At 65.3% G+C, this 55,715-nt stretch carries 54 protein-coding genes and 2 tRNA genes (1 of these 56 running past the window's edge); 29 read left to right on the top strand and 27 right to left on the bottom strand.

Annotated elements, in window-relative coordinates; all coding sequences use genetic code 11:
• Positions 1-176: 176 nt before the first annotated feature.
• The 5 genes from ACYVH8_RS09960 to ACYVH8_RS09980 all read right to left on the bottom strand — a co-directional run bounded on the left by ACYVH8_RS09960 (position 177) and on the right by ACYVH8_RS09980 (position 5,833).
• Positions 177-1,451 carry an acyl-CoA dehydrogenase family protein gene (locus ACYVH8_RS09960; protein ID WP_460488704.1) on the bottom strand — a complete coding sequence of 425 codons (1,275 nt, stop codon included), beginning with the start codon at positions 1,449-1,451 and terminating at the stop codon, positions 177-179.
• Between the two features lie 35 nt (positions 1,452-1,486).
• Positions 1,487-2,593: a phosphotransferase gene (locus ACYVH8_RS09965; RefSeq protein WP_460488705.1), complete on the bottom strand. Its 1,107-nt coding sequence runs from the start codon at positions 2,591-2,593 to the stop codon at positions 1,487-1,489.
• Between the two features lie 22 nt (positions 2,594-2,615).
• Positions 2,616-3,335 (bottom strand): Crp/Fnr family transcriptional regulator, encoded by a 720-nt coding sequence (locus ACYVH8_RS09970; protein ID WP_460488706.1) that lies wholly within the window; start codon positions 3,333-3,335, stop codon positions 2,616-2,618.
• Between the two features lie 114 nt (positions 3,336-3,449).
• Complete coding sequence (locus ACYVH8_RS09975; RefSeq protein WP_460488707.1) at positions 3,450-4,229, bottom strand: oxepin-CoA hydrolase, alternative type; 780 nt, start codon at positions 4,227-4,229, stop codon at positions 3,450-3,452.
• A gap of 83 nt (positions 4,230-4,312) precedes the next feature.
• Positions 4,313-5,833: a 3-hydroxyacyl-CoA dehydrogenase gene (locus ACYVH8_RS09980; protein ID WP_460488708.1), complete on the bottom strand. Its 1,521-nt coding sequence runs from the start codon at positions 5,831-5,833 to the stop codon at positions 4,313-4,315.
• A 117-nt stretch (positions 5,834-5,950) separates the two neighbouring features.
• On the opposite strand from ACYVH8_RS09980, the gene ACYVH8_RS09985 reads away from it, so the two are divergent.
• Positions 5,951-6,613 (top strand): glutathione S-transferase, encoded by a 663-nt coding sequence (locus ACYVH8_RS09985; protein WP_460488709.1) that lies wholly within the window; start codon positions 5,951-5,953, stop codon positions 6,611-6,613.
• A 1-nt stretch (position 6,614) separates the two neighbouring features.
• Here the strand turns inward: ACYVH8_RS09985 and ACYVH8_RS09990 are convergent, their stop codons facing one another.
• The 3 genes from ACYVH8_RS09990 to lexA form a co-directional block, all read right to left on the bottom strand.
• The gene (locus ACYVH8_RS09990; protein WP_460488710.1) at positions 6,615-7,622 is read right to left on the bottom strand and encodes a D-2-hydroxyacid dehydrogenase family protein; all 1,008 of its coding nucleotides are present in this window, start codon (positions 7,620-7,622) and stop codon (positions 6,615-6,617) included.
• 71 nt (positions 7,623-7,693) lie between these two features.
• On the bottom strand, positions 7,694-7,972 hold the full coding sequence (locus ACYVH8_RS09995) for a hypothetical protein (protein WP_460488711.1): 279 nt from the start codon (positions 7,970-7,972) through the stop codon (positions 7,694-7,696).
• A 27-nt stretch (positions 7,973-7,999) separates the two neighbouring features.
• Entirely contained in the window at positions 8,000-8,683 is a 684-nt protein-coding gene (lexA, locus tag ACYVH8_RS10000; protein WP_460488712.1) for a transcriptional repressor LexA, read from the bottom strand.
• A gap of 106 nt (positions 8,684-8,789) precedes the next feature.
• On the opposite strand from lexA, the gene ACYVH8_RS10005 reads away from it, so the two are divergent.
• From ACYVH8_RS10005 to ACYVH8_RS10015, 3 genes are all read left to right on the top strand, one after another.
• On the top strand, positions 8,790-9,734 hold the full coding sequence (locus ACYVH8_RS10005; RefSeq protein ID WP_460488713.1) for an asparaginase: 945 nt from the start codon (positions 8,790-8,792) through the stop codon (positions 9,732-9,734).
• A 16-nt stretch (positions 9,735-9,750) separates the two neighbouring features.
• Positions 9,751-10,167: a DUF6152 family protein gene (locus ACYVH8_RS10010; protein ID WP_460488714.1), complete on the top strand. Its 417-nt coding sequence runs from the start codon at positions 9,751-9,753 to the stop codon at positions 10,165-10,167.
• Positions 10,168-10,299: 132 nt separating this feature from the next.
• On the top strand, positions 10,300-11,370 hold the full coding sequence (locus tag ACYVH8_RS10015) for a GGDEF domain-containing protein (RefSeq protein WP_460488715.1): 1,071 nt from the start codon (positions 10,300-10,302) through the stop codon (positions 11,368-11,370).
• Between the two features lie 62 nt (positions 11,371-11,432).
• Here ACYVH8_RS10015 and adk read toward each other — a convergent pair whose 3' ends face one another.
• From adk to ACYVH8_RS10045, 6 genes are all read right to left on the bottom strand, one after another.
• Positions 11,433-12,089, bottom strand: a complete 657-nt coding sequence (adk, locus tag ACYVH8_RS10020) for an adenylate kinase (RefSeq protein WP_460488716.1) — start codon at positions 12,087-12,089, stop codon at positions 11,433-11,435.
• Positions 12,090-12,248: 159 nt separating this feature from the next.
• Positions 12,249-13,040, bottom strand: a complete 792-nt coding sequence (kdsB, locus tag ACYVH8_RS10025) for a 3-deoxy-manno-octulosonate cytidylyltransferase (RefSeq protein ID WP_460488717.1) — start codon at positions 13,038-13,040, stop codon at positions 12,249-12,251.
• 4 nt (positions 13,041-13,044) lie between these two features.
• Positions 13,045-13,227, bottom strand: a complete 183-nt coding sequence (locus ACYVH8_RS10030; RefSeq protein WP_460488718.1) for a Trm112 family protein — start codon at positions 13,225-13,227, stop codon at positions 13,045-13,047.
• Positions 13,208-14,239, bottom strand: coding sequence for a tetraacyldisaccharide 4'-kinase (lpxK, locus tag ACYVH8_RS10035; RefSeq protein ID WP_460488719.1), 1,032 nt, complete (start codon positions 14,237-14,239; stop codon positions 13,208-13,210). The genes ACYVH8_RS10030 and lpxK overlap by 20 nt, the downstream gene beginning before the upstream one ends.
• 5 nt (positions 14,240-14,244) lie before the next feature.
• Entirely contained in the window at positions 14,245-14,679 is a 435-nt protein-coding gene (locus ACYVH8_RS10040) for an ExbD/TolR family protein (RefSeq protein WP_460488720.1), read from the bottom strand.
• Positions 14,676-15,311, bottom strand: a complete 636-nt coding sequence (locus ACYVH8_RS10045; RefSeq protein WP_460488721.1) for a MotA/TolQ/ExbB proton channel family protein — start codon at positions 15,309-15,311, stop codon at positions 14,676-14,678. The genes ACYVH8_RS10040 and ACYVH8_RS10045 overlap by 4 nt, the downstream gene beginning before the upstream one ends.
• Before the next feature lie 330 nt (positions 15,312-15,641).
• Here ACYVH8_RS10045 and xseA point away from each other — a divergent pair, with 330 nt between their 5' ends.
• Positions 15,642-16,943: an exodeoxyribonuclease VII large subunit gene (gene xseA, locus ACYVH8_RS10050; protein ID WP_460488722.1), complete on the top strand. Its 1,302-nt coding sequence runs from the start codon at positions 15,642-15,644 to the stop codon at positions 16,941-16,943.
• A gap of 64 nt (positions 16,944-17,007) precedes the next feature.
• On the opposite strand, the gene ACYVH8_RS10055 is transcribed toward xseA, so the two are convergent.
• Positions 17,008-17,589, bottom strand: coding sequence for a urate hydroxylase PuuD (locus ACYVH8_RS10055; protein WP_460488723.1), 582 nt, complete (start codon positions 17,587-17,589; stop codon positions 17,008-17,010).
• A 188-nt stretch (positions 17,590-17,777) separates the two neighbouring features.
• Here ACYVH8_RS10055 and ACYVH8_RS10060 point away from each other — a divergent pair, with 188 nt between their 5' ends.
• Together ACYVH8_RS10060 and ACYVH8_RS10065 are read left to right on the top strand one after the other, a co-directional pair.
• Positions 17,778-18,359: a superoxide dismutase gene (locus ACYVH8_RS10060; protein ID WP_460488724.1), complete on the top strand. Its 582-nt coding sequence runs from the start codon at positions 17,778-17,780 to the stop codon at positions 18,357-18,359.
• Between the two features lie 314 nt (positions 18,360-18,673).
• Positions 18,674-20,911: an NADP-dependent isocitrate dehydrogenase gene (locus tag ACYVH8_RS10065; protein ID WP_460488725.1), complete on the top strand. Its 2,238-nt coding sequence runs from the start codon at positions 18,674-18,676 to the stop codon at positions 20,909-20,911.
• Positions 20,912-21,029: 118 nt separating this feature from the next.
• Here ACYVH8_RS10065 and ACYVH8_RS10070 read toward each other — a convergent pair whose 3' ends face one another.
• The gene (locus ACYVH8_RS10070; protein ID WP_460488726.1) at positions 21,030-21,485 is read right to left on the bottom strand and encodes a DUF192 domain-containing protein; all 456 of its coding nucleotides are present in this window, start codon (positions 21,483-21,485) and stop codon (positions 21,030-21,032) included.
• 183 nt (positions 21,486-21,668) lie between these two features.
• Between ACYVH8_RS10070 and icd the strand changes: the two genes are divergently transcribed.
• From icd to clpA, 3 genes are all read left to right on the top strand, one after another.
• Positions 21,669-22,922, top strand: a complete 1,254-nt coding sequence (icd, locus tag ACYVH8_RS10075) for an NADP-dependent isocitrate dehydrogenase (RefSeq protein ID WP_460488727.1) — start codon at positions 21,669-21,671, stop codon at positions 22,920-22,922.
• 174 nt (positions 22,923-23,096) lie between these two features.
• Positions 23,097-23,456, top strand: coding sequence for an ATP-dependent Clp protease adapter ClpS (clpS, locus tag ACYVH8_RS10080; RefSeq protein WP_460488728.1), 360 nt, complete (start codon positions 23,097-23,099; stop codon positions 23,454-23,456).
• Positions 23,457-23,572: 116 nt separating this feature from the next.
• Positions 23,573-25,900 carry an ATP-dependent Clp protease ATP-binding subunit ClpA gene (gene clpA, locus ACYVH8_RS10085; protein ID WP_460488729.1) on the top strand — a complete coding sequence of 776 codons (2,328 nt, stop codon included), beginning with the start codon at positions 23,573-23,575 and terminating at the stop codon, positions 25,898-25,900.
• A 64-nt stretch (positions 25,901-25,964) separates the two neighbouring features.
• Here clpA and ACYVH8_RS10090 read toward each other — a convergent pair whose 3' ends face one another.
• A complete protein-coding gene (locus ACYVH8_RS10090; RefSeq protein WP_460488730.1) occupies positions 25,965-27,008 on the bottom strand; it encodes an extracellular solute-binding protein in 1,044 nt (347 codons plus the stop codon).
• Positions 27,009-27,086: 78 nt separating this feature from the next.
• Here ACYVH8_RS10090 and ACYVH8_RS10095 point away from each other — a divergent pair, with 78 nt between their 5' ends.
• A complete protein-coding gene (locus ACYVH8_RS10095; protein ID WP_460488810.1) occupies positions 27,087-28,010 on the top strand; it encodes a patatin-like phospholipase family protein in 924 nt (307 codons plus the stop codon).
• 193 nt (positions 28,011-28,203) lie between these two features.
• On the opposite strand, the gene ACYVH8_RS10100 is transcribed toward ACYVH8_RS10095, so the two are convergent.
• Positions 28,204-28,746: a phasin family protein gene (locus ACYVH8_RS10100; RefSeq protein WP_460488731.1), complete on the bottom strand. Its 543-nt coding sequence runs from the start codon at positions 28,744-28,746 to the stop codon at positions 28,204-28,206.
• A gap of 210 nt (positions 28,747-28,956) precedes the next feature.
• On the opposite strand from ACYVH8_RS10100, the gene ACYVH8_RS10105 reads away from it, so the two are divergent.
• Genes ACYVH8_RS10105 through ACYVH8_RS10120 form a run of 4 tightly spaced genes read left to right on the top strand, consistent with a single transcriptional unit; the run spans position 28,957 to position 32,415 of the window.
• Positions 28,957-29,403, top strand: coding sequence for an acyl-CoA thioesterase (locus ACYVH8_RS10105; RefSeq protein ID WP_460488732.1), 447 nt, complete (start codon positions 28,957-28,959; stop codon positions 29,401-29,403).
• Positions 29,404-29,408: 5 nt separating this feature from the next.
• Complete coding sequence (locus ACYVH8_RS10110) at positions 29,409-30,095, top strand: nitroreductase (RefSeq protein ID WP_460488733.1); 687 nt, start codon at positions 29,409-29,411, stop codon at positions 30,093-30,095.
• 9 nt (positions 30,096-30,104) lie between these two features.
• Positions 30,105-31,391, top strand: a complete 1,287-nt coding sequence (gene nhaD, locus ACYVH8_RS10115) for a sodium:proton antiporter NhaD (protein ID WP_460488734.1) — start codon at positions 30,105-30,107, stop codon at positions 31,389-31,391.
• A 43-nt stretch (positions 31,392-31,434) separates the two neighbouring features.
• Positions 31,435-32,415, top strand: coding sequence for a 2-hydroxyacid dehydrogenase (locus ACYVH8_RS10120; RefSeq protein WP_460488735.1), 981 nt, complete (start codon positions 31,435-31,437; stop codon positions 32,413-32,415).
• A 1-nt stretch (position 32,416) separates the two neighbouring features.
• Here the strand turns inward: ACYVH8_RS10120 and ACYVH8_RS10125 are convergent, their stop codons facing one another.
• The 3 genes from ACYVH8_RS10125 to ACYVH8_RS10135 are packed head-to-tail and all read right to left on the bottom strand — an operon-like array spanning position 32,417 to position 35,378.
• Positions 32,417-33,547, bottom strand: coding sequence for a YbdK family carboxylate-amine ligase (locus ACYVH8_RS10125; protein WP_460488736.1), 1,131 nt, complete (start codon positions 33,545-33,547; stop codon positions 32,417-32,419).
• Positions 33,537-34,796: a cation:proton antiporter domain-containing protein gene (locus tag ACYVH8_RS10130; protein WP_460488737.1), complete on the bottom strand. Its 1,260-nt coding sequence runs from the start codon at positions 34,794-34,796 to the stop codon at positions 33,537-33,539. The genes ACYVH8_RS10125 and ACYVH8_RS10130 overlap by 11 nt, the downstream gene beginning before the upstream one ends.
• A 51-nt stretch (positions 34,797-34,847) precedes the next feature.
• Positions 34,848-35,378, bottom strand: a complete 531-nt coding sequence (locus ACYVH8_RS10135; protein WP_460488738.1) for a MarR family winged helix-turn-helix transcriptional regulator — start codon at positions 35,376-35,378, stop codon at positions 34,848-34,850.
• Positions 35,379-35,486: 108 nt separating this feature from the next.
• Here ACYVH8_RS10135 and ACYVH8_RS10140 point away from each other — a divergent pair, with 108 nt between their 5' ends.
• Together ACYVH8_RS10140 and ACYVH8_RS10145 are read left to right on the top strand one after the other, a co-directional pair.
• On the top strand, positions 35,487-36,809 hold the full coding sequence (locus tag ACYVH8_RS10140; RefSeq protein WP_460488739.1) for a DNA recombination protein RmuC: 1,323 nt from the start codon (positions 35,487-35,489) through the stop codon (positions 36,807-36,809).
• The gene (locus tag ACYVH8_RS10145) at positions 36,806-38,032 is read left to right on the top strand and encodes an MFS transporter (protein WP_460488740.1); all 1,227 of its coding nucleotides are present in this window, start codon (positions 36,806-36,808) and stop codon (positions 38,030-38,032) included. The genes ACYVH8_RS10140 and ACYVH8_RS10145 overlap by 4 nt, the downstream gene beginning before the upstream one ends.
• Here the strand turns inward: ACYVH8_RS10145 and ACYVH8_RS10150 are convergent.
• The 3 genes from ACYVH8_RS10150 to earP form a co-directional block, all read right to left on the bottom strand.
• The gene (locus ACYVH8_RS10150) at positions 37,989-38,870 is read right to left on the bottom strand and encodes an LOG family protein (RefSeq protein WP_460488741.1); all 882 of its coding nucleotides are present in this window, start codon (positions 38,868-38,870) and stop codon (positions 37,989-37,991) included. The genes ACYVH8_RS10145 and ACYVH8_RS10150 overlap by 44 nt on opposite strands.
• A 229-nt stretch (positions 38,871-39,099) precedes the next feature.
• The gene (gene efp, locus ACYVH8_RS10155) at positions 39,100-39,654 is read right to left on the bottom strand and encodes an elongation factor P (RefSeq protein ID WP_460488742.1); all 555 of its coding nucleotides are present in this window, start codon (positions 39,652-39,654) and stop codon (positions 39,100-39,102) included.
• Positions 39,655-39,783: 129 nt separating this feature from the next.
• Complete coding sequence (gene earP / locus ACYVH8_RS10160) at positions 39,784-40,866, bottom strand: elongation factor P maturation arginine rhamnosyltransferase EarP (protein WP_460488743.1); 1,083 nt, start codon at positions 40,864-40,866, stop codon at positions 39,784-39,786.
• Between the two features lie 295 nt (positions 40,867-41,161).
• Here earP and uvrC point away from each other — a divergent pair, with 295 nt between their 5' ends.
• The 7 genes from uvrC (at position 41,162) to ACYVH8_RS10195 (ending at position 47,449) form a co-directional block, all read left to right on the top strand.
• Entirely contained in the window at positions 41,162-43,132 is a 1,971-nt protein-coding gene (gene uvrC / locus ACYVH8_RS10165) for an excinuclease ABC subunit UvrC (RefSeq protein ID WP_460488744.1), read from the top strand.
• A gap of 41 nt (positions 43,133-43,173) precedes the next feature.
• The gene (pgsA, locus tag ACYVH8_RS10170) at positions 43,174-43,740 is read left to right on the top strand and encodes a CDP-diacylglycerol--glycerol-3-phosphate 3-phosphatidyltransferase (RefSeq protein ID WP_460488745.1); all 567 of its coding nucleotides are present in this window, start codon (positions 43,174-43,176) and stop codon (positions 43,738-43,740) included.
• Between the two features lie 12 nt (positions 43,741-43,752).
• On the top strand, positions 43,753-44,655 hold the full coding sequence (locus ACYVH8_RS10175) for a DMT family transporter (RefSeq protein WP_460488746.1): 903 nt from the start codon (positions 43,753-43,755) through the stop codon (positions 44,653-44,655).
• Between the two features lie 334 nt (positions 44,656-44,989).
• Entirely contained in the window at positions 44,990-45,262 is a 273-nt protein-coding gene (locus tag ACYVH8_RS10180; protein WP_057675617.1) for an HU family DNA-binding protein, read from the top strand.
• Positions 45,263-45,278: 16 nt separating this feature from the next.
• Positions 45,279-45,354, top strand: a tRNA-Val gene (locus tag ACYVH8_RS10185).
• Between the two features lie 58 nt (positions 45,355-45,412).
• Entirely contained in the window at positions 45,413-47,344 is a 1,932-nt protein-coding gene (locus ACYVH8_RS10190; protein ID WP_460488747.1) for a SurA N-terminal domain-containing protein, read from the top strand.
• Between the two features lie 29 nt (positions 47,345-47,373).
• Positions 47,374-47,449 (top strand) — tRNA-His (locus ACYVH8_RS10195).
• A gap of 43 nt (positions 47,450-47,492) precedes the next feature.
• Here the strand turns inward: ACYVH8_RS10195 and ACYVH8_RS10200 are convergent.
• Both ACYVH8_RS10200 and ACYVH8_RS10205 read right to left on the bottom strand, forming a co-directional pair.
• Positions 47,493-49,031 (bottom strand): MFS transporter, encoded by a 1,539-nt coding sequence (locus tag ACYVH8_RS10200; RefSeq protein WP_460488748.1) that lies wholly within the window; start codon positions 49,029-49,031, stop codon positions 47,493-47,495.
• Between the two features lie 88 nt (positions 49,032-49,119).
• A complete protein-coding gene (locus ACYVH8_RS10205; RefSeq protein WP_460488749.1) occupies positions 49,120-50,094 on the bottom strand; it encodes an NADPH:quinone oxidoreductase family protein in 975 nt (324 codons plus the stop codon).
• Between the two features lie 132 nt (positions 50,095-50,226).
• Between ACYVH8_RS10205 and surE the strand changes: the two genes are divergently transcribed.
• The 5 genes from surE to ACYVH8_RS10230 are packed head-to-tail and all read left to right on the top strand — an operon-like array spanning position 50,227 to position 54,486.
• A complete protein-coding gene (gene surE / locus ACYVH8_RS10210) occupies positions 50,227-50,997 on the top strand; it encodes a 5'/3'-nucleotidase SurE (RefSeq protein WP_460488750.1) in 771 nt (256 codons plus the stop codon).
• Complete coding sequence (locus ACYVH8_RS10215; RefSeq protein WP_460488751.1) at positions 50,994-51,797, top strand: protein-L-isoaspartate(D-aspartate) O-methyltransferase; 804 nt, start codon at positions 50,994-50,996, stop codon at positions 51,795-51,797. The genes surE and ACYVH8_RS10215 overlap by 4 nt, the downstream gene beginning before the upstream one ends.
• Before the next feature lie 11 nt (positions 51,798-51,808).
• Positions 51,809-52,669 (top strand): peptidoglycan DD-metalloendopeptidase family protein, encoded by an 861-nt coding sequence (locus ACYVH8_RS10220; RefSeq protein WP_460488752.1) that lies wholly within the window; start codon positions 51,809-51,811, stop codon positions 52,667-52,669.
• A gap of 27 nt (positions 52,670-52,696) precedes the next feature.
• A complete protein-coding gene (locus tag ACYVH8_RS10225; protein ID WP_460488753.1) occupies positions 52,697-53,677 on the top strand; it encodes a sigma-70 family RNA polymerase sigma factor in 981 nt (326 codons plus the stop codon).
• A gap of 26 nt (positions 53,678-53,703) precedes the next feature.
• Complete coding sequence (locus ACYVH8_RS10230) at positions 53,704-54,486, top strand: 3'-5' exonuclease (RefSeq protein WP_460488811.1); 783 nt, start codon at positions 53,704-53,706, stop codon at positions 54,484-54,486.
• Between the two features lie 15 nt (positions 54,487-54,501).
• Here the strand turns inward: ACYVH8_RS10230 and ACYVH8_RS10235 are convergent, their stop codons facing one another.
• A protein-coding gene (locus ACYVH8_RS10235; RefSeq protein ID WP_460488754.1) for an HD-GYP domain-containing protein crosses the window boundary here: on the bottom strand, positions 54,502-55,715 show its 3' portion. It continues 88 nt past the right edge of the window; the window shows 1,214 of its 1,302 coding nt (coding positions 89-1,302); the start codon falls outside the window, past its right edge — the gene reads right to left on this strand; it ends in the stop codon at positions 54,502-54,504.

Genomic DNA, 55,715 nt, shown 5'->3' on the forward strand with positions numbered 1-55,715 from the left:
GAATTCTTGACGCAGGGACACGGTGCTCTTCTCCATCCAGACCATGGGCTTCCTCCAAGGGCTTGCAACCCTTGAAAGCGTTACCCATGTCCTGGCACACCCGTTACCCATGTCCCCGGTCTATACACAAATGAAAAAGGGGCAGAACTTTCTGCCCCTTTGATTGTGCTTGCTTTTCAGCAACCACGTGTGATGGGCATCTCCACCGGCTTCGGGTTGAGGGCGTACTTGCCCAGCTCCAGCTTGGCGATCGCGTTGCGGTGCACCTCGTCCGGGCCGTCGGCAAAACGCAGGGTGCGGGCGTGGGCATAGCTGTAGGCCAGGGGGAAGTCCTGGCACATGCCGCCGCCGCCGTGCACCTGCATGGCCCAGTCGATCACCTGGCAGGCCATGCTGGGCGCCACGACCTTGATCATGGCGATCTCGTTCTTGGCGAACTTGTTGCCGGCCACGTCCATCATCCAGGCGGCCTTGAGCGTGAGCAGACGCGCCATGTCGATCTTGCAGCGTGCCTCGGCGATGCGCTCCTGCGTCACCGTCTGGGCCGCCACCGGCTTGCCGAAGGCCACGCGAGAGGAGGCGCGCTTGCACATGTACTCCAGCGCGCGCTCGGCCTGGCCGATCAGACGCATGCAATGGTGAATGCGCCCCGGGCCCAGGCGGCCCTGGGCGATCTCGAAACCGCGGCCTTCACCGAGCAGGATGCTGGAGGCCGGCACGCGCACGTTCTTGAAATCGATCTCCATATGACCGTGCGGTGCGTCGTCATAGCCCAGCACGCTCAGGGGGCGCATCACCGACACGCCGGACGTGTTGGCCGGCACCATCACCATGCTCTGCTGCGAATGGCGCGGCGCCTCCGGATCGGTCTTGCCCATGAGGATGTAGATCGCGCAGCGCGGATCGCCGGCGCCCGAAATCCACCACTTGCGGCCGTTGATCACGTACTCGTCGCCCTGGCGCTCGATGCGGGTGGCGATGTTGGTGGCATCACTCGAGGCCACGTCGGGTTCGGTCATGGCAAAGGCCGAGCGGATCTTCCCGGCCAGCAGGGGCTGCAGCCATTCCTTGCGGTGCTGCTCGGTGCCGTAGCGCGCGATGGTCTCCATATTGCCGGTGTCGGGCGCCGAGCAGTTGAAGACTTCGCTGGCCCAGTGCACACGGCCCATGATCTCGGCCAGGGGTGCGTATTCCTGATTGGTCAGGCCGGCGGCCTGGACCCCCGCGATCTCGGCGCTGTCTTTCGGGAGGAAGAGGTTCCACAGGCCCTGCTTCTGGGCCTCGATCTTGAGTTTTTCGATCAGTTGCAGCGGTGTCCAGCGCTTGCCGGCGGCGGTGTTGGCCTCCAGCTCTTCGTGCATGGCCTGTTCATTGGGGTAGATGTGGTCGTCCATGAACTTCAGCAGGCGGGCCTGGAAGTCCTTGGTTTTGGGCGAGTAGTCGAAGTCCATGCTTAGCTCCTGGGGGTGATGCGTTTCGTCGGGTTTCAGGCCTGCTGGGCGAACTGCCAGGCCATGGCGGCCATGGGGCGTGCGCCGGCTGCGGATTTCTGCGCCTGGGCGCTGGAGGCCGTGCCGTTCTCGACCCGCTTGGCAATGCCTTGCAGGATGGCGGCGATACGGAACATGTTGTAGGCCATGTAGAAATTCCAGTCGGCTTTCAAGGTGGCGGGTGTGGCCAGGCCGGTGCGCTCGCAGTAGAGGCGGATGTACTCTTCCTCAGACGGGATGCCCAGCGCCGCCAGGTCCAGACCGCCGATGCCGCGGAAGGCGCCCGGAGGGATGTGCCAGGCCATGCAGTGGTAGGCAAAGTCGGCCAGCGGATGGCCCAGGGTGGAGAGCTCCCAGTCCAGCACGGCGATCACGCGCGGCTCGCTGGCGTGGAACATCAGGTTGTCGAGCCGGTAGTCCCCGTGCACGATGCTGACCAGACTTTCATCGCGCGCGCTGGCGGGCAGGTGGGCGGGCAGCCAGTCGATCAGCTTTTCCATTTCCGGGATGGGCTGGGACAGGGCGCCGGCACCGTCGGCCGAGGCGCGGTACTGCTTGCTCCAGCGGCCGATCTGGCGTTCGACGTAGTGGCCTGGCTTCCCGTAGGCAGCCAGGCCACGTTCGGCGAATTTCACGGTGTGCAGCGCACTGATCACCCGGCTCATCTCCAGGTAGAGGGCGCGCCGGCCGGACGGGTCGAAGTCGGGCAGCGACTGTTCCCACAGGATGCGCCCGGGCATGAACTCCATGATGTAGAAGGCGCGGCCGATCACGGCCTCGTCCTCGCACAGGACGGACATCTGCGGCACCGGCACCGCGGTGCCGTGCAGGCCGCGCATCACCGCGTACTCGCGTTCGATGGCGTGGGCCGAGGGCAGCAGCTTGGCGACCGGGCCGGGCTTGGCGCGCATCACATAGCTGCGTGCCGGTGTGATGAGCTTGTAGGTCGGGTTGGACTGGCCGCCCTTGAAGGCTTCCACGGTCAGCGGACCGGCAAAATCCGGCAGGTTTTGGCCCAACCAGGTCTGCAGGGCAGCCACATCGAAGGCGTGGGCGGCGGAGACGGGGCGGGTGCCGACGTATTGCTGTTCGAGTTCGCTCATGGGTAGGGGCGGTTGGCCGTGTTCAATGGTCGGATTCGATGATGTGCATCAGCGCATCGCGGTTGCGCACCACCAGGCCGCCTGGTTCGATGCGGATGACTTCCTCGCGCTCCATGGCCTTGAGCTCCTGGTTCACGCGCTGGCGCGAGGCGCCCAGCAGCTGGGCCAGTTCCTCCTGCGCGAGCTGCAGGCCGATGCGCATCTCGCGGCTGTCGCTCAGCGAGGAGACGCCGTAGCTGCGCAGCAGGTGCAGCAGCTGCTTGGCCAGTCGCGCGCGCAGGGGCAGGGTGTTGAGGTCTTCGACCAGGCCGTAGAGCTGGCGGATGCGGCGCGCGTGCAGGCGCAGCAGGGCTTCGTAGAGCTCGACGTGGCTGGCGAGGATCTTCTTGAAATCGGCCTTGGCCACGCACAGGGTGGTCGTGTCGCCATGGGCATAGGCGTCGTGCGTGCGCCGGTCGCCGTCGAAGATGGCCACGTCGCCGAACCAGACGCCGGGTTCCACATAGGTGAGCGTGACCTGCTTGCCCGAGATCGAGATGGAGCTCACGCGCACGGCCCCCTTGGCGCAGGCGATCCATTCTTCGGGCGGTTCGCCCCGTGCCGCGAGAAGATCGCCGTCCTTGTGGCGTCGTACATAGGCATATCGCAGGATGTCGTGTCGCAGTGAGGGTGACAGGGTGGAAAACCAGCGCCCGGCATTGATGGCCGTGCGTTCCTCTATGGTAAGAATGGGATCGTCCATGGGCTGTCGTTTGGGTGACGGTGATCGTGTCTGATTGTCACCCCAGGAATGGACCGAACGCCAGAGGGTTGTCACCTGGGTGTCTGCCCGCAGACGGGCAGGGGCCGGGCAGGCCTATTCGTAGCTGGGCTTCTGCTTGGCCAGGAAGGAGGCGATGCCGCTGCCGGCGTTCGGGTGGTGCAGATTGCGCACAAAGTGCTTGCGCTCCTGCGCCAGCTGCTGGGTCAGACTGGCCTGGGGCGCTTCGTTGAGCAGCTCCTTGATGCTGGCCAGCACATTGGGCGCGCGTGCATTCAGGTTCTCGGCCAGGGCCAGGGCTGCGTTCATGGCCTGGCCCGGATCACAGACCCGGTTCACCAGGCCCAGCGCGTGCAGGCGTGGGGCCGACATACGCTCGCCGCCCATGAGCAGTTCGCTGACCAGCTGGCGTGGCAGGGCCTGCGCCAGGCCCCAGCTGGCGCCGCCGTCGGGCGAGAGGGCCACATTGCTGTAGGCCATCACGAACACGGCGTCGCTGGCGGCCACGATGAAATCGCAGGCCAGGGCCAGCGAGAAACCGGCGCCGGCCGCCGCGCCTTCCACGGCAGCGATCACGGGCTTGGGGAAGGTGCGGATGGCCTCTATCCAGTTGTGCAGACCTTCGATGCTCTCGGCCTGCACGGCCGGATCGAGCTGGCGGTTGGCCTGCAGGCGGTGCAGATCACCACCGGCGCAGAAGAGGGCGCCTTCGCCGGTGATGAGCACGCTGCGCACATCGGAATGGGTCTCGGCGACGCTCAAGGCTTCCACGCCGGCGGCATACATCTCGGGGCCCAGGGCATTGCGGTGGCCCGGGTTGGAAAGGGTCAGCACCATGGTGCGGCCCTGGCTGGTGCTCAGCAGTTGTGCGCTCATATGGATTCGAAAGCCTCCGCGCTACGCGCTACGGTCATCGCCTTGGGAACGGCCCGGCGGTCGATGGAGTGTCGCACGAAGTGTCAGTCTTCCTCGTGCAGCAGGGACAGGCCGATGGCGCCGCGCCGGCGCAACCAGGGGCTGGGGCGGTAACGCGGGTCGCCGTAGACGGTCTGCAGATTGAACAGCACTTCCAGCACATTGGTCGGGCCGTAGCGGTTGCCCATGGCCAGCGGGCCCATGGGGTAGCCCAGGCCCAGGACGACGGCCGTCTCCAGGTCGGCGGGTGAACAGATGCGCTGCTGGCAGATGTCGGCTGCGATATTGACGATGTTAGCCACCACACGCTGCGTGACAAAACCACCGCTGTCGCGGATCACGCTCACGGCTTTGCCGTCGCGCGCGAACAGGGCGTGGGCGGCGTCACGCATGTCGGTGCGTGTGGCGGGGTTGGTGGCCAGCACACGACGTTTCGTTGCGGCGTCCTCGATCAGCAGGTCGATGCCGACGGTGCGCGCGGGGTCCAGGCGCTCCACCACAGCCACCGTGGTCACGTCGAAGCCCAGCGGGGCAACGATGGTGAGCGCCGTACCCGAGGGCGACTGGCCGGTCTCGATCTTCGCGCCCAGGTCCTTGAGCAGTTGCAGCAGCTCGGCGCGACGGGCTGCACGCGGCGAAACCCAGACCGCCGGCATCTCGGTCACCTGCGGCGCCGGCAACTCGGGCGCGACCCGGGCCACGTTCTTCTCATAGCGGTAGAAGCCTGCGCCACTCTTGCGGCCCAGCACACCGCCGGCCTGGCGCTGCGCGGTGATGACGCTGGGACGGTAACGCGGCTCCTCGTAGTACTGGTGGTAGATCGATTCCATCACCGGGTGCGAGACGTCCAGGCCCGTCAGGTCCATCAGTTCGAAGGGGCCGAGCTTGAAGCCGGCCTGGTCGCGCAGGATGCGGTCGATGGTGGCGTAGTCGGCCACGCCTTCGCTGGCGATACGCAGCGCCTCGGTGCCGTATCCGCGGCCGGCATGGTTGACGATGAAGCCCGGTGTGTCCTGCGCTGTCACGGGTGTATGGCCCATCTGGCGCGCGTATTCCGAGAGTGCTGAGCAGACAGCCGGATCGGTCTTGAGGCCGGCAATCACCTCGACCACCTTCATCACCGGCACCGGGTTGAAGAAGTGGTAACCGGCCACGCGCTGCGGTGACTTCAGCTTGGCGGCAATGGCGGTGATGGAGAGCGAGGAGGTGTTGCTGGCCAGCACGGCGTTGGCGCCGACAATGCCTTCGAGCTCGGCAAAGAGCGCAGCCTTCACGTCCAGACGTTCCACGATGGCTTCCACCACCAGGTCGCAGCTGGCCAGGTCGTTCAGGCCGCTGGCGGCTCGCAGGCGTGTTTTGCAGGCGGTGGCGGCCGTTGCTTCCAGACGGCCTTTTTCCACCAGCTTGTCCCACTGCTCGCCCAGGGCCTGTTGCGCTGCGGCGATGGCCGCCGGTTGACTGTCGTAAAGGGTGACGGTGCTGCCAGCCTGGGCGGCGATCTGGGCAATGCCACGGCCCATGGCCCCGGTGCCGACGACGGCGATCTGTGCGTAGACGGGTTTCATGGCTGGAATTATCGCCCGGTCGTTTGCTCCTTCGGAGTCACCTGCCGGACTGTCCCGTCGCTTATCCTCTGCCAGACTGGAGGGGCAAACTCTCCCAACAAAAACTGAGGCGACACCATGACCCTGAAGCTATGCGGATTTTCGGCCAGCAACTATTACAACAAGGTCAAGTTGCAACTGATGGAAAAGGACATCCCCTTTGTGGAGGAGCTGGTCTGGACCGGCCATGGTGACAGCCTGCTGGTCGAGCGTTCGCCCATGGGCAAGGTGCCTTTTCTGGACACGCCGCAGGGCCCGATCTCCGAGTCCAGTGCCTGCGCCGAATACATCGAGGCGGTCTACCCACAAAACCCGCTGCTGCCTGCCGATCCCTATGCCGCAGCCAAGGTGCGTGAAATCATCCTCTACAGCGAACTGCACCTGGAACTGGTGGCGCGCAATCTCTACCCCGAGGCCTTCTTCGGTGGCAAGGTGTCCGACAGTCTGAAGGAGCGCACCCGCAAGCTGCTGGAGCGCGGTGTGCATGGTTTTGCCAAGCTGGCCAAGTTCGCGCCCTTCGTGGCAGGGCCTGAGTTCACGCTGGCCGATTGCGCGGCCGTGGCGCACCTGCCCCTGGTGTCGAGCGCCAGCAAGATCATCTATGGCGAGGACCTGCTGGCGGAGTTGCCGGTCCGCGAGTACCTGAAGATGATGAGCGCGCGGCCCACGCTGCAGAAGGTCAATGCCGATCGCAAGAGCAGCACCGAGCAGATGCTGGCGATGCGCGTGAAAAAACCCTAGTTCAGCGCTGGACCCTCAGCGCTTGCGGGTTGGCGATGTTGCTCGGCTGCCCCTTGATGAAATTCACCACGTTGTCGAAGGCCGTGCCGAAATAAAGTTCGTAGCTTTCCTGCTCGACATAACCGATATGCGGCGTGCAGATGCAGTTTTCCAGGCGCAGCAGGGCGTGGCCCTGCAGGATGGGCTCGGACTCGAACACATCGATCGCTGCCATGCCGGGGCGGCCGTGGTTGAGCGCGAGAATCAGCGCCTCGGGCTCCAGCAGTTCGGCGCGCGAGGTGTTGACCAGCAGGGAGGTGGGTTTCATCTGCGCCAGATCGGCGGCCTGAACGATGCCGCGCGTGGCATCGTTCAGGCGCAGGTGCAGGCTGAGCACATCGCTTTGCTGGAAGAATTCCTCGCGGCTGGCCGCGGCCTCGTAGCCATCCTGCAAGGCTTTCTCGCGCGAGGGCTCACGGCCCCAGATCAGCACGCGCATGCCGAAGACGCGACCGTAGCCGGCCAGCAACTGGCCGATCTTGCCGTAACCCCAGATGCCCAGGGTCTTGCCGCGCAGCACCGTGCCCAGACCGAAGTTGGGCGGCATGGCGGCCGACTTCAGGCCGGATTGCTGCCAGGCACCGTGCTTGAGGTTGCCGATGTACTGCGGCAGGCGACGCATGGCCGCCATGATGAGGGCCCAGGTCAGTTCGGCCGGGGCCACCGGTGAACCCGTGCCTTCGGCCACGGCGATGCCGCGCTCGGTGCAGGCGGTCAGGTCGATGTGGCTGCCGACACGACCCGTCTGGGCGATCAGCTTGAGGCGCGGCAGCTTGTCGACCAGCTGGCGGGTGATGGGCGTGCGTTCCCGGATCAGCACCAGCACGTCGGCATCACGCAAACGAACCGAGAGTTGGCCCAGGCCCTTGACGGTATTGGTGTAAATCTTGGGGGGATAGTCGGCCAGTTTGGCCGCGCAGTCCAGCTTGCGTACGACGTCCTGGTAGTCGTCCAGAATCACGATGTTCATGCCGCTATTGTGCCCTGCGGTCCGGGCCTTTCCGGACCCGGGCGGCGCGGGAAGCGGCCGGGGTATGGCGCTCAGGCAGCTTCGCAGGCAGCCAGGCGGTCCAGTTCGGCGCAGACGTCGGCCATGCGGCCGGAGATCACCATACGGCCGACCTGCGAGCGCGGCTGGCCGGCTTCCATGACACGCACCACACGCAAGGGGCGCTGCACCGGGCGGCTGTTGCGCACGATGGCGGCCGTTGCGTTGTTGCAGGGCAGCGCGGGCTTGCTGACGGCGGGGGAGGTCAGCCGGCGCAGCAGCTTGTGCAGGGGGGACCAGAGGGCGTAGCTGGCGGTCCAGGCGGAATTCATCGTTGACCTTTCAGGCGGGGTGCGCGCTCACATGAGCATGGTGTTGCGGATCAGGCCCACGGCCAGGCCCTCGATCTCGAAGGGGTCACCCGGTTCGACCACGATGGTCTGGTAGTCGGGGTTCTCGGGCAGCAGTTCGATCAGGTGCTTGTTGCGGCGGAAGCGTTTGACCGTGACTTCGTCACCCAGGCGGGCGACGACGATCTGGCCGTTCTTGGCGTCCTTGGTGGACTGCACGGCCAGCAGGTCGCCGTCCATGATGCCGGCGTCGCGCATGGACATGCCGCGCACCTTGAGCAGGTAGTCGGGCTTGCGCTGGAACAGCGAGCTCTCGACGTAGTAGGTCTGGTCCACATGTTCCTGCGCGAGAATGGGCGAACCGGCAGCGACGCGCCCGATCAGGGGCAGGGCCAGCTGGGACAGGTCCGGCATGGGCAGGGAGAATTGCTTGATGCGCGATTCGTTGATGGAGCGCAGCGCCTCGCCCTGCAGGCGGATGCCGCGCGAAGTGCCGCTGACCAGTTCGATCACGCCCTTGCGTGCCAGAGCCTGCAGGTGCTCCTCGGCCGCATTGGCCGACTTGAAGCCCAGTTCGGCGGCGATCTCGGCCCGTGTGGGCGGGGCGCCGGTGCGCGCAATGGCGCTCTGGATCAGGTCCAGAATCTGCTGCTGGCGGGCGGTCAGCTTGATCGGGTACTGCGGCAGGTCCATGGTCATGACTCCTGTGGGTTGGATGGCAAGACGGCACTGTCTTGATATCCAGTAACTGTATTTTTAACCAGTTTTTGAGGAATTGCAAGTGGGGTCCGGAAAAATAGTGGTTTTGGGGATGGGCGGCACCATCGCCGGCCTGGCTGCCAACGCGGCTGACAGCCGCAACTACGTGGCGGCGCAAAAGCCCGTGGGCGACTTGCTGGCCGGCTTGCCCGCACCTGCGGGTCATGAGTTGCTGAGCGAGCAGGTGGCCCAGATCGACAGCAAGGACATGGACCTGGTCGTCTGGCAGCAACTGCTGCGGCGTTGCGTCCACTGGCTGGCCCAGGCCGACGTGCGGGGCCTGGTCATCACCCACGGCACCGATACGCTGGAGGAGACGGCCTTTCTGCTGCAGACCCTGCTGGCGCCGCGCAAGCCGGTGGTGCTGACCTGCGCCATGCGGCCGGCCAACGCAGCGGACGCCGATGGTCCGCAGAATCTGCGCGATGCCTTGACGGTGGCCGCCACGGCGGACGCGCAAGGCGTGCTGGCGGTCTGCGCCGGCCGCGTCCTCGGTGCACAGGACGTGCAGAAGGTGCACAGCTCGCGGCTCGATGCCTTCAGCTCGGGCGAGGCCGGTGACATCGGGCGCGTGCACCAGGGGCGCGTTGACCGCCAGCGTGACTGGCCTGCACCGAATGCGTCCCAGACGGCGCTGCTGGACGCACTGCTGGCGGCCCCTGCGCTGCCCCGCGTCGAGATCCTGCTCAGCCATGCCGCGGCCTGCGGCGCCACGGTGGACGCGCTGGCGGATCCGGCCGTCGCCGTCCGCCATGGGGCTCCGCCGGTGCGCGGTCTGGTGCTGGCCGGCACCGGTGGCGGCTCCGTGCATCACAAACTGGTGGCCGCCCTGCGGCGTGCGCAGGCGGCCGGCGTGCGCGTGCTGCGCAGCACGCGCTGTGCCGATGGCTTTCTGCAGCCCCGGCCTGGCGACGAATTCCCCGTGGCGGCGGGCCTGAGCCCTGTCAAGGCGCGACTGGCGCTGATGCTCGAACTCCTGCGCTGAGAGGCGGCCCCGCGTCATGTTCAGCGCCTTGCTCTCCAGTGCCTGGGCCTACCCGGCCCTCGAAGTCATGTACCTCAGCGGCATTGCGTTGCTGATCGGCAACCTCGTGCGCTGGCAGAACCCGCATGCCGAGTTGGTGCTGGAGCTGCAGTCCCCCTTGACGCTGCCGTCCGATCTGGCGCAGACCGCACCGGTCGATGGCAAGGCCCTGCTGGCCCGGGCCCAGCTGCCGCGTCGCAAGGACAGTCGCTGGGAAATCGAACTGGCGCCGCTCACCCGCATGCAGGCCTGGAACGTGACCCCGCTCAAGGTGGGCGACGCCATGGGCGTGCTGGGCTTCACCTTCCACGAAGAAAAGGGCGAGGCCATCCTGCGCGCCGAGTACCTGTTCGTGGGACGCCGCGTCTACGGCCTGCGCTCCAGTCCGGCCTGAACCGGCACGATCAGCGCGGCCCGCAGCTGCCGGCATGGCGAGTCGGGGTGAATACAGTCGCAGATTATGATCCGTGACCATGCGCAGCGAAGCGCTTTCTTGCCACAATAGAAATGTACTACGGTTGCCGGCATGTTCCACCTGATCGACCAAATCGCTACCCTGACCGATCAACGTGATCGTGTGGCGCTCGATAGGGCGCTGGTGCGTGTGCTGACGGAACTGCTCGAACCGGTCAGCATGACCCTGTACATGGTCATGCACGACGCCAATGATCAGCGGTGGCTGCCCCAGATCGTGCTGCGGCGCGGGAACGCGGTGGAGGTCAACGATCCCATGCATGCCGATTTCCGGCTGTTGGAGCGAATCGAAAACGACACGCCGCGCCAGCGCTGCCTGGAGGTCAACCTGCCGGTCGTTGAACAGGCCGAGGGCCTGGACGGAGACTGCCTCACCTGCCTGCCGCTGTTCGCTGGTCATGACATGGGGGAGACGGGGGCGATCGAGATCCGCTCGATCGCGCGACTCGATCCCCTGGCGCTGGCCAGCATCGAGCGGGTGCTGCGGATCTACCGCAACATGCACAGCATGTTCATGTACAGCGAACGCGATGCGCTGACCGGCTTGCTCAACCGCAAGTCCTTTGAGGAGACCTTCTACCGGTCCCTGCGGGAGGATCAGGCGGCCGATGCCGTAGTAGACGCGGGGGCTCAGTCGGACGCTCATCTCCAGCGCCGGCGGGTCAGGCTTGGTGAGCAGTTCTGGCTGGCCATGATCGATGTGGACCATTTCAAACAGGTCAACGATCAATTCGGCCATCAGATCGGCGACGAGGTGCTCATTCTGGTGGGGCGCATCCTCAAGACCACCTTTCGCGGCTATGACCGCGTCTACCGCTTTGGCGGCGAGGAGTTCGTCGTTCTGCTGCGTTGTCCGGACCATGCGGCCGCCCTGCTCACGGTCGAGCGCTTCAGGCGGAAGATGGAGCAGTACCGGTTTCCACAGGTCGGGAACATCACGGCGAGCGTGGGGCTGAGCAGCATCGGAGCCTCAGACGCGCCGGACGTGGTCTGCAACCGGGCTGACCAGGCGGTGTATTACGCCAAGCGCCATGGCCGTAACCGGGTGTGCAGCTACGACGACCTCGTGCAGCAGGGCCTGTTGCGCGAGGATGTGCGTGACGGCGGCGTCGAGCTGTTCTGAGATACGGCCGCAGACTGAAAAAGGCCGCATCTGCGGCCTTTGTGCCTAGTCTGGGAACGGGTTCAGCTGGACAGGGCCTGCAGCGCACGCGCGGTGATGTCCTCCACGCTGCCCATGCCGCTGATGGCGCGGTACCTGGGGGCGGCGGCCGGTTCCTGCTGGGCCCAGCTGCTGTAGTAGTCCACCAGCGGGCGGGTCTGGGCGCTGTAGACGTCCAGGCGTTTTTTGACGGTCTCTTCCTTGTCGTCGTCACGCTGCACCAGCGCTTCGCCGGTCACGTCGTCCTTGCCGGCCACCTTGGGCGGATTGAACTTGACATGGTAGGTGCGGCCCGAGGCCGGATGCGAACGCCGACCGCTCATGCGCTCGATGATGGCTTCGAAAGGCACGTCGATTTCCAGCACGTAGTCCAGCTTCACGCCGGCCGCCTTCATGGCGTCGGCCTGGGGGATGGTGCGCGGGAATCCGTCGAACAGAAAGCCCTTGGCGCAGTCCGGCTGGGCAATGCGTTCCTTGACCAGGTTGATGATCAGATCGTCACTGACCAGGGCGCCCGACTCCATCACGGCCTTGGCTTTCAGGCCCAGCGGGGTGCCGGCTTTCACGGCGGCGCGCAACATGTCGCCGGTGGAGATTTGCGGGATGCCGTATTTCTGGCAGATAAAGGCGGCTTGCGTGCCCTTGCCGGCGCCAGGTGCGCCCAACAGGATCAGTCTCATGGATACCCTCGGATGTTTTGCTGTTCTTAGCCAGCGACAGCACCATGGCGGTGCATGTCAGCTGCATGACTGAGGCGAGGATAGCATGCCGGAACCTGAATGAAACTTACAGATTCCGTGGGACCGTTTTCATCCCGGACCAGCGATCCTCGGATTGTTTCAGGCGGCAAACAGCCGGCGTACGCGCACCAGGTCCTCGGGGGTGTCCACGCCGGCGCCCGGGGCCTGCGGCGTCACGTGCACGACGATGCGGTGGCCGTGCCACATGGCGCGCAGTTGCTCCAGGGCCTCGCTCACCTCGATCGGGGCCTGCGGCAACTTGGGGAACTGGCGCAGGAAACCCGCACGGTAGCCATAGATGCCGATGTGACGCAGCGGTGCCGGATCGGGCCGGGACGTCACGCCCTGGGTGAAGCCGTCGGCACGCCCCCCGGTGGACTTGGGCTGATCCCGCCAGTGCGGGATGGGTGCACGGCTGAAGTACAGGGCCAGGTCGCGTGCATCGAGCACCACCTTGACCACGTTGGGGTTCACGAAATCAGCCACCTCATGGATGGGGTGGGCGGCCGTGCTCATGCTGGTCTCGGGGCGCTGGCGCAGCAGTTCGGCCACGGCCGAGACCAGTGCGGGGTCGATCAGGGGTTCGTCGCCCTGCACATTCACGACCAGGGCGTCGTCGGGCAAGCCCAGCAGGTCACAGGCCTCGGCCAGGCGGTCGCTGCCGCTGGGATGGTCGACGCGCGTGAGCACGGCTTCGACGCCATGTCGCGCGCAGGCCTGCAGGATGTCGGGGCTGTCGCCCGCGACCACCACGCGCGTGCCTGCCGGCATGCCGCTGCTGACACGCTGGGCCACGCGCACGATCATGGGCAGGCCGGCGATGTCGGCCAGGGGTTTGTTGGGCAGACGGGTCGAGGCCAGCCGTGCCGGGATCAGGACGGTGAAGGACATGGCTTCAGAGTCCGAGTTCTTCGTCGCTTAGCGTGCGCGCCTCGTTTTCCAGCAGCACCGGGATGCCGTCGCGGATCGGGTAGGCCAGGCGCGCGCTGCGCGAGCTCAGTTCCTGCTTCTCGCGGTCGTATTGGAGCGGGCCCTTGGTCACGGGGCAGACCAGCAGTTCAAGGAGTCGGGTGTCCATGGGTCGATGATAGCTGTGTCGCTTCGAGCAGACGGTCCAGCGCCGCGTAAAAAGCCGGCTCGGGCGCGAAGTTCAGTGGCACTGCCAGCGCATCGGGGTGGTGAGCCCAGAGCTTGAGGGCGTCCTTCTCCGTGCACAGCAGGGTGTAATCCCGGTCGAGCGGGCGTTGCCAGCCGGCGTAGTCGTCGTGGTCGGGGCGGGCCACGGTGAGCGACAGCGGCAGACCCAGGGCCTGCAGCATGTCGAAGAATGCCTGGGGCCGGGCTGTGCCGGCGACGGCCAGCAGGGGGCGACCGTCCTGCGCCAGGGCCACCAGGTCCACGCGGCTGCCATCACTGCGCACCGCCTGTGCGGCCAGGGCGCGCCGCGCGTTGTAGCCGGTAAAAGCTGGCCGGCTGCCGGTGTGCAGCACCAGGTCCACATAACGCGGCCAGGGCTCGCGCAGCGGGCCGGCCGGCAGCAGAAAACCATTGCCGACGCCGCGGTCGTCGAAGACGCAGATCTCGATGTCGCGCGCCAGGGCGTAGTGCTGCAGGCCGTCGTCACTGAGCAGCAGGTCGGTCTGTGGGTAGGCTTGCAGGAGGGCGCGCGCGGCTTCGATGCGGCGTGTCGCCACGAAGACCGGCACGCCGGTGTTGCGGTGGATCAGCGCTGGCTCGTCCCCCACATCGTGCACGGGACTGTCGGCGCGCACTTCGCGGCAGTCATGGGTACGGCGACCGTAACCACGCGAAATCACGCCTGGGTGCAGGCCGCGCGACTGCAGGTGTCTGACCAGAGCCATCACCACAGGTGTCTTGCCCGCACCGCCCACCACGACGTTGCCGACAATGATGACGGGCACCGGCAGCAGGTTCCGGCGCAGAAAGCCGCTGAGGTAGAGGCCCTGGCGCAGGCGCACCAGCAGGCCCATGAGCAGGGACAGCGGCCACAGCGCCCAAGACAGCGGGCCGCGCCGCTGCCAGCTGTCGATGAGGGTGCGTTGCCAGGGCGGCTGGGAGGGGCTGGCCATGGCCTTTAGCGACCGCCTGCCTGCGCCGAGGACTGGGTGGCAAAGGTGATCTGCGTCAGGCCGGCGCGCCGCGCCGCCTCCATCACCGTGACGACGGACTGGTGGCGCGCGCTGGCGTCGGCGCTGATGATGACCACGGTGTCCTTGCCGGCCTTGGCAGCCTGCAGCAGGGCGGCGACCACGGCTTCCACGCTGCGGCCTTCGACGGCCGCGCGGTTCACCGCGTAGTTGCCTTCGCTGCTGACCGCCACGATGACTTCCTTGGGGTAGTCGCGTTGGGCGTCGGTGTCAGCCACCGGCAGGCGCAGCTGCATTTCGGTGAACTTGCTGTAGGTCGTGGATAGCATCAGGAAGATCAGGATCACCAGCAGCACGTCGATGAAGGGGATCAGATTGATCTCCGGTTCCTCGCGGCTGGGGCGGCGGAAATGCAGCTTCATGAGGGTGCGCGCAGCGTGGCCAGGTGTTGCAGCAGGCGCTCGCCGGCCTGTTCCAGGATCAGCAGGTACTCATCGACGCGCGCGCGGAAGTAGCGCCAGAAGATCAGGGCCGGGATGGCGATGATCAGGCCAAAAGCCGTGTTGTACAGGGCGATCGAGATGCCGTGGGCCAGCTGGGCCGGGTTGCCCCCGGTGGCACCTCCGGCAGGGGCCTGAGAGCCGAAGATCTCGATCATGCCGATCACGGTGCCGAACAGGCCCATGAGCGGGGCCACCGAGGCGATGGTGGCCAGGGCGCTGAGGTAGCGCTCCAGGCGGTGGGTCACGACACGGCCGCTGCTTTCCAGTGCGTTGCGCAATTCCTCGTCGCTGCTGCTGGGCTTGGCCTGCAGGGCCTGCAGGCCGCTGGCCAGCACCTCACCCAGGGCCGAGTTCTTCTCGAGTTGGGCGATGACTTCGGGTGCGGGCAGCGCAGCGCTGGAGGCCTTGAGCACTTCGTCCAGCAGTTGGGGGGGCGCGACCTTGGCGGTCTTGAGGCTCAGGAAGCGTTCGATGATCAGGGCCAGCCCCAGGATGGAACAGATGATCAGGGGCCAGATCGGCCAACCAGCGGCTTGTATGATGGAAAACAAAGGGATCCTCCACGCGAAAGTGCGTTGCGATTATGACCGAGGCGGATGCGCCTACCCCGCTGCGCGGCCGGCACGGGGCACAGGCAGGCAGGTAGCCCACAGTTCGTGTGGATAACTTTGTGCAGAAGTGTTGGGTAGCTGTTCCGAAGCGCCTGTTCATGCGTGTTTGCGACAGAACGATGACAAAAAAGGCAGATAAAAATCCAATGAAATCAATGACTTGCACGGAAAAATCAGGCTTGGAGGCGAGTGCCGCCCTGTCCTGTCAGCCGTCCACCTCTTGTGGAGTAGTCCGACGCAGCCACCCCGGCGCGAGCCGCATGTTTGCTCATGTCTGAATTCGAAAACCCAGTTGGCACGCCGCGCATCTGGCAGGTTGGCGCGCTGTGCCGCGCCATTGCTGATGCCCTGGAGTCACGCTTCAATCCGGTCGCGGTGCGCGGCGAGATTTCGGGCTTCAACCGGGCTCCCAGCGGGCATTGTTACTTTGGGCTGAAGGACGAAAGTGGCCAGATTCGCTGTGCCATGTTCCGTCGCACAGCCGGTCTGCTGGACTTCGCGCCGCGCGACGGCGAACTGGTGGAAGTGCGCGGTCGTTTGGGTGTCTATGAACCGCGCGGCGATCTGCAGCTCATCGTGGAGTCCATGTCCCGCGCCGGCCAGGGGGCGCTGTTCGAGCAGTTCCTCAAGCTCAAGGCCAGGCTGGAAGCCGAGGGCCTGTTCGACGCGGCGCGCAAGCGGGAACTGCCCGCCAGGCCGCGCGGCATCGGCCTGGTGACCTCGCTGGGTGCGGCTGCCCTGCACGACGTGGTCACGGCCCTGCAACGGCGCGTGCCGCACATCCCGGTTTTCCTGGCGCCCGCATCGGTGCAGGGCGCGGCAGCGCCGGCCGAACTGGTGGCGGCGCTGCAGCAGCTTTATGGTCTGGCGGAGCAGGGTAGCCCTGCGCTGGACGTCATCCTGCTGGTGCGTGGCGGCGGCTCCATGGAAGACCTCTGGGCCTTCAACGACGAGCGGCTGGCCCGTACCCTGGCGCAAAGCCCGGTGCCGGTGGTCAGCGGCGTGGGCCACGAAACCGATTTCACAATTGCCGATTTCGTCGCCGACCTGCGGTCCCCCACACCCACGGCGGCAGCCGAGCTGGTGGCCGAGGCTCGCAGCGTCGGGCTGGGAGCCCTGGACCAGTTGCTGGGACGCCTGCAGGAGACGCTGCAGCGGCTGCTGGACCGCCAGAGCCAGCGCCTGGATCTGGCCGCCAGCCGGCTGGGCCGGCCCTCGGGCCTGGTGGCCCGTCAGCAGCAGTCACTTTCGGCCCAGGCCCAGCGTCTGCGTTACGCGACCACCCATGTTCTGAGTCAGCGTCAGCGCGAGCTGCAACAATGGCGCAAGGCCTGGCCGCAGTCCGTGCAGCGCGGGCTGCAGACCCAGCAACTGCAACTGGAGCGCGCCAGCCTGCGCCTGCAACTGCTGGACCCGTCCCTGGTGCTGCAACGCGGTTATGCCTGGGTCAGCAATGAACGCCATGAGGCGGTGACCCGCGCGCGGGAGCTGGCGCCGGGGCAGGCCCTGCATCTGCACTTCGCCCAGGGCCGGGCGGATGTGAGCGTCACGGCCGTGCAGGAAAAGGAATAGGCCGGGCCATCCCGAGGAAAAAGGGCCGCATCAAGCGGCCCTTTTTGTTCCTGCGGCCCGGGGATCAGAGGCCGCCGTTTTGCTGGGCGACCATGCAGAACAGCATGGGGATGGAGAGCATGGTGTTGAAGCGCGAGGTCAGCATGGCCAGGCGGGCAGCCTTGGCTTTTTCGGCGGCTTCCACCGTCACGATGCCCAGGGCCTTCTTCTGGTTCGGCCAGATGATGAACCAGACATTGAAGGCCATGACCAGGGCCAGCCACATGCCGATGCCGATGGCCGTGAAGGGCTTCTGCAGCATCAGCGCGGAGCCGATGTAGCCGCTCATGGTTGCCAGCAGCAGGCCTGTGACCACGGTGGCCAGGGCGGACCAGCGGAACCAGAAGAGCGCGGTCGGGGCGATCACCTTGCTCACCGCCGGTTTCTGCTCGTCCGGGATCTTGGGCATCGAGGGAATCTGAACGAAATTGAAATACCAGAGCAGGCCGACCCACATCACGCCGCACAGGACGTGCAGCCAGCGCATCACGAAGGTGGCCCAGGCGTGGCTGGGGCTCACATTGCCGCCGGCCACCAGCACCAGCACCACCAGCAGCAGCACGCCGGCCAGTACGGTCCGGCCCAGGGATTGGAAGATTGCACCCATGGTTGTCTCCTTTTGTTGATTCAAATCAAGAGCGATTATGGCTGAAGGATCACTCGCGTGGGTTGCCGTTGTGTCTTTCCGGCCACCTTGCCGCGGGCAAGGTGGATCCGACCGTCTCGCCCGGGCTGAAGCGCCAGTTCTTACAATCGGCGCCTTTGGCTTTTCAACAACAACCCATCGAGGACTTCATGGAACACACCCTGCCCCCCCTGCCTTATGCCACCGACGCCCTGGCACCACATTACTCCAGGGAAACCCTGGAGCTCCATCACGGCAAGCACCACAATGCCTATGTGGTGAACCTGAACAATCTGCAAAAGGGCACCGAATTCGAAAGCATGGACCTGGAGTCCATCGTCAAGAAGTCCAGCGGCGGCATCTACAACAATGCGGCCCAGATCTGGAACCACACCTTCTTCTGGAACGGCATGAAACCCGGCGGCGGTGGCGAGCCCGGCGGCGCCCTGGCCCAGGCCATCACGGTCAAGTGGGGCAGCTACGCGGCCTTCAAGGAAGCCTTCGTGAAGTCCGCCGTGGGCAACTTCGGTTCCGGCTGGACCTGGCTGGTCAAGAGGGCTGACGGCTCGGTCGACATCGTCAACACGGGCGCTGCCGGCACCCCGCTGACCACGGCTGACAAGGCCCTGCTGACCGTGGACGTGTGGGAACACGCCTACTACATCGACTATCGCAATCTGCGCCAGAAGTTCGTCGAGACCTTTTTCGACAAGCTGGTCAACTGGTCTTTCGCCGAGAAGAATTTCGGCTGAGTCCTGCTGTGATCGTCAAGGGCCCGGTGGGTGACCGCCGGGCCCTTTTTGTTTGCGTCGCGGGGCCGGAACTGTCATGCTGTGCGGCAGGCGCAGGGGTGGTCAGGAGTCTTTTATCTTCTATAAGACCTCTTCTATAAGACTGATCGTAAAAATTTTTGCTTTTTCTTGATAAAAATTCCACATCGTGAGATTTTGATTCAAAAACAGGGGTGCAGGTCAGCACACAGAAAGCAAAATCTCCCACCATCCGAAGCTTGTTCATCGGCCCACCCGGCCGACGCCGCACCGGTAACGTTATCTGGAGATACGCAATGAGCAACCAGCAATCCACCATCATCTACACGCTGACCGACGAAGCCCCGCTGTTGGCGACCAGCTCCTTCCTGCCCATCATTCGCACCTTCGCTGCGCCGGCCGGTGTCAACGTGGCCACCAGCGACATCTCGGTGGCCGGCCGTATCCTGGGCCAGTTCCCCGAATACCTGAGCGAGGCGCAGCGCGTGCCCGATACCCTGGCCGAGCTGGGCAGGCTCACGCTCAAGCCAGAGGCCAACATCATCAAGCTGCCCAACATCAGTGCCTCCGTGGCCCAGCTGATGGCTGCCATCAAGGAGCTGCAGGCCCAGGGCTACAAGATCCCGGACTACCCGGATAACCCGAAGACCGAGGAAGAAAAAGCCATCAAGGCACGTTATGCCAAATGCACCGGCAGCGCGGTGAATCCGGTGCTGCGCGAGGGCAATTCCGACCGTCGTGCTCCGCGGGCCGTCAAGGAATACGCGCGCAAGAACCCGCATACCATGGCCGAGTGGAGCCAGGCTTCGCGCACTCACGTCTCGCACATGCACCACGGCGACTTCTACCATGGCGAGAAGTCGATCACGCTGGACAAGGCGCGCGACGTGAAGATGGAGCTGATCACCAAGAGCGGCAAGACCATCGTGCTCAAGTCCAAGGTCGCGTTGCTGGAGCGCGAGATCATCGACAGCATGTTCATGAGCAAGAAGGCGCTGCTGGCCTTCTACGAAAAGGAGATCGAGGACGCGCACAAGACCGGCGTGATGTTCTCGCTGCACGTCAAGGCGACCATGATGAAGGTGTCGCACCCCATCGTCTTCGGCCACTGCGTGAAGATCTTCTACCGCGACGCGTTTGCCAAGCACGGCAAGCTGTTCGACGAGCTGGGCGTGAACGTGAACAACGGCATGATCGATCTCTACAACAAGATCGCCACGCTGCCGCAGTCCAAGCAGGAAGAGATCAAGCGCGACCTGCACGCTTGCCACGAACACCGCCCCGAGCTGGCCATGGTGGATTCCGCCAAGGGCATCACCAACTTCCACTCGCCCAACGACGTGATCGTGGACGCCTCCATGCCGGCCATGATCCGCGCCGGCGGCAAGATGTACGGTGCCGACGGCCGTTTGAAGGACGTCAAGGCCGTGATCCCCGAGAGCACCTTTGCCCGCATCTACCAGGAGATCATCAACTTCTGCAAGTGGCACGGCAACTTTGATCCCAAGACCATGGGCACGGTGCCCAACGTGGGCCTGATGGCCCAGCAGGCCGAGGAATACGGCTCGCACGACAAGACCTTCGAGATCCCCGAGGACGGCGTCGCCAACATCACAGACCTGGCCACCGGCGAGGTGCTGATGAGCCAGAACGTCGAGCAGGGTGACATCTGGCGCATGTGTCAGGTGAAGGACGCCGCCATCCGCGACTGGGTCAAGCTGGCCGTCACGCGCGCCCGCAACTCGGGCATGCCGGTGGTGTTCTGGCTCGACGCCTACCGTCCGCACGAGGCACAGCTGATCACCAAGGTCAAGATGTACCTGCACGAACACGATACCGCAGGCCTGGACATTCAGATCATGTCCCAGGTGCGTGCCATGCGTTACACGCTGGAGCGCGTGATCCGTGGCCTGGACACCATCTCGGCCACCGGCAACATCCTGCGCGACTACCTGACCGATCTCTTCCCCATCATGGAGCTCGGCACCAGCGCCAAGATGCTGTCCATCGTCCCGCTGATGGCCGGCGGCGGCATGTACGAAACCGGTGCCGGCGGCTCCGCGCCCAAGCACGTGCAGCAACTGGTGGAGGAAAACCACCTGCGCTGGGATTCCCTGGGTGAATTCCTGGCGCTGGCGGTGTCACTGGAGGATCTGGGCATCAAGACCGGAAACGCCAAGGCCAAGATCCTGGCCAAGACCCTGGATGCTGCCACCGGCAAGCTGTTGGACAACAACAAGAACCCGTCGCCGAAGACGGGGCAGCTGGACAACCGTGGCAGCCAGTTCTATCTGGCCATGTACTGGGCCCAGGAACTGGCGGCGCAAACCGAAGACAAGGCCCTGGCGACGCAGTTCGCTGCGTTGGCCAAGCAACTGAGCGACAACGAGCAGACCATCGTGGCCGAACTGGCCGCCGTGCAGGGCAAGCCGGCCGACATCGGCGGGTACTACAAGCCTGATTTCGCCAAGCTCGACACCGTGATGCGTCCGAGCAAGACGCTGAACGCCGCGCTGGCGTCGGTCAAGGTTTAAGCCGGACCGATCAACAGCAGAGTCGCAGAGGCGGCAGCCGTGAGGCGATCAGGATGGAGCCATCCTGATCGCCTTTCTTTTGGGACCGGCGTGAGTGGAAAACCTCCGCGCCGGTGGATCAGGGGCGGCGTTCGAAGGGCTGGCCGCCCAGCTTGCTGCCCGCCTTGAGCCCGCGCTTGGCGAACCAGCCCCGGTTCATCTCCAGCACATAGCGCACGGGCTGGGTGGAGCAGTGGGAGTTCGTGGTCTGCGGTTTCATGTCGGCAAGGTTGACGATGGTGCCGTCGTCGGCCACGAAGGCGGCGGTCAGCGGCAGCAGGGTGTTCTTCATCCAGAAGCACTGGGGGGACGGTTGCTCGAAGACGAACAGCATGCCCTCGCTGGTGGGCATCTCCTTGCGGAACATGAGGCCTGTGGCACGCTGCTCATTCGTGGCAGCCACTTGGGCGTGGATCAGGTGCATGCCGACCGAGAGCGTGACACGTGGGAGATTGAGTTGAGGCGAATCCTGTGCCCAGCCCAGCGCCGGCAGGGCGAAGAGCAGGAAGGACAGGCGTAGGAACAGACGGTTCATGGCGGGTCGTGAGAACTGTGAGCCTGGAGATTGTCTGTCATTCTCGGATCGGGGGTGCGGGCTGGCGCCTTGGACCTTGGAAATAGAGACTAGAATTTATCGACAAGTTCAATCCGACGTGCGCCTGCGGAAAACCCGGGTCGGCACCGTCTGTCTATGCATCCCTCACGGAGTCCCGCTTCCATGTACCAGCACATCCAGGTGCCAACCCTAGGCCAGAAAATCACCGTCAACGCCGACATGTCGCTCCATGTGCCGGACCAGCCCATCATTCCGTATATCGAGGGGGATGGCACGGGGCTGGACATCACGCCGGTGATGCTGCGGGTGGTCGATGCCGCCGTGGAGAAAGCCTATGGCGGCCGGCGCAAGATCCACTGGATGGAGGTCTATGCCGGCGAGAAGGCGACCCGGATCTACGGCCCCGACGTCTGGCTGCCGCAGGAAACCCTGGACGTGGTGCGTGAGTACGTGGTGTCCATCAAGGGTCCGCTGACCACGCCCGTGGGTGGCGGCATCCGCTCGCTCAATGTGGCCTTGCGCCAGGAACTGGACCTGTACGTCTGCTTGCGTCCGGTGCAGTACTTCAAGGGTGTGCCTTCTCCGCTCAAGGAGCCCGAGAAGACCAATATGGTGATCTTCCGCGAGAACTCTGAGGATATCTACGCCGGTATCGAGTACGAAGCCGAGTCCGCGCAAGCCCGAAAACTCATCAAGTTCCTGATCGATGAGATGGGGGTCAAGAAGATCCGTTTTCCCGAGACCTCGGGCCTCGGCGTCAAGCCGGTGTCCATCGAGGGCACCGAGCGTCTGATGCGCAAGGCCATCCAGTACGCCATCGACAACCACAAGCCCAATGTGACCATCGTGCACAAGGGCAATATCATGAAGTTCACCGAGGGGGGCTTCCGTGACTGGGCCTATGGACTGGCCCAGAAGGAGTTCGCAGCCGAGCTGATCGACGGTGGCCCCTGGTGCAAGGTCAGGCATCCGAAAACCGGCAAGGACATCGTCATCAAGGATGTCATTGCCGACGCCTTCCTGCAGCAGATCCTGCTGCGTCCCGCCGAATACAGCGTGGTGGCCACGCTCAACCTCAATGGCGACTACATCTCCGACGCGCTGGCGGCCCAGGTCGGCGGTATCGGCATCGCGCCTGGCGCCAATCTGTCCGACACCGTGGCCATGTTCGAAGCCACCCACGGTACGGCGCCGAAGTATGCCGGCAAGGACTATGTGAACCCGGGTTCCGAGATCCTGTCGGCCGAGATGATGCTGCGTCATATGGGCTGGAAGGAAGCCGCCGACCTCATCATCCGCTCGCTCGAGCAGTCCATCCTGAGCAAGCGGGTGACCTACGACTTTGCCCGTCTGATGGAAGGCGCCACCCAGGTCAGCTGCTCTGGTTTCGGCCAGGTCATGATCGACCATATGTGATCCGCACTCAGACGGTGCAGCCTGCCCTGTAATGCATCAGAAGCCGGCCTCGCTCGATTGTGGCCGGGTGGTTTTTTCAAAACAGGCCTTCAGCCGGGCTTGAAGACCGGCCAGGCCGCCTCCAATTCAACCCCATGCGGGGCATGCCTGTGGTGTGCTCGATAGAATCAATCCATGGCCACCCAACCCCCAGCCAAAGCGCCAGCGCCTCCCGTCCGGCAACCTCACAAGGACGACGGCGGGTCGGTGGTGCTTGAGCGACGCACGCAGAAGGTCAAACCACCCCAGATGTACCAGGTGGTCATGCTCAACGACGATTACACCCCCATGGAGTTCGTGGTGGTCGTGATCCAGGAGTTTTTCAGCAAGGATCTGGAGGCCGCCACCCAGATCATGCTCAAGATCCACCTGGACGGCAAAGGCGTCTGCGGTGTCTATACCAAGGACGTGGCGGCCACCAAGGTGGACCAGGTGCTGGAGGCAGCGCACAGGGCGGGGCATCCCTTGCAGTGCCTGAGCGAGCCCGTGGAGTAGAGAAACAAAGAAGTCAAGTAAGCAGGGAAAAGTTACTTTTCTTTGGGGCTGGAACTGTTGGACAGTCAGGCGAATCGGATTAAAGTAGATTTGTAAGCAAGGCAAAAGGAAGTCACATGATTGCCCAGGAATTGGAAGTCAGCCTTCACATGGCGTTTGTCGAGGCGCGTCAGCAACGCCATGAGTTCATCACCGTGGAGCATCTGCTGCTGGCCTTGCTCGATAACCCCAGTGCCGCCGAGGTGCTGCGCGCCTGCGCGGCCAATATCGACGACCTGCGCAAGTCGCTGGCCAACTTCATCAAGGACAACACCCCCCAGGTGGCCGGTACCGACGATGTCGATACCCAGCCCACCCTGGGTTTCCAGCGCGTGATCCAGCGCGCCATCATGCACGTGCAATCCACGGGCAGCGGCAAGAAGGAAGTCACCGGTGCCAACGTGCTGGTGGCCATCTTCGGCGAGAAGGATTCGCATGCCGTCTATTACCTGCACCAGCAGGGTGTGACCCGCCTGGACGTGGTCAACTTCATAGCCCACGGCATCAAGAAAAGCGATCCGCCGGAGGCCGGCAAGCCCAGCGAAAGTTCGGGCGAGGCCGAGGAGGGCGCCGCCGCCGAGAAGGGCGACAGCAAGGCCTCGCCGCTGGAGCAGTACACGCAGAACCTGAACCAGGCCGCCAAGGAAGGCAAGATCGATCCGCTGATCGGCCGCGAGTACGAGGTCGAACGCGTGATTCAGATCCTGTGTCGCCGCCGCAAGAACAATCCCCTGCTCGTCGGAGAGGCCGGTGTGGGCAAGACAGCCATTGCCGAGGGCCTGGCCTGGCGCATCGTGCAGGGTGACGTGCCCGAGATCCTGGCTGAAGGGAGTGTCTACTCGCTGGACATGGGCGCGCTGCTGGCCGGCACCAAGTACCGCGGTGACTTCGAACAGCGCCTCAAGGGTGTGCTCAAGTCCCTCAAGGACAAACCCAACGCCATCCTGTTCATCGACGAGATCCACACCCTGATCGGCGCCGGTGCGGCCTCGGGCGGCACGCTGGACGCGTCCAATCTGCTCAAACCCGCGCTCTCCAGCGGCCAGCTCAAGTGCATCGGCGCGACCACCTTCACCGAATACCGCGGCATCTTCGAGAAGGACGCAGCGCTGAGCCGTCGCTTCCAGAAGGTCGATGTGGTCGAGCCCAGCGTGCAGGAGACCATCGACATCCTCAAGGGCCTGAAGTCGCGCTTCGAGGAGCATCACAACGTCAAGTACGCCAATGCGGCGCTGCAGGCGGCGGCCGAGCTCTCGGCCAAGTACATCAACGACCGCCATCTGCCCGACAAGGCCATCGACGTGATCGACGAGGCCGGCGCCGCCCAGCGCATCCTCACGCCGTCCAAGCGCAAGAAGACTATCGGCAAGGCCGAGGTCGAGGAGATCGTGGCCAAGATCGCGCGCATTCCCCCGGCCAACGTGTCCAACGACGACCGCAGCAAGCTGCAGACCATCGAGCGTGACTTGAAGAGCGTGGTGTTCGGCCAGGACAGGGCGCTGGAGGTGCTGGCGGCAGCCGTCAAGATGGCGCGTTCCGGCCTGGGGCGTGCCGACAAACCGATCGGCTCCTTCCTCTTCAGCGGCCCGACCGGTGTGGGCAAGACCGAAGCGGCCAAGCAGCTGGCCTACATCATGGGCATCGAGTTGATCCGTTTCGACATGTCGGAGTACATGGAACGCCATGCCGTGAGCCGCCTGATTGGCGCGCCGCCCGGTTATGTGGGTTTCGACCAGGGCGGCCTGCTGACCGAGGCCGTGACCAAGAAGCCGCACGCGGTGCTGCTGCTCGACGAAATCGAGAAGGCGCATCCGGACATCTTCAACGTGCTGCTGCAGGTCATGGACCACGGCACGCTGACCGACAACAACGGGCGCAAGGCCGACTTCCGCAACGTCATCATCATCATGACGACGAACGCGGGTGCCGAGACCATGAACAAGTCGACCATAGGCTTCACCAACCCGCGCCAGTCCGGCGACGAGATGGGTGACATCAAGCGCCTATTCACGCCTGAGTTCCGCAACCGCCTGGACGCCATGGTCAGCTTCAAGGCGCTGGACGAAAACATCATCCTGCGCGTGGTCGACAAGTTCCTGCTGCAGCTCGAGACCCAGCTGGCCGAGAAGAAGGTGGAGGTCACCTTCACCGACAAGCTGCGCAAGCACCTCGCCAAGAAGGGCTTCGACCCGCTCATGGGCGCTCGCCCCATGCAGCGGCTCATCCAGGACACGATCCGTCGCGCGCTGGCCGACGAGCTGCTCTTTGGTCGCCTGACCGAGGGCGGCCGCCTGACGGTGGACCTGGACGACAAGGACGAGAGCAAGACCGAAGTCCTGCTCGATATCCAGCCCCTGCCCAAGAAGGAAGGCAAGGCCAAGCCCGAAGAGGCGACGACCGATTGACCCGCGCCTGCTGCGTCACAAAAAAGCCGGCCCGTGGGCCGGCTTTTTCATGCCTGAGTGGATATCAGCGGAAGCCTGCGCGGTCCAGCATCTGCTGCACCTTGACCGAGTTCTTGCCGACCACGCTGATCGGGATGGTTTCGCTCTTGAAGCCGCCGCCGCCCATGGCCGTGAGGGCCGGATTGTTCAGCTTGACGCCACGGGCGACCGGCCACTCGTTGTTGCCATTGGCAAAGTGTTCCTGCGCTTGCGAGCTGGCCAGGTACTCGAGGAACTTCACGGCGTTGGCCTGATTCTTGGCGTGTTTGGCGACGGCACCGCCAGCGATGTTGACGTGCGTGCCCCAGCTGGACTGGTTGGGGAAGACCACACCGATGCGCTCGACCACCGCCTGGTCTTCGGGCTTGCTGGAACGCATTAGGCGCGCCAGGTAGTAGGTGTTGGTCACGGCCACGGCGCACTCGCCTGCGGCCACGGCGCGGATCTGATCGGTGTCGCCGCCCTTGGGGTCACGCACCATGTTGGCGACCATGCCCTTGAGCCAGGCCTCGGTTTTTTGCTCGCCCAGATGCTCGTAGACCGAACCGAAGAGCGAGAGGTTGTAGGGATGCGAGCCCGAGCGGATGCACAGGCGGCCTTTGTTTTTCACGTCTCCGAGCTCTTCATAGGTGTCGACGTCATCGCGCTGGACCTTGATCTTGTCGTAGACGATGACGCGTGCGCGTGTCGAAAAGCCGTACCAGGACGAGGCGCCGCTGGCGTCCGCTTCGCCGCGCAGCTGCGCAGGAATCGCCGCGTCCAGCGCGACCGATTTGACCGGCTGGAACAGGCCTTCGGCTTCGCCGCGCCACAGGCGGGCGGCATCGACCAGCAGGATCACATCGGCCGGCGAGGCGCTTCCTTCGGCACGCAGGCGGGCCAGAATGCCGGCATCGTCGGCGTCAACCCGGTTGATGCGGATGCCGGTGGCGCGGGTGAACTGGCTGTAGAGTGCTTCGTCGCTCGGGTAATGACGGGCCGAGTAGATGTTGACGACCTGTTCCTGGGCCATGGCCTGGCCGGTGGACAGCAGAGTGAAGAGGGAGAGGGTGAAAATTTGCTTGAACATGATGTCTTAGGTTTGAATCCAGAAGGTGGAGCTCAGATGATACAAAAAATGCAAATCATTCTCAATAACATCATGACCATGAAGGGATATAGGGGTCGATACACACTGTGGCCGGTCCTGTGCCTCGCACTGGCAGCTTGCACGATTGCGCCGCCGGCACCGGGGCCGGCCTTGTCCTCGCCGGTCGAACTCACGCGTGCCCCGCGTGTCGGCCTAGCCCTGGGGGGCGGGGCAGCGCGTGGCTTCGCCCATGTGGGCGTGATCCAGGTAATGGAGGAGGCAGGCATACGGCCCGATCTGGTGGTCGGCACCTCGGCAGGCAGCATGGTGGCTGCGTTTTATGCCAGCGGACGCACTGGCAGCCAGTTGCAACGCATCGCCGAGACCATGGACGAGGCCACCTTCACCGACTGGACGCTGCCGCTGTTCAGCCGCGGCATGCTGCGGGGTGACGCCTTGACGCGGTATGTCTACCAGCAGGTCGGGGGCCGCCGCATCGAGGACCTGTCCATGCCCCTGGGCATCCTGGCCACGGATCTGCAAAGCGGCCAGGGGGTGCTGTTTGAGCGTGGTGACATTGCCACGGCGGTGCGGGCCTCCAGCGCCGTGCCCGGCCTGTTCCAGCCTGTGCTCATCACCGGGCGGGAGTACGTGGACGGTGGCCTGGTGGCGCCGGTGCCGGTGCGCCAGGCACGGCAGATGGGCGCGGACCTGGTGATTGCCGTGGACATCTCACAGCAGCCCGAAGCCAATGCGCCAGGTGACGTGTTCCAGATCCTGCTGCAGACCTTTGCCATCATGGGCAAAAGCATCAATACGCTGGAGCTGAAAGGCCCCGACCTGGTGGTGGTGCGACCGGCCCTGGGCCGTATTTCGGGGGCGGACTTTGCCGCGCGCAACCGAGCTATCCAGGCCGGGCGCGCCGCCATGCTGCAGGCCCTGCCTCAACTGCGGCAGGCGATCGAGGCGGGCACCCGTCCGATGGCTGTGAAAAAGGAATAAAAAAAAGCCCCGTCAGAGACGGGGCCTTGAAGGGATCCCTGAACCTGATGGTTACGAAAGGACCCGAGGAGACAAGCAGTGGAAAAACAAAACTGTTTTGTTTTTCGATGATGAAATTATGTCAGGGTTTTCCCTGGGTGTAAAGGCTTTTCTGAAAGAGCCTTGAAGTCCAGGGCCTGTCCTGTGCTGAAAATCAACGCTTCTTGGCGGTTGCCTTGCCGGCTTCAACGGTGCTGACGGTAGCAGCCTTGAAATTCGACTCAGCCAGAGCGGCAGCCTGTTTGGCGGACTTTTGAGCCGTTTCCAGCACATTGTTGGCGGCAGCCACGGCACTCTTCATCAGGGCAACAGCGGTTTCGGAGCCGGCCGGGGCGTTCTGGGCCGTGCTGTCAACCACGTCGAGGAATTTCTTCTGGGCTTCAGCGATCTGGGCTTCGAAGGTCTTGCCGAATTCGGCGCCGGTCACGGTAGCGATGTCATAGACCTCGCGGCTGTAGCTGGCGGCCTTTTCGCTCAGCGGCTGCAGCAGGCCGGATTGCAGGGCCAGCAGTTCCTGGGCGTCCTTGACGCTCAGCACGGTCTGCACCTGGCTGGCGGATTCGGCCAGCAGGGCGCGAGAGGCGGCCAGGTTCAGTTCAACCAGCTTTTCCACGCCTTCGAAGGCTTTGCCGGTCAGACCAAAGAGGGTTTCGACGTTGGCCTTGTTGGTGGCCAGGACTTGTTCGACGGTCAGCATATAGAACTCCTTGAAGGAAGGGTTTGGGAACCATGTTTGCTGCATTGCAGCATGGGTTGAATTTTAGGCCTCCCGTTTCCGATTGCAAGGGTTTTTTGCTGCATTGCAGCAATTTAGGGCTGACGCCCTAGAAAACCGGTGCCCGCCGGGCTGGTGGCAATGGCCGAGGCAAGGGCCCGTGCAAACGGGCTGGCAGAATCAGACTTGCGCATGATGAATACCAAGACAGACAAACCGGGGCCCGAGAGACGCAGCGCCTACAAGGCCTTTCGCACCATCAGCACGCGCTGGATGGACAACGACGCTTACGGCCATGTCAACAATGTCGTCTACTACAGTTGGTTCGACACGGCCGTCAACGCCTGGCTGATCGAGCGGGGCGTGCTCGACATGCATGGTGGCGAGAACATCGGCCTGGTCATCGAGACGCAGTGCAACTATTTCGCATCCCTGTCTTTTCCGCAAAGCATCGAGGCAGGCATCCGTGTCGCCCGACTGGGCAATTCCAGCGTGCGTTATGAAGTCGGCCTGTATGCGCAAGGCGAGGAGCTCGCGGCGGCGCAGGGTCATTTCGTCCATGTCTATGTGGACCGGCAGACCCGTAGGCCGGTGCCGCTTCCCGCGGCCCTGCGTGCCGCTCTTGAAACCTTGACCTGAATTTCATGACTGTCGATGAAGCCATCCAGACGCGCATGTCCGTGCGCGCCTTCACGCCACTGGCCGTGGCACCCGAACACATACAAGACATTCTGGATTTGGCGAGCCGGGCACCCTCGGGCACCAATACCCAGCCCTGGAAGGTCTACGTGCTGCGGGGACGCAGCCGCGACGGCCTGGTGGAGAAGGTCTGTGCCGCGCATGAGGCCCTGCGCGCCGACCCGGCGCTGGCGGCCGAGTACCGCGAGGCCTATGACTACTACCCGGAAAAATGGGTCAGCCCCTACATCGACCGCCGGCGTGAGAACGGCTGGGGCCTGTATGGCCTGCTGGGCATCACCAAGGGCGACAAGGACAAGATGCATGCCCAGCACCAACGCAACTTCCGTTTCTTCGACGCGCCGGTGGGCCTGATGTTCACGCTGGACCGTGTCATGGGCCGCGGTTCCCTGGTGGACTACGGCATGTTTCTGCAGAACATCATGTTGGCGGCGCGCGAGCGTGGTCTGCACACCTGCCCGCAGGCGGCGTGGAACGGTTTTGCCAAGATCATCCTGCCGCACATCGGGGCCGGTCCCGACGAGATGCTGGTGTGCGGCATGGCGCTGGGGTATGCCGACCGCTCTGCCGTCGTGAACGCCTTTCACACGCCGCGTGAATCGGCATCAGCCTTTACGCGCTGGCTGGACTGAGTACACCGCATGCACACCCTGCTGGTCGTCGTTTTTGTGCTGGCCTATGCGGCCATTGCTCTGGAACATCCCCTCAAGATCAACAAGTCGGCCTCGGCCCTGGTCGGGGCCGGTTTGCTTTGGACGATCTATGCCGTGGCCACCGGTGACGCCAGCAAGGTGGGCGGGGAACTGGGTGAATCGCTCATGGGAACGGCGCAGGTTGTGTTCTTCCTGATGGGCGCCATGACCATCGTCGAGGTGGTCGATGCGCACAATGGTTTCGAGGTCATCACCAAGCGCATCAAGACCCAGAAGCTTTCCACGCTGATGTGGCTGGTCGGTTTCGTGGCCTTTTTCCTGAGCGCCATCCTGGACAACCTGACGACGACGATCGTCATGGTCTCACTGATGAAGAAGTTGCTGGACCAGCGCGAGGACCGTCTGTTCTTTGCCGGCATCATCGTCATTGCGGCCAATGCCGGCGGCGCCTGGACGCCGATCGGCGACGTGACCACTACCATGCTGTGGATCGGCGGACAGATCACGGCGGTGGAAATCATGAAGGGCCTCTTTATCCCCTCGCTCATCAACCTGGTCGTGCCCCTGGCCGTCACCAGCTTGGTGCTCGGCTCGCGTCCGGTGATCGCCCCGCAGCGGGCCGATGCTGCAGAGGGCCCTGAGACCACGGCCTTTGAGCGTAACCTCATGTTTTTCATGGGCCTGGGTATCCTGGTGGCGGTGCCGGTGTTCAAGACCGTCACGCACCTGCCGCCCTTCATGGGCATCCTGTTCGGCTTGGGTCTGCTGTGGCTGGTCGGTGACCTGGTCCACCGGAACAAGGATGACGACCTGGCCAGACAGCGCCTGACCCTGGCGCGCGCGCTGACCCGCATCGACATGAGTTCCATCGTCTTCTTCATCGGCATCCTGCTGGCCGTGGCGGTGCTGGAGCACACCCACATCCTGTCGTCCATCGCGCAGTGGCTGGACCAGAGCGTGGGACGCCAGGACGTGATCGTCATGCTGATCGGCCTGGTCAGCGCCGTGGTGGACAACGTGCCCCTGGTGGCGGCCTCCATGGGCATGTACAGCCTGCAGCAGTACCCTGTGGACAGCTTCCTCTGGGAGTTCCTGGCCTACTGCGCGGGCACCGGTGGCTCCATCCTGATCATCGGTTCGGCTGCCGGCGTGGCCGCCATGGGCCTGGAGAAAATCGACTTCTTCTGGTACGTGCGCAAGATCAGTGGCCTGGCCCTGATCGGCTACCTGGCCGGCGCCCTGTTCTACATCGCCCGATACCATCTGCTGCACTGAGATCGCTCCTTCCACCCATTGCCAACTCCCTGAGACCTGCACCATGAAACCGAAAATCCTCGTTGCCCGCGCCGTTTTCCCCGAAACCATCGCCTACCTGTCGCAGCATTTCGACGTCGAAACCAATCCGTCCGATGAGGCCTGGACCGGCGCCCAGTTGATCGAGCATCTGCGCGACAAGGATGGCGCCTTCACCACCGGCAGCGTGCGCATCGATGCCGAGGTGCTGGCGGCCTGCCCGAAGCTCAAGATCTGCGCCAATATGGCTGTGGGCTACAACAATTTCGACATCGATGCCATGAGCGCGCGCGGTGTGCTGGGCACCAACACGCCCGATGTGCTGACCGAGACCACGGCGGACTTCGGTTTTGCGCTGCTGATGGCCACGGCCCGCCGCCTCACCGAAAGCGAGCATTACCTGCGTGCTGGCAAGTGGAACAAATGGAGTTACGACATGTTTGCCGGCTCCGACATTCACGGCGCCACGCTGGGCATCCTGGGCATGGGCCGCATCGGCCAGGGCATCGCCAAACGCGGTGCGTACGGTTTCGGCATGAAGGTGATCTATCACAACCGCTCGCGACTGGATGCCGCTATGGAGGCCGAATGCAAGGCGCGTTACGTGAGCAAGGAAGAACTGCTGAAGACGGCTGACCACCTGGTGCTGGTGCTGCCGTACTCGGCGGCCTCGCACCACAGCATCGGCGCGGCCGAACTGGCGCAGATGAAACCCACGGCCACGCTGGTCAATATCGCGCGCGGCGGCATCGTCGACGATGCGGCGCTGGCGCAGGCGCTGCGCGAGAAACGCATTGCTGCCGCCGGTCTGGACGTGTTCGAGGGCGAGCCCAAGGTGCATGCGGATCTGCTGACCGTGCCCAATGTGGTTCTGACCCCGCACATCGCGAGTTCCAGCGTGCCCACACGCAAGGCCATGGCCAAGCTGGCGGCCGACAACCTGATCGAGTTCTTCAGCAAGGGCAGGGGCCTGACGCCCCTGAACCCGCAGGTGCTCAAGGCCTGACTCAGGTCCGCGCCCCGGCCTTGCGGAACTGCAGGCCGGCCTGGCGTGTGACTTCTCCCAGCAACTGTTCGGTCGCCTGGGCTTCGCGCAGCCAGCGCGCGTCGTTCCATCCGCGCTCGGTGCTGCTGCGCAGCAGTTCGAGCGCCGCCCCGGAGCCGGGCGTGGTGGCATGGGGCTGCACACGGTCCAGTGTGGCCAGGATGTGTTCCTTGAGCGGCAGGTGGGTGCCGCTGGCCGGGTCCACATAGACGGCTTCCAGCCCGAAACGGCAGGCCTGGAAGCGGTTGTAGGTGTAGACCAGGTAATCGTCCTCTACCGGCTGGAAGGGGCCTTCCTTGAGGAACCAGGCGGCCAGGGCCTGCACGTAGCCGGCCAGCGCGGCCGCGCGCTCGATGGACAGCGGCGTGTCGAACACGCGGATCTCGATGGTGCCGTACTCGGGTTTGGGGCGGATGTCCCAGTAGAAATCCTTCATGCTCCTGACCACGCCGGTGCGTGTCATCTTGTCGAAGTAGGCGTTGAAGTCCTCCCAGTTCAGAACAAAGGGCGCACGCCCCGACAGGGGAAAGGCGAACACCGAGTTCAGGCGCGCCGAGTCGAAGGCCGTGTCATGCCCCTGCACAAAGGGCGATGAGGCCGAGAGGGCGATGAAGTGGGGGATGTAGCGTGACATGCGGTGCAGCATGAGCAGGGCGCTGTCGGCGTCCGGGCAGCCGATGTGCACGTGCTGGCCGAAGATGGTGAACTGCTTGGACAGGTAACCATAGAGCTCGGACAGCTGGCGAAAACGCGGCTTGTCATAGATGCGCCGCTCGTGCCATTGCTGGAAGGGGTGGGTGCCGCCACCGACGACGGCGATGTTGAGCTTGTCGGCGCACTGTACGAGGGCGTCGCGGATCTGGCCCAGTTCTTCCTGCACGTGCGAAGGCGAATGGCAGATGCCGGTGGAGATCTCGATCATGCTCGAAGTCATCTCCGGCACCACGCTGCCGGGCAGCTTGCGTTTGGCCATCAGACGCAGCATGTCGTCGGCATAGGGCGCGAGGTCGTAGTCGTGCGTGTTGACGAGCTGCAGTTCCAGCTCCACGCCCAGGGTCAGGGCCTCGGAATGGCTGAAGGGTTCAAGCGGCATCGTTGTTCTCTCCCTCGGGTTTGATGCGACGGGTGGCCGGCGGACGTCCGGCCTCACCGGCGCGTTGCAAGGCCAGCATGGTCATGAGCGCGCCCAGCACTTCCATGAACAGGATCAAGGGCAGGGCCAGGGCCGCGACCTGCTTACCGATGTGGGGGGCGAACTCGGCAAATTGCGAGACCAGCAGCAGGGCCACGGCCGACAAAGGCCACAGGGCGCTGGCGGTCCACAGGGCCTGCTTCAGGCTGGTTCCACTGCCCCAGCCCGTCACGGCGATGGCTCCCAGCTTGGCCAGCGCGCGCGCCAGCACCAGGGCCGCCATCAGGCTCCAGGCCTGCCAGTTCCAGTCGGCCTGTGCAGCGGCCATGGAGACCAGCACAAACATCAGGATGGTCAGGATGGCCGAGGCGGTGCCGAACTGTCGCGGCCAGGACCAGGGGCGCGGGTGCAGGGTCTTGAGCAGGATGCCGGCCAGCAGGGCGGCCAGCGGCGCCGAGCCACCGAAGTGGGTGGCCAGCGCGGTACCGGCGGCGATCAGCGAGAGCTGCAGCACGGCGGTGTTCTCGCTGGTCGGGCTCATGATCTCCAGAGCCTTGCGCAGGGCCAGGGCCAGCAGGGCGCCGATCAGCACCGAGGCCACGACCAGCAGGATCACCGGGTAGATGGCGTCGGCCAGTGTCGCGGGTGAACGGCCCAGCAGGCGCGCCATGACACCGCCCAGCGACAAGACGTAAAAAGTGTTGAGGGCTGCGAGCGTGATGACGCGGTCGGTTACCGGGCCGCTGGCGCGCAGGTCGCTGGCCACGCGCATCAGCACGGTCGGCGAGGTGGCGACCAGCAGCAGCGCCAGCGGGATTTGCAGGGCTTCGTCCACGCCGAAGAGCTGCAGCACCCACCAGGCCGCCAGGTAAGTGGCAAGGGATTCGCCCAGGCTCTGGACCAGCAGCATGGGGTTGTGGCGGAACCAGCGCAGCGAGAGTCTTCCGCCGGCTTCGAACAGCACGATCGACAGACCCAGTTCGACCATGAACTGGGCGATGCCGTCCAGCGGCCAGCTGGCCGTGGTGTAGCCGGAGAAGCCGGCCAGGGCGCCCACAGCCGAATACCCCAGCACCTTGGGCAGGCCCAGGTAACGCTGGAGCAGGTGGCCGGCGGCGGCGGCCAGGGCCAGCAGCAGCGCCCACTGCACGGTGGGCAGGCCGGCCGAGGGTTTGATCCATTCGGACCAGTTGAGCATCAGATCGATCATCGTGACTCCTTGAGGGGAGGGCTGGCCGCAGGCGCTGCCTGCGGCCGTGGTTCAGAGCGAGGCCAGCGGGGACCGGGCCGCCGAGCCATCGGCCTGCATGGCGGCCAGCAGCCGGTCCAGGTCGGCGTTCAGGCGCGTGAGCACGCGCGGCGGCAGGGTCTGCAGGGCCTGGGGCAGCACGCCGATGTAGTGCTGCCCCTGCAGGCGTTGCAGCACTTTTTCGCCGGCGGGCGACAGATTCAGATGCAGCACGCGGGCGTCCGTGCCATTGCGCGCAGCGCTGACCAGCTTGCGCTCGACCAGGGTCTTGACGAGATTGCTGGCGGTCGACTGGTGGATGTCCATGGCCTGCGCCAGTTCGCTGATGCGCAGGCCCGGGCGCTCGCGCAGCAGGCTCAGGGCGCGGAGCTGGGCGGCCCCGGTCCCGGTGATCTGCTCGACCTGGCGGAAATGCGTACGCACGGCCGCGAAGATCTGCCGGAAGCGCCGCAAGGATTCGACGGCCGGATCCAGGCTCGCTTCGGTCGGTGGCTTCGTACGGGTGGCGGGATGCGCGGTCACGGGGGGGCGTGCTGCTTTCATGAGGGTGATTATATTTGTACAAATGTAATTCGCTTTTTGTCCCTGTCGGCGGCGGGTGATCACGGCGCATGCGCATGAATCACAATAGCGGGTCTGGAGGAAAACGGTTTGAATTCTGTCGTGTTCTGGGCCCTGCTGGTGCTGGGCGTCTTGAATCTGGTGCTGCTGCTGGCGCTCGTGCTGCGTCGCGAGGAGACGAAGTCGGCGCAGGCCGCCGAACAGCTGTCGCGCGAGCTGCGCCAGGAGATCAGCGAATCGGCCCGCCATTCGCGGCAGGAGCTGACGCAGAACCTGGCGACCTTCCAGCAGACCCTGGTGCAACAGGGTGCCGAGGCCACGCGTACGCAGAACACGCAGATCGACGCCTTCGGCCAGCAGCTGGCCCTGTTGCAGAAAACGCTGTCCGACACGCTCACACTTCAGCTCTCCAACCTGAGCGAGTCGAACGCCCGGCGCATGTCCGAGGTACGCGCCACCCTGGAGGCGCAGCTGGCCCAGTTGCAGCAGACCAATATCGCCAAGCTCGACGAGATGCGCGCCACGGTGGACGAGAAGCTGCAGACCACTTTGCACGCCCGTCTGGGCGAGAGCTTCAAGCAGGTGGCCGAGCGTCTGGAGCAGGTGCACAAGGGCCTGGGCGAGATGCAGACCCTGGCCGCCGGCGTCGGCGATCTCAAGCACCTGCTGACCAACGTCAAGACGCGCGGCATGTTCGGCGAGGCGCAGCTGGCCGGCCTGCTGGAGCAGGTCTTCGTGCCCGACCAGTACGCCGCGCAGATCGCCACGCGCCCGGGCAGCAAGAATGTGGTGGACTTCGCCATCAAACTGCCGGGCAAGTCGGACGACGGCTCGCCGCTGTGGCTGCCGATCGACGCCAAGTTCCCGAACGAGGATTACGAGCGCCTGCTCGACGCCCAGCAGCGTGCCGACGCCGCGGGCGCCGAAGTGGCGGCCAAGGCGCTGGAGGCGCGCATCCGGCTTGAAGCCAAGTCCATCGCCGAGAAATACGTGGAGCCGCCTCATACCACGGACTTCGCCATCCTTTTCCTGCCCACCGAAGGCCTGTATGCCGAGGTGTTGCGTCGCCCGGGTCTGATGGAGGGCTTGCAGCGCGAGCACCGCATCACCCTGGCCGGCCCGACCACGCTGCTGGCCATGCTCAGCTCCCTGCAGATGGGCTTTCGCACGCTGGCGCTGGAGAAGCGGTCCAGCGAGGTCTGGCAGGTGCTGGGAGCCGTCAAGACCGAGTTCGGCAAGTTCGGCGACGTGCTGGCCAAGGTCAAGTCACAGACCGAGACCGTGCTCAATACCCTGCAGCAGGCCGAAACCCGCAGCAATGTCATGAAGCGTGCACTGCGCCAGGTGGAGGCCCTGCCCGAGACGCAGGCGCAGACGCTGTTGCCTGTGGACAAAGAGGCTGACGAAGGGTGAGCAGCACGGCAAAGGCTCCACATTTCCAGCTGGCGCGCCTCATCGGCGGACACATCTGCCTGCACGCCTGCATGGCGGGCCTGCGCATGGCGGCCCCCTTGCTGGCGCTCAAGCAGGGCTACAGCGCCTGGGCCGTGGGCGTGCTGATGGCCCTGTTCGCGCTGACCCAGGTGTTCCTGGCCCTGCCGGCCGGTCGTTATGCCGACCGCCATGGCCTGCGCCGTCCGATCGCTTTCAGCGTGATCGCCGCGACCACCGGCACGGCGCTGGCCGCCCTGTTCCCCGTGTTTCCCCTGCTGTGCCTGGCTGCCTTGCTCAGCGGTGGCGCCACCGGCGCCGCGTCCATCTCCTTGCAGCGCCACGTGGGCCGCGCGGCACGCGACGCCACCGAACTCAAGCAGGTGTTCAGCTGGCTCTCCATCGGGCCGGCCACCTCCAACTTCCTCGGTCCCCTGGCGGCCGGCCTGCTGATCGACCACGCCGGCGTCTGGCTGGGCGGCGAGGCGGCTGACCTCACGGGTTATCGCGCGGCCTTCCTGCTGCTGGCCCTGCTGCCCTTGCTGACCTGGTGGTGGGTGCGTCGCACGCCGGACCTGCCATCGGCAGCGAGCCCCGCGGAGCAGGGCAAACGCCGCGCCTGGGACCTGCTGCGCGATCCCATGATGCGCCGCCTGCTGCTGGTGAACTGGTTTCTCTCCTCCTGCTGGGATGTGCACACCTTCGTGCTGCCGGTGCTGGGCCACGAGCGTGGCTACAGCGCCTCGACCATCGGCATGCTGCTCGGTTCCTTCGCTCTTGCGGCCACGCTGGTGCGTCTGCTCATGCCCTGGCTGGCCGCGCATCTGCGCGAGTGGCTGGTGATCAGCGGCGCCATGCTGGCCACGGCCTTGCTCTTCGGCGCCTATCCCTTCATGCCCAACGCCCTGGGCATGGGGGTGTGCTCGGTGCTGCTGGGCCTGGTGCTGGGTTCGGTGCAGCCCATGATCATGAGCACCCTGCACCAGATCACGCCGGCCGATCGTCACGGCGAGGCCCTGGGCCTGCGCCTGATGTCGCTCAACGGCTCCAGTGTGCTGATGCCGCTGCTCTTTGGCAGCATCGGCGCCGTGGTGGGCGTGTCCCTGGTGTTCTGGGTGGTTGGAGCGGCCGTGGGTGCTGGCAGCCGCCTGGCCTGGTCGCTCAGGGCTGAGCCGCACCCTCCAGGCGATAAAACGACTGGATAGCTTCCCAGGCGTCTTCAGGCGTGTCGACGAAGCTGAAGAGGTCCACGTCCTGGGGCGAGATCACGCCTTCCTCCACGAGGAACTCGAAATCGATCAGCTTTTTCCAGAAGGCGCTGCCGTGGAGCACCACGGGCACCGGTTCGGATTTGCCGGTCTGCACCAGCGTGAGAATCTCGAACAATTCGTCCAGCGTGCCGAAGCCGCCGGGGAAAGCGACCAAAGCCTTGGCGCGCATCATGAAGTGCATCTTGCGCAGGGCGAAGTAATGGAATTTGAAGCACAGGCTGGGCGAGATGTAGGGATTGCCCGACTGCTCGTGCGGCAGGGCGATGTTCAGCCCCACATTGAGCGCACCGGCTTCGTGGGCGCCGCGGTTGGCCGCTTCCATGATGCCGGGGCCGCCGCCGGTGCAGATGTAGAGCCGGTCCGGCTGGGACAGCAGCGCGCTGTGCTCGGCCACCAGGCGGCCGAAGCGGCGAGCCTGATCGTAGTGCCGGGCGTTGCGTATGTCGCGCTCGGCACGTTTCAGGGCCGCGGCATCGCCGCCGCGCCGCGCGGCGTCCAGCCGGGTCTGTGCTTCTTCCGGCGAGGCAAAACGCGCGCTGCCGAAAACCACGACGGTGTTGGTCACGCCCTGTTCCTGCTGTTCCAGGTCGGGCTTGAGCATTTCGAGCTGGAAGCGGATGCCGCGCGTCTCGCGGCGCAGCAGGAATTCGGGGTCGGCAAAGGCCAGGCGGTAGGCATCGGCCTGCAGGGGCACGCCTGCATCGGCGTGGGCTTTCAGGTCGGCCCAGGCGTCGGCCAGGGTGTTTTGGTTCAGCTTGCGTGGAGTTTCCATGGGATAAGCCTCTCAGATCGGTGTCGCTGCAAGGGGTGCAGCCAGGCGCAGCGTGTCATTCAGCTGTTGGATGCCGTCGGCGCGCTCCAAACCTGGGGGATGTCGACTCTCCAAGAGCAGTGGGCGAGCCTTGTGGCGCCTGTTTGGTTCAGGTGGATAGCCTACACCGAATCGGGCGCCAAAAATGCAAAAGGCTCCGACAGGAGCCTCGTGCGGGGGGCAGAAACGCTCAGACGCGCTTGCGGTATTCGCCGGTGCGGGTGTCGATCTCGACCTTGTCGCCCTGGCTCACGAACAGCGGCACGGGCACTTCGAAACCGGTGGCGATCTTGGCGGGCTTGAGCACCTTGCCCGAGGTGTCGCCCTTGACGGCGGGTTCGGTCCAGGTGATCTCGCGCTCGACGCTGGTCGGCAGTTCCACGGAGATGGCCTTGCCGTCGTAGAACACCACCTCGACCGGCATGCCGTCTTCGAGGTAGTTCAGGGCGTCACCCATGTTCTCGGCTTCGACTTCGTACTGGTTGTAGTCGGCGTCCATGCAGACGTACATGGGGTCGGCGAAGTAGGAGTAGGTGCAGTCCTTCTTGTCCAGGATGACCTGGTCCATCTTGTCGTCGGCCTTGAACACGACTTCGGTGCCGAAGTTGGCGATCAGGCTCTTGAGCTTCATGCGCACGGTGGCCGAGTTGCGGCCGCCACGGCTGTACTCGGTCTTGAGCACGACCATCGGGTCCTTGCCGTGCATGATCACGTTGCCGGCGCGAATTTCCTGGGCGATCTTCATAGTGTTTCCGTAATGCTGATTCGGTTGGCCGCTTTATGCCCCGAGTAAACCGGTGTTCGTGCGGCAGGTAAGGGGAATCCCACAGGCCGGGCCGGGGGGACTCCGCAAAGCCTTGAATTTTAACGTTTTTTAAGGGCTGTCGGCATCGGCCGGGTGGCCGGCGACAAATTCAAGCAGGCGGGTGCCCAAATCGGACTGCGCCAGCAGGCGCTCGCGGGCCTGGGCGATGGTGGTGGACCAGGCCGGCAGGTCCAGTGCCGGCAGTGGCCGGGTGTCCAGGCCGTTCCAGGTCCGGTGCAAACCGCGGAGTGAGGCCGGGGCCTCGATATGGTCCAGAAATGCCTCCAGCTTGGATCGGTGGGCCTCGTCGTGCTGCGGATAGATGTGCCAGACGAAGGGCCGCCCGGACCACAGGGCGCGCACCAGCGAGTCCTCGCCGCGCACGAAATTCAGGTTGCAGGCCCAGAGCAGGTGGTCGTAATCGTCCTGCGTGAGGTGGGGCAGGTAATGCAGGGCGAGGCCGGGCCGGGGGGCGCAGGCCCGCACCGCGGCCGTGGCGCGGCCGGCGGTGACCAGCAGCTGCACCGGTGCCGCCTGCTGTGCCAGCAGGTCCAGCAGGCCGGGCAGGGCGGTGGACTCGTAGCAGAACAGGGAGACGAGCTGCGTCTCGGGAGACGCCCCGATGCCCTGCCGGTCCAGCCAGGCCGCTGGGTCGAAGTCTGCCTGGCGCTGCGGCAGATCGGGTTCACGCAGCAGGCCTCCGGTGCGCCCGGTGAAACCAGGATAGAAAAAGTGTTTGACCAGTCCGCGCCCGGGGCCGCTCATCACCGGCGAGGGCAGGCCATGGCTGCGCTCCACATAAGTCTCGGCCGAGAGGTACTCAAGATTGATCCAGGCCGCTGGACGGCCATCGGCTTGTCGCCAGCCTACGTAGCGCGTCAGGAACTCGCTCGGGATCTCGCAGCCGAAGGCCTCGACCAGCACCTCGCCGGGCTTCAGGGCCTCCAGTGCCAGCGGCTGCGTCCAGGGATGGACCTCCACGCCGGGACAGCCCTGGGGCGCCATCCAGCGCAGCGCGCTGGCATCGTCCACCCACAGGCGCACGGCCTGGCCGCGGCCGGCGAGCTGGCGCGCCAGGCGCCAGCAGACGCCGATGTCGCCATAGTTGTCGATGACCTTGCAGAAAATGTCCCAGGTGCGGGCGGATGGCATGCTAGGGCCTGCTCACGCCAATTTCGCAAGTGCGAACGTGATTAAAACCGCGCCAATCTAGGCGCGCGACGACGCCCAGGCTGGCCGCCTGGGCTAGGAGTGCAACAACGAGTGGCGCGGTTTTAACCATGTTCCCTTCGGGTTGCGGCCAAAAAAGCCATGCGGGGTGTTGCGCGGACTGTGGCCGGGGGATGACCCCGGCGGCGTCCACGTGCCTACCGCATGACTTTTTTGATTCGCAACGCATCTTGTGAAATTGGCGTGAACAGGCCCTAGATTGTCCACAATACGGGTCATGGCAAACGAGAAGGTCAAGGACGAGGCGGAAGTCGGCGGCGTGCACAGCGCGGAGCTGCTGGCGCAGGTGGCGGCCCTGCCTTCGCTGCCCGGTGTCTACCGCTACTTCGACGCCGAGGGCGGGCTGCTCTACGTGGGCAAGGCGCGCAACCTCAAGAAGCGCGTGGCCAACTACTTCCAGAAAAGCCACGACGGCACGCGCATCGGCCACATGGTGGGCAAGATCGTGCGCCTGGAGACCACGGTGGTGCGCTCCGAGGCCGAGGCCCTGCTGCTGGAAAACAATCTGATCAAGACCCAGCACCCGCGCTACAACATCCTGTTTCGAGACGACAAGAGCTACCCCTATCTGAAGATCACAGTCGCCCAGCCGGGCGACAGCAAGTCCGCCAACGCGTGGCCGCGGGTGGCCTATTACCGCGGCGCGGTGGAAAAAAAGCACCATTACTTCGGCCCCTACCCCAGCGCCTGGGCCGTGAAGGAGGGCATCCTGCTGCTGCAGAAGGTGTTCCGCCTGCGCACCTGCGAGGACACGGTGTTTGCCAACCGCACGCGGCCCTGCCTGCTGTACCAGATCAAACGCTGCTCGGGCCCCTGCGTGGGCCTCGTCACGCCCGAGGCCTATGCGCAGGACGTGGCGCATGCCGAAGGTTTTCTGCGCGGCGAGACGCAGCAGGTGCTGCAGCAGCTCGAGGGCCGCATGCAGGCGCATTCCGAACAGCTGGAGTTCGAGCAGGCGGCTGAATTGCGCGACCAGATCGCGGCACTCTCCAATGTGCTGCACCAGCAGTCCATGGACAACGTGGACGACCGCGATGTGGACATCCTGGCCGTCAAGGTGCAGGGCGGCCGTGCCTGCGTGAATCTGGCCATGGTGCGTGGTGGCCGCCATCTGGGCGACCGCGCCTATTTCCCGGTGCACGTGGAGGATGCCGCGGCCCTGCTGGAGAGCGAGGACGAGTCCACCGCTGTGCCGGTCGAAGTCCAGGTGCTGGAGGCCTTCATCGCCCAGCATTACGTGGAGGTGCCGGCTGTGCCCACGCTGATCACCAGCGAGCCGGTGGGCAAGGGCCTGATCGACGCCCTGTCGGAACAGGCCGGTATCAGGATTCGCGCCGTGCACCAGCCGCGCGAACTGCGTCGCAGCTGGCTGGAGATGGCGCAGACCAATGCCGGCCTGCAGCTGGCCCGTCTGCTGGCGGAAGAGGGCTCGCAGCAGGCGCGCACGCGGGCGCTGGCCGAGGCCCTGGCCCTGCCGCAGGACCGGCTGGACGAGCTGCGCATCGAATGTTTCGACATCTCGCACACGGCGGGCGAGGCCACGCAGGCCTCCTGCGTGGTGTTCCATCACCACAAGATGCAGAACAGCGCGTACCGGCGCTACAAGATCGACGGCATCACGCCGGGCGACGACTACGCCGCCATGCGCCAGGTGCTGACGCGCCGTTACGCGCGTCTGGCCCAGGCCCTGCGTGAAGGAGGCGAGGGGGAAGGCGGCATGGCCACCGAGGGCACGGACCGCCTGCCCGACCTGGTGCTGGTCGATGGTGGCAAAGGCCAGGTGGCGATGGCACGTGAGGTGTTCGAACAGCTGGGCCTGGACCTCGCGCTCATCGTCGGCGTGGAAAAGGGCGAGGGCCGCAAGGTCGGCCTGGAGGAGCTGGTGTTCGCCGACGGGCGAGAGAAGGTCTGGCTGGGCAAGGACTCGGCCGCGCTGATGCTGGTGGCGCAGATCCGCGACGAGGCGCACCGCTTCGCCATCACCGGCATGCGCGCGGCCCGTGCCAAGGTGCGCACGGGCGGCAGCAGGATCGAGGAGATTGCAGGCGTGGGCCCCAAGCGGCGCGCCAGGCTGCTGCAGCGCTTTGGTGGCGCGCGCGGGGTGGAGGCTGCCAGCGTCGAGGACCTGGCCTCGGTGGACGGTATTTCGCACGAACTGGCGGAGCTCATCTACCGCGCCCTGCACTGATGGCCGCAGGCTGGCCCGGCGGGCATGCCACAATCCCCCTCATGTTCTTCACCATCCCCACCCTCATGACCTGGACGCGCATCGTCGCGATCCCTCTGATCGTCGGGGTGTTCTATCTGCCGCTGGAGCCCGGGACACGCAACCTGATCGCCACCGTGATGTTCGTGGTGTTCGCGTTGACCGACTGGCTTGACGGGTATCTGGCGCGCAAGCTCAATCAGATCTCCTCCTTCGGCGCCTTTCTTGACCCGGTGGCCGACAAGTTCCTGGTCTGCGCCAGCCTGCTGGTGCTGGTGGATCTGGGGCGGGCCGACGTCTTCGTGGCGCTCATCATCATCGGCCGCGAGATCGCGATCTCGGCCCTGCGCGAGTGGATGGCGCAGATCGGCGCCTCGCGCAGCGTGGCTGTGCACATGCTGGGCAAGGTCAAGACCACGGTGCAGATGGTGGCCATCCCCTTCCTGCTCTTCGACGGCATGCTGTTTGGCCTGCTCAACACGCATCTGTGGGGTACAGGTCTGATCTGGCTGGCCGCGGTCTTGACGGTGTGGTCCATGGTCTATTACCTGCAGAAAGCGCTGCCGGAAATCCGTGCCCGTGTGAAATGACGTCTGGATACGATGAGTCGCCGCAGTGACAGTGAGGCCCTGCAGCGGGCCATGCCGCTGGTTTTTGTGCTGATCTGGAGCACGGGTTTCATCGTGGCGCGCTACGGCATGCCCCATGCGCCGCCACTGGGTTTCCTGGCCTGGCGCTACGTCTTCTCCATCCTCTGTTTCCTGCCCTGGATCCTGCTGGCCCGTGTGGCCTGGCCGGCCACACGCACGCAATGGCTGCACCTATCGGTCACGGGTGTGCTCATGCATGCGGGCTATCTGGGCGGCGTGTGGGCGGCGGTGAAGGCCGGCATGGGTTCGGGGCTGGTGGCCCTGGTCGTCGGCCTGCAGCCTGTGCTCACCGCCATCTGGCTGTCGGCGCGCGGCGCTGCGGTGACGCGGCGGCAGTGGGCCGGCCTGGCCCTCGGTTTTGCCGGTCTGGCCCTGGTGGTGGCACGCAAGTTCGGGCAGGGCGGCGAAGCCGATCTGCTCAACCTCGCCTTGGCCCTGCTGGCCTTGCTGAGCATCACCACCGGCACGCTGTACCAGAAACATTTTGTTGCGCCTTGTGATGTGCGCAGCGCCAATGCGGTGCAACTCATTGCGGCGCTGGCGGTCACGCTGCCATTGGCCTTGTTTGAAAATGAAACCATGCGCTGGACAGTCATGCCGGGCAGCGTGAACTGGGAGCTGGTCGCGGCCATGGCCTGGTCGGTGCTGGGGCTCACGCTGGGTGGCAGCTCCCTGCTGTACCTGCTGATCCAGCGCGGCGCAGCCACCAGCGTGACCAGCCTGCTTTACCTGGTGCCACCGACCACGGCCCTCATGGCCTGGCTGCTGTTTGCCGAACCGATCACCTTGCTGACCATCACCGGCACGGTGCTGACCGCCGTGGGCGTGAGCCTGGTGGTGCGACCCGCGCGCTGATGAGGTGCGCTGCGCCGGGCGAACTGTATCAAGTGCTCGGCGCCTTAAACCATTTTGATGGCGACGCCTGGTCGTGGATCACCGGGTTTGAACATTTATTTGTGGGTGAGTGATACCGTGACCGTGACGGTCTGAAAAATGCGTCTAGAATTCGCCCCCGCGCTGTTGTTATGCCGCATGCCATGTTGACACGGGTATGATCCCTGGCTCTAATCGCATGCAGCAGCAAAAACTGCATGGCCCAGCCACCCGCCACCGGTTTCAACCGGGGCGGCAAGCCAAAATTTCTGACAAGACCAACTGACTAACGCAGTTTCCATACAAGGGGATCTTTGTGAACAAAACCGAACTGATCGAGCACATCGCCAAGCATGCCGACATTTCCAAGGCCGCCGCCACCCGCGCGCTGGAGTCCACCATCGGCGCCGTCAAGACCACGCTGAAAAAGGGCGGCTCCGTTTCTCTCGTCGGTTTCGGCACTTTCGCCGTGGGCAAACGTGCCGCCCGCACCGGCCGCAATCCCCGCACGGGCGCTGCGATTAAAATCAAGGCCGCCAAAGTGCCGAAGTTCCGCCCGGGCAAGGCTCTGAAGGACGCGCTGAACTGATGATCCTGTTTCGGTGGGGTGCTTAGCTCAGTTGGCAGAGCGGCTCCTTTACACGGAGTAGGTCGGCGGTTCGACCCCGTCAGCACCCACCACCCAGGCAAAGGCGAACGATGTGTTCGCCTTTTTCTTTTTTTGCTGGAGAGCGCTCCCATGTTTGATTACGTACGCAAGCACAACAAGATCATGATGATCGTCCTGTTCCTGATCATCATCCCGTCTTTCGTGCTGGTCGGCATCGACGGCTACAACCGTTTTCTTGAGAAGGACCGGACCGTGGCCCGTGTCGGCAGCGCCGAGATCACACGCGGCGAATGGGATGCGGCGCACCGTGAGGAAGTCGAACGCGCGCGCCAGCTCATGCCCACCATCGACGCCAAGCTGCTCGATTCCGACCAGGCCCGGTATGCAACGCTGGAGCGCCTGGTGCGCGAGCGCGTGCTGGTCCAGGCTGCGCAGGCCGCGCACCTGGGGGCCAGCGATGCCCGTCTGGCGCGCGAACTGCAGTCCATCCCGGCCATTGCCGAACTGCGTCGTCCTGATGGCACGCTGGACATGGAACGCTACCGCCAGCTGCTGGGCCGCCAGGGCATGAGCCCCGAGATGTTCGAGGCCCGCATGCGCAACGACCTGGCGGCTCGCCAGGTGCAGGCCGGCGTGGCCCAGACCGCCTTCATCCCGACCGTGCCGGCCGACCTGGCGCTGAGCGCCTATTTCGAACGGCGTGAAGTGCAGCTGGCGCGTTTCGCCACGGCGGACTTTGCCGCGCGCGTCAAACCCGAAGACAGCGAACTGGAAGCCTTCTACCAGGCCAACCAGACCCTGTTCCAGGCGCCCGAGCAGGCCAGCATCGAATACATCGTGCTGGACATCGATGCTGTGCGCAAGACGATCAAACTCAGCGAGCAGGACGTGCGCAGCTACTACGAGCAGAATGCCGCGCGCTTGAGTGGTCCCGAGGAGCGCCGTGCCAGCCACATCCTGATCTCCGCAGCCAAGGACGCCCCTGCGGCCGAGCGCCAGAAAGCGCGCGAGCGCGCGCAGGAGCTGCTGGCCCAGGTGCGCAAGGCGCCTGACAGCTTTGCCCAGTTGGCACGCAAGCATTCGCAGGACCCGGGTTCGGCGCCCAATGGCGGCGACCTCGACTTCTTCCCGCGCGGCGCCATGGTCAAACCTTTCGAGGATGCCGCCTTCGCCCTGAAGAAGGGTGAAATCAGCGAGGTCGTCGAATCCGACTTCGGCTTCCACATCATCCGCGTCACCGACATCAAGGCGCCCAAGCAGAAGAGCTTTGCCGAACTGCGTGCCAGCCTGGAAGAAGACCTCAAGAACCAGCAGGCGCGTGCCCGTTACGCCGAGGCTGCCGAGGCCTTCACCAACGGCGTCTACGAGCAGTCCGACAGCCTCAAGCCCGTGGCCGACAAGCTCAAGCTCGAGATCCAGAGCGCCAACGGTCTGGGTCGCCAGCCGGCGCCTGGCGCCAAGGGCGTGCTGGCCAGCGCCAAGTTCCTGGAGGCGGTTTTCAGCCCCGACAGCGTGAACAACAAGCGCAACACCGAGGCCGTGGAGATTGCACCCAGCCAACTCGCCGCTGCGCGCATCACGGCTTACACGCCTGCGCGCACCTTGCCCCTGGCCGAAGTGCGCCAGCTGGTGCGCGAGCGCGTGGTGCAGGCGCGTGCCGCCGAACTGGCGCGCCAGGAAGGTCAACAGAAACTGGCGTCCTGGAAGGCCGGCCCGGCGAGTGCTGGTACGGGCGCCACCCAGGTGGTGTCGCGCGACCAGACGCAGAACCTGCCGGCTGCCGTGGTCGACGCCGTGCTGCGCGCCGATGCCACCCAGCTGCCGCAGTGGGTGGGTGTCGACCTCGGTGCCCAGGGTTATGTCGTGGTCCGTGTCATCAAGCGTGTCGAGCGCGCGGCCCCTGCAGCCGATGCGCAGCGGCAAGAGCGTGCCCAGTACGCCCAGTGGTGGATGCAGGCCGAGGGCCAGGCCTACTACCAGTGGCTGCAGGAACGCCTCAAGGTCCAGATCAAGGTGCCGCGTCCCGCGAATGCCGTGCCTGCGGCGCGCAGCGCCTCGTGAGCGACTGAGGTTATAATTTCAGCCTTGCGGTGGCTGTAGCTCAGTTGGTAGAGTCCAGGATTGTGATTCCTGTCGTCGTGGGTTCGAGTCCCATCAGCCACCCCACCGCATCACATTGAATCAAGGCCCTCCGGGGCCTTGATTCGTTTCAGGGTTTAGCCCGTGGCGTCAGCATGCGCCGCGCCAGCAGGGCCGCAATCACCAGCAGGGCCGCGCCGGCGGCGGCTGTGGCATGCAGGGCATCGGTGAAGGCCAGGCGTGCGGCGTCGCGCAGCAAGGTGCCCAGGGCCTCAGGCAGAGCTGCGGCGGCGGCCAGCGCGCCGCCCAGGGTGGCGCCGGCGGCCGTCGCGCTGTCGGCTGGCACATCGGCGGGCAGCATCTCCATCAGGCGCTCGCGGTACAGCAGCGTACCCAGGCTGCCGAAGATGGCGATGCCACAGGCCCCGCTGAACTCGGACGCGGTTTCTGCCATGGCGGAGGCTGCCCCGGCGCGCTCCGGCGGCGCCGAGGTCACGACGATCTCCGTGCCGATGGTGAAGACCGGCGCCATGCCCAGGCTCATGACCACGGTGGCCACGATCAGCACTGGCAAGGTGGCCAGATCACGGGTGGCCAGCAGCAGGGCAAAGCCGATGGCGGCCATCAACAGCGCCGCCGCCAGCAACTGGTGCGGAGGCCAGCGCTGCGTCAGCCTGGGCGCCAGCAGCGAGCCCACGACAAAGCCCAGGGCCCAGGGCACGGTGGCCAGGCCGGCGGCCAGCGGGCTCAGGCCCAGCACACCCTGCAGGTACTGCGTGATGAAGATGTAGACGCCGAACATGGCCAGGCAGGACAGGGCGTAGATGGTCAGCGCCGCAGCGAAGGCCGGGCGGCGGAACAGGCCCAGGTCCAGCAGCGGGTAGGCCAGCCGTGTCTGGCGCTGCACGAACACCGCACCCAGGGCCACGCCGCAGACCAGGGCCACGAAAGCGGCCGTGCCCGGACCGGACTCGGCCAGCCGTTTCAGGCCCCAGATCAGGGGCAGCACCGTGGACAGCGACAGGGCCACACTGGCCAGGTCCAGACGCCCGGCCTGCGGGTCGCGGTACTCGGGCAGCAGGGAGGGGCCCAGCAGCAGGAGCAGCAGCATCACCGGCACGGCGGCCAGGAAGACCGAGCCCCAGGGGAACCACTGAAGCAGCAGGCCCCCTGTCAGCGGCCCGATCGCGCTGCCGACCGAGAAGGCGGTGATCCAGATGCCGATGGCGAACTGGCGCTGCCGCTCGTCGTGGAACATGTTGCGGATCAGCGAGAGCGTGGACGGCGCCAGCGTGGCCCCGGCCACGCCCAGCAGGGCGCGCAGGGCGATCAGGGCCTCGGCGCTGTGCGCGAAGGCGGCCAGGGTGCTGGCAGCTGCAAAGGCCGCCGCACCGATCAGCAGCAGGCGGCGCCGGCCGATGCGGTCGCCCAGCGTGCCCATGGTGATGAGGAAACCCGCCACGAGGAAGCCGTAGATGTCCACGATCCACAGCAGTTGCGAGGGCGTGGGCTGCAGGTCGGCGCTGATGGCCGGCAGGGCCAGGTTGAGCACCGTGAGGTCCATGGCGTAGACGGCACAGGGCAGGGTGATCAGCGCCAGGCCGATCCATTCGCGCCGGCCGGCGCGGCGCGGCGCGGTGTCAGGAGAAGTCGAGGGTGTCGGGTGCATAGGGTTTTTGTGCTTCGGTATTCATGAAGCACGACGAACAAGACTCGGCATTTTCGACCGGGCGGCAGCGGCAGCGCTGCTGCCCGGTTTAGTTCACCATGACCAGCTTGCCCTTCACGTCGCGCGCACCCATGCGCGCGTAGGCGGCCTTGAGCTCGCCCATGGGCAGGGTGCTGTCGATCACGGGCTTGATCTTGCCCTGGCCGTACCACTGGGCCAGGGCCATCATCATGGCGGCGTTGGCCTGCGGTTCACGGCGGGCGAATTCGCCCCAGAACACGCCGACGATGGCGGCGCCCTTGAGCAGGGGCAGGTTCAGCGGCAGCTGGGGAATAGGTCCGGCGGCAAAACCCACCACCAGGTAACGACCGCGCCAGGCGATGGAGCGCAGGGCCGGCTCGGCCAGGTCGCCGCCCACGGGGTCGTAGACCACGTCCGGGCCCTTGCCGCCGGTCAGGGCCTTGAGCTGCTCGCGCAGGTCCTGCGTGCTGTAGTTGATGGTGTCGTCGGCGCCGATGGACTTGCACAGCGCGCACTTGTCGTCGCTGGAGGCCGCGGCGATCACGCGCGCGCCCATGGCCTTGGCGATCTGGATGGTGGCAGTGCCCACGCCGCCGGCCGCGCCCAGCACCAGCAGGGTTTCGCCGGCCTTGAGCTGGGCCCGGTCCACCAGCGCGTGGTGCGAGGTGGCGTAGGTCATGATGAAGGCCGCCGCATCGGCAAAGGGGAAACCCGCAGGCAGGGGCAGGCACAGGGCGGCCGGCGCCAGGGTGTGGGTGCCGAAGCCGCCGGTGCCCGAGAGGCAGGCCACGTGCTGGCCGACTTTCAGGTTCGTGACACCTGCGCCCAGGGCTTCGACCACCCCGGCGTACTCGGAGCCCGGCACAAAGGGCAGGGGCGGCTTGATCTGGTACTTGTTCTGCACGATCAGCAGGTCGGGGAAGTTCAGGCTGGCGGCCTTGATCGCCACCCGCACCTGGCCGGGGCCGGGCTGCGGGGTGGGCTGTTCCTTCCACTCGAGGGCGTCAACTCCGGTGGGGTTCGTGCAAAGCCATGCGTGCATACCGTGTCTCCTGTTGCGTGCTGAAGCGTGTCGGGCATGATACGTGCACCGCTGTGGGTCCTCTTGTCCCTCGCGTGACGCAAGTCAAGGCGGACAGGCGGGCCACCTACAATGGGCACGGACATGCCAACCATGAAAATCCTGATCTCCAACGACGACGGCTACCAGGCTCCCGGCATCGTGGCGCTGTACGAGGCGCTCAAGGATGTGGCCGAGGTGGAGGTGGTGGCGCCCGAGCACAACAACAGCGCCAAATCCAATGCGCTGACCCTGCATTCCCCGCTGTACGTGCACCGTGCGGCCAACGGCTTCCGTTACGTCAACGGCACGCCGGCCGACTGCGTGCACATCGCGCTGACCGGTCTGCTGGGCTACCGGCCCGATCTGGTGGTCTCGGGCATCAACAACGGCGCCAATATGGGCGACGACACCATCTATTCGGGCACCGTGGGCGCGGCCATGGAGGGTTATCTCTTCGGCATCCCGGCCATCGCCTTCTCGCAGACCGAGAAGGGCTGGAAGCACCTGGATGCCGCCGCTGCGCGGGCGCGCCAGCTGGTGGCCGAGATGCTGGCGCAGCGCATGGTGGGCGCGCAGCCCTGGCTGCTCAACGTCAACATTCCCTGCCTGCCTCGGGAGCAGCTCAAGCCGGCCAAGGTCTGTCGCCTGGGACGCCGCCACGCGGCCGAACCGGTCATCACCCAGACCAGTCCGCGCGGCGACACCATGTACTGGATCGGCGCGGCCGGCCCGGCCATGGACGATAGCGAGGGCACCGACTTTCACGCCACCTCTCAGGGCCATGTCGCGGTGACACCGCTCAAGGTCGATCTTTCCGACCATGAGCGTCTGGGCTACTGGGCGCAGTCCATGGCGCAGCTCGGCGCCGGGGGGGCGGCGTGAATGCGCGTCCGCGTCCCGGTTTCCCGGCGCGGCTGGACCGGCCGGCCGACGCCGTGGCACGTCCTGCCGCGGCGGCGGCACAGCGCAGCGCCCCCGCCGCCACGACGGCCTTGCAACGCACCTTGCGCACGGCCCCGGTACCGCAGGGCCTGGGCCTGGATTCCCGGACCGTGCGTCTGGCCATGGTGCACAAGCTGGCGGTGCAGGGCGTCAAGGATGCGCGGGTGCTCGACGCCATGGGGCGCGTAGAGCGGCACCGTTTCGTCGACACGGCGCTGGCCACGCAGGCCTATGAAGACACCAGCCTGCCCATCGGCCTGGGCCAGACCATCTCCAAGCCCAATGTGGTGGCGCGCATGATCGAGCTGCTGCTGGCCGGGCGCACGGAGCCCATGGGGCGCGTGCTGGAGATCGGTACGGGTTGCGGCTACCAGGCCGCCGTGCTGAGCCTGCTGGTGAACGAGGTCTACAGCATCGAGCGCCTGCGCGGCCTGCACGACAAGGCGCGCGAGAACCTGCGCCTGCTGCGCTTGCCCAATGTGCATCTGCTGTTTGGCGACGGCATGACGGGTTTTGCACAAGGCGCGCCCTACGCCGGCATCATCGCGGCGGCGGGGGGCGAAGCCGTGCCGACGGCCTGGACGGAGCAGCTCTCGGTGGGCGGGCGCCTGGTGGCGCCGGTGGCGCGGACTGCCGGGGGCCCCCAGGCCCTGCTGGTGGTCGACAAGACTCCAGCCGGCCTGCAGAACACCCTGCTTGAGGCGGTGCACTTTGTCCCTCTAAAATCGGGCATCGCATGAAGGAAACAGCTATGACGGTTTATTCGCGACGGGCAGGGATGACGGGCTGGCTGCTGGCGGCCGCGCTGGGGCTGTCGGCCTGCGGCACGGGCCCGGGCAGCGCGCCGGTGGAGGACAGGCGCACCAGCATCTCCCGGCCGGTCATGGATCCGAACACCACGGCCGTGAAACAACCCCCGGGTTTCGAGAACGCCGGCAAGGTCGGCTACTACACCGTCAAGCCCGGCGAGACGCTGATACGCATCGGGCTCGAAACCGGGCAGAACTGGAAAGACATCGCAGCCTGGAACAACCTGGAGCAACCCAATCAGATCAGTGTGGGCCAGGTGCTGCGCGTGACCCCGCCCGTCGTGGCTGCCACGGAGAGCAATGGTGTCGTGACCCGGCCCATCGGTTCTGGGAGCATCGCCTCCACCCAGGTGTCGCCGGGTCAGAGCTCCAGCGCGGCGGCGCGGCCGGGCACCGCAACTCCTGCCGCGGCCGAGCCTGCGGCTGCCGCCGAATCCGGCCTGAGCTGGATCTGGCCTGTGCCCGGCCCCGTGCTGGCCGGCTTTGACGAGGTGAAGAACAAGGGGCTGGACCTGGGCGGAGCGGCTGGCGAGCCGGTGCTGGCCGCCGCCGAGGGCAAGGTGGTCTATGTCGGCGCCGGTCTGCGCGGTTACGGCAACCTCATCATTCTCAAGCACAACAGCACCTACCTGACCGCCTATGCGCATAACAAGATGCTGCTGGTCAAGGAGGATCAGGCGGTGCGCAAAGGCCAGAAGATCGCCGAGATGGGCAACAGCGATGCCGACCGCGTGAAGCTGCACTTCGAGGTGCGACGCCAGGGCAAGCCGGTCGACCCGCTCAAGTACCTGCCACCTCGCTAGCGCGATTGGCAGCCGTGAGGAACAGCCATGCCCAGACGCTCCCTCCAAGGCAACGACGACATGCGCACCGCGGCGCTGTCTGAGGGCAGTGCGGCGCGCCCCGTGGACGACAGCGGGCCCGATATCCCTGCGCCGATCGTGGCCGAACTGGCCGCCGACTCCGGCGATGCGCTGACCTCCTATTTGCGCCATATCCGGCGCACCGAACTCTTCACCCCCGTGCAGGAGTACGAGACGGCCCTGCGCGCACGCGCCGGCGACTTTGCCGCGCGCCAGAGCATGATCGAGCACAACCTGCGGCTGGTGGTCAGCATCGCCAAGCTCTACCTGGGGCGCGGTGTGCCGCTGTCGGACCTGATCGAGGAGGGCAACCTCGGGCTCATGCACGCCATCGAGAAGTTCGAGCCGGAGCGGGGTTTCCGTTTTTCCACCTACGCCACCTGGTGGATACGCCAGGCGGTGGAGCGTGCGCTGATGCAGCAGGGGCGGGTGATCCGCCTGCCCGTCAACGTGGTGCGCGAGCTGCAGCAGGTGCTGCGCGCGCGTCGCGAGCTCGAGAATGACGCGGTTTTCGTGGCGAGGCGACCGGACGGTGTGCGCGTCGAGGATGTGGCCCATTTCCTGGGGCGCGATATCCACGAGGTGGCCGAATTGCTGGCCCTGGCCGAGACGCCGCGCTCGCTGGACGCCACACTGGAGCGCAACGAGGGCGAGCAGACCCTGGGCGAGACCGTGGTGGACGAACTGGCCATCGACCCGAGCGGCGTCACCCAGGCGCACGAAGTGGAGCGCCTGCTGGACGAGTGGCTGCTGGGCCTGTCGGCGCGCGAGCGCGAGGTGCTGGAGGGGCGCTTCGGCCTGCGCGACCGCGAACCCGAGACCCTGGACGTGCTGAGCCAGCGCCTGGGCCTGACGCGCGAGCGTGTGCGCCAGGTTCAGAACGAGGCCCTGTTCAAGCTCAAGCGCCACCTGGCGCGCCGCGGCATCACGCGCGAGGCGCTGCTGTGATTCTGCTCCGGTAACATCTCCGCATGATCTCTCCCGTTCTTGTTTTCGACATCGAATCCATACCCGACATCGCGGGTCTGCGCGCCTTGCGCGACATGCCGGCCGACAGCACGGACGAGCAGGTCTACGCGGCCTGGCTGGCCGAGCGCAAGGAAAAGGGGCAGAGCGATTTCATGCCCCTGCACCTGCAGCGCATCCTGGTGATCAGTGCTGTGTTTCGCAACGCCGAGGGTCTGCGCATCCACTCCTTTGTGGACCGTGACGGCAAGAGCGAGGGCAAGGTCATCCAGACCTTCTTCAATACCCTGGAAAAACACGTGCCCCAGCTGGTGAGCTGGAACGGCGGGGGCTTCGACCTGCCGGTGCTGCATTACCGCGGCCTGCAGCACGGCGTCGTGGCCGACAAGTACTGGGACCAGGGCGAGGACGACCGCGACTTCAAGTGGAACAACTACATCAGCCGCTACCACATGCGCCACCTGGACCTGATGGACCTGCTGGCCTTGTACCAACCCAAGAACAACGCGCCGCTGGACGCCATGGCCAAGCTCTGCGGCTTTCCCGGCAAGCTGGGCATGGACGGCTCGGCGGTCTATCCGGCTTACCTGGAAGGCAAGCTGGAGGACATCCGCCGTTACTGCGAGACGGACGTGATGAACACCTACCTGCTCTACTGCCGCTTCCAGAAGATGCGTGGTGGTCTGCTGGAAGCCGAGTACGGCCGGGAGATCACGCTGATCAGGGAGACGCTGGGTAATCTGGCGCCTGCCGAACCGCATTGGGACGAGTACCTCAAGGCCTGGGCCTAGGGGCGGGCGACCCGCTCAGGCGTCGTCGGCGCTGTATTCCCGCGTGGTGCGCGAGATGGCGGTGTCGACACTTGACAGCCAGTCCAGAAGCGTCTGTTCGGTGGTCTGATCTCCTTCGGTGCGCCACTGCCGTCGGACCTGGCGCGCCAGGGCGCGCAGTTGCCAGGCGGCCTCGCTGGCCAGCAGCGTCAGCTCGGCCTGGAGGTACGGATCCAGTGACTCCTTGCCCAGTTGCTCCAGCTGTTCCGGGACGGCACCGGCCTGGGCCAGATTGCGCGACAGCTTCAAAGCCTGGGCTGCAATCGGTCGCAGGTTTTTTTTCTGCTCCTGCGGCATTTGTGCGGAGGTAATCCGGTCCTCGGGCCAGGCGCCCAGCACCCGCTCAATTTCCAGCAGGCAGGAGATGGGATCGTCCAGCAGGGTGATCGAGTCGACCGATGCTTCCTGCGGCCGGAGCAGCGCGAGGATCTTTTCCGACAGCTTGGCGTCATACCGATGGGTGTTCATGCGCAAGAGGATGGACAGGCGCAGTTCAGGAACCTCGCGGCCAGGGGCGAAAGCGCCGGTCACGAGCTCGGTCAGCGCCATGAGCTTGCCGCAAGGGCTGAGACCGTCTTCGCGCAAGTTGCGCGGGTAGCCGGAGCCGTCCAGGAACTCATGGTGTTCCATCACGGCCTGGACCACCTCCCGGGGGTACTCCTTGTGCCGTTCGATGAGGGCGCTGGACACCATCGGATGCGAGACAAGCTGACGGTGCTGGCTGCGATTGATACCACTCTTGTACTCCAGCAATTGGGGGTCCAGATGCAGCATACCGATGTCGTGCAGCAGCCCTGCCGTGGCCGCGATCCGGAGTTGCAGGCGGGACATGCCGCTGACCGCCGCCAGCCAGGAGGCAGTCAGCGTGGTGCTCAGCAGATGCTGGTAAAGGGTCGGCCGTATGTCCTTGGCCATCGTGAGCTGGAAGGCAATAGGGTCGGGCAGGTGGATGCGCTCGACGCCATCGAGGAGGATGTCCCGCGTTTCGCGGTCCTCCAGCATCCGGCCGAAAAAGGGCGTCTGGCTGGCAAGGTCCTCGATGCCTTTGCGCAGTGCGTGGCCGTTCACCGCGGGCTGGCTCGAGACGGAATCCTCGATGGGCGCCGACAGCCGGTGCTCCATCAGGCGATCGTACAAACCCGGGTGCATGGCTACTCCCTGGTCGATGATCTTGACCCCCTTGGCGTTGT

The sequence above is a fragment of the Curvibacter fontanus genome (assembly GCF_054780335.1).

Coding starts and splice junctions, on each gene's coding strand:
- ACYVH8_RS09960 (WP_460488704.1), bottom strand. CDS start 1,451: ATGGACTTCGACTACTCGCCCAAAACCAAGGACTTCCAGGCCCGCCTG.
- ACYVH8_RS09965 (WP_460488705.1), bottom strand. CDS start 2,593: ATGAGCGAACTCGAACAGCAATACGTCGGCACCCGCCCCGTCTCCGCC.
- ACYVH8_RS09970 (WP_460488706.1), bottom strand. CDS start 3,335: ATGGACGATCCCATTCTTACCATAGAGGAACGCACGGCCATCAATGCC.
- ACYVH8_RS09975 (WP_460488707.1), bottom strand. CDS start 4,229: ATGAGCGCACAACTGCTGAGCACCAGCCAGGGCCGCACCATGGTGCTG.
- ACYVH8_RS09980 (WP_460488708.1), bottom strand. CDS start 5,833: ATGAAACCCGTCTACGCACAGATCGCCGTCGTCGGCACCGGGGCCATG.
- ACYVH8_RS09985 (WP_460488709.1), top strand. CDS start 5,951: ATGACCCTGAAGCTATGCGGATTTTCGGCCAGCAACTATTACAACAAG.
- ACYVH8_RS09990 (WP_460488710.1), bottom strand. CDS start 7,622: ATGAACATCGTGATTCTGGACGACTACCAGGACGTCGTACGCAAGCTG.
- ACYVH8_RS09995 (WP_460488711.1), bottom strand. CDS start 7,972: ATGAATTCCGCCTGGACCGCCAGCTACGCCCTCTGGTCCCCCCTGCAC.
- lexA (WP_460488712.1), bottom strand. CDS start 8,683: ATGGACCTGCCGCAGTACCCGATCAAGCTGACCGCCCGCCAGCAGCAG.
- ACYVH8_RS10010 (WP_460488714.1), top strand. CDS start 9,751: ATGTTCAGCGCCTTGCTCTCCAGTGCCTGGGCCTACCCGGCCCTCGAA.
- ACYVH8_RS10015 (WP_460488715.1), top strand. CDS start 10,300: ATGTTCCACCTGATCGACCAAATCGCTACCCTGACCGATCAACGTGAT.
- adk (WP_460488716.1), bottom strand. CDS start 12,089: ATGAGACTGATCCTGTTGGGCGCACCTGGCGCCGGCAAGGGCACGCAA.
- kdsB (WP_460488717.1), bottom strand. CDS start 13,040: ATGTCCTTCACCGTCCTGATCCCGGCACGGCTGGCCTCGACCCGTCTG.
- ACYVH8_RS10030 (WP_460488718.1), bottom strand. CDS start 13,227: ATGGACACCCGACTCCTTGAACTGCTGGTCTGCCCCGTGACCAAGGGC.
- lpxK (WP_460488719.1), bottom strand. CDS start 14,239: ATGGCCAGCCCCTCCCAGCCGCCCTGGCAACGCACCCTCATCGACAGC.
- ACYVH8_RS10040 (WP_460488720.1), bottom strand. CDS start 14,679: ATGAAGCTGCATTTCCGCCGCCCCAGCCGCGAGGAACCGGAGATCAAT.
- xseA (WP_460488722.1), top strand. CDS start 15,642: ATGTCTGAATTCGAAAACCCAGTTGGCACGCCGCGCATCTGGCAGGTT.
- ACYVH8_RS10055 (WP_460488723.1), bottom strand. CDS start 17,589: ATGGGTGCAATCTTCCAATCCCTGGGCCGGACCGTACTGGCCGGCGTG.
- ACYVH8_RS10060 (WP_460488724.1), top strand. CDS start 17,778: ATGGAACACACCCTGCCCCCCCTGCCTTATGCCACCGACGCCCTGGCA.
- ACYVH8_RS10065 (WP_460488725.1), top strand. CDS start 18,674: ATGAGCAACCAGCAATCCACCATCATCTACACGCTGACCGACGAAGCC.
- ACYVH8_RS10070 (WP_460488726.1), bottom strand. CDS start 21,485: ATGAACCGTCTGTTCCTACGCCTGTCCTTCCTGCTCTTCGCCCTGCCG.
- icd (WP_460488727.1), top strand. CDS start 21,669: ATGTACCAGCACATCCAGGTGCCAACCCTAGGCCAGAAAATCACCGTC.
- clpS (WP_460488728.1), top strand. CDS start 23,097: ATGGCCACCCAACCCCCAGCCAAAGCGCCAGCGCCTCCCGTCCGGCAA.
- clpA (WP_460488729.1), top strand. CDS start 23,573: ATGATTGCCCAGGAATTGGAAGTCAGCCTTCACATGGCGTTTGTCGAG.
- ACYVH8_RS10090 (WP_460488730.1), bottom strand. CDS start 27,008: ATGTTCAAGCAAATTTTCACCCTCTCCCTCTTCACTCTGCTGTCCACC.
- ACYVH8_RS10095 (WP_460488810.1), top strand. CDS start 27,087: ATGAAGGGATATAGGGGTCGATACACACTGTGGCCGGTCCTGTGCCTC.
- ACYVH8_RS10100 (WP_460488731.1), bottom strand. CDS start 28,746: ATGCTGACCGTCGAACAAGTCCTGGCCACCAACAAGGCCAACGTCGAA.
- ACYVH8_RS10105 (WP_460488732.1), top strand. CDS start 28,957: ATGATGAATACCAAGACAGACAAACCGGGGCCCGAGAGACGCAGCGCC.
- ACYVH8_RS10110 (WP_460488733.1), top strand. CDS start 29,409: ATGACTGTCGATGAAGCCATCCAGACGCGCATGTCCGTGCGCGCCTTC.
- nhaD (WP_460488734.1), top strand. CDS start 30,105: ATGCACACCCTGCTGGTCGTCGTTTTTGTGCTGGCCTATGCGGCCATT.
- ACYVH8_RS10120 (WP_460488735.1), top strand. CDS start 31,435: ATGAAACCGAAAATCCTCGTTGCCCGCGCCGTTTTCCCCGAAACCATC.
- ACYVH8_RS10125 (WP_460488736.1), bottom strand. CDS start 33,547: ATGCCGCTTGAACCCTTCAGCCATTCCGAGGCCCTGACCCTGGGCGTG.
- ACYVH8_RS10130 (WP_460488737.1), bottom strand. CDS start 34,796: ATGATCGATCTGATGCTCAACTGGTCCGAATGGATCAAACCCTCGGCC.
- ACYVH8_RS10135 (WP_460488738.1), bottom strand. CDS start 35,378: ATGAAAGCAGCACGCCCCCCCGTGACCGCGCATCCCGCCACCCGTACG.
- ACYVH8_RS10150 (WP_460488741.1), bottom strand. CDS start 38,870: ATGGAAACTCCACGCAAGCTGAACCAAAACACCCTGGCCGACGCCTGG.
- efp (WP_460488742.1), bottom strand. CDS start 39,654: ATGAAGATCGCCCAGGAAATTCGCGCCGGCAACGTGATCATGCACGGC.
- earP (WP_460488743.1), bottom strand. CDS start 40,866: ATGCCATCCGCCCGCACCTGGGACATTTTCTGCAAGGTCATCGACAAC.
- uvrC (WP_460488744.1), top strand. CDS start 41,162: ATGGCAAACGAGAAGGTCAAGGACGAGGCGGAAGTCGGCGGCGTGCAC.
- pgsA (WP_460488745.1), top strand. CDS start 43,174: ATGTTCTTCACCATCCCCACCCTCATGACCTGGACGCGCATCGTCGCG.
- ACYVH8_RS10175 (WP_460488746.1), top strand. CDS start 43,753: ATGAGTCGCCGCAGTGACAGTGAGGCCCTGCAGCGGGCCATGCCGCTG.
- ACYVH8_RS10190 (WP_460488747.1), top strand. CDS start 45,413: ATGTTTGATTACGTACGCAAGCACAACAAGATCATGATGATCGTCCTG.
- ACYVH8_RS10200 (WP_460488748.1), bottom strand. CDS start 49,031: ATGCACCCGACACCCTCGACTTCTCCTGACACCGCGCCGCGCCGCGCC.
- ACYVH8_RS10205 (WP_460488749.1), bottom strand. CDS start 50,094: ATGCACGCATGGCTTTGCACGAACCCCACCGGAGTTGACGCCCTCGAG.
- surE (WP_460488750.1), top strand. CDS start 50,227: ATGAAAATCCTGATCTCCAACGACGACGGCTACCAGGCTCCCGGCATC.
- ACYVH8_RS10220 (WP_460488752.1), top strand. CDS start 51,809: ATGACGGTTTATTCGCGACGGGCAGGGATGACGGGCTGGCTGCTGGCG.
- ACYVH8_RS10225 (WP_460488753.1), top strand. CDS start 52,697: ATGCCCAGACGCTCCCTCCAAGGCAACGACGACATGCGCACCGCGGCG.